The following is a 56069-nucleotide window of genomic DNA, read 5'->3' as shown; positions in this document are numbered from 1 at the left end:
TTGGCGCTGGACTAAACAAAGGCCCCCTTTTAGGGGGCTCACACAAAGCCACCTTCTTTAGAAGGTGGTAATTTACTAACGCGCGAGTGAGCGAGTTTTTAATTCAAAGATAAGTTTTTCAGCACTTACTTCAAATTTGAATCGAGCCGTCGCTTGGTTCGATTCTTCGGTTATTTCTGAAACATTGTATTCAACATCAGCACATACTGATTTAGCGAGCTCGATGTATTTTTGTAGTTCAGACTCTAGCTCTGTTTTTGTCTGTGCGAAAACCGTTACGTCGGCAACTTCGTCACCTTCTTTGATGATAAAGCCTATCTCGCCAGCACAGCCGCAGGCCTCACATACTTGGTTTTTTTCTAATTCGACACTCATAACGAATCCTCTTGTAAATACTAAGGGTATTCTATCAGGTATTTGATCTGTATCTACAAAAATGACGACTTTTGCGTAAAAAAGGAACAGAATAGGCACTTGTTAAGTAAGGGTTAAAGATTGGATTACTAAATCATCAAGAACGTTAATGTGATATATATCAACATTTAAAATCAATTAACGAACATAGTGACGAGATTTTGCTCAGTCCAGTTGAACTAATGGTTAATTTATAAGACTATTTCTTGATTGATTATTTTTAATAATTATCATTCTTGGTCTTTGAATAGTTTCGATGAATAATTGGCGCAAGGTTTTGATGAGACTAACTTTTCGCCTTATTTTGAGTAGCATGTATTGACAAAAACATAACTGAAAATTACACATTACGCAGTGTAAAGACGTTATGGTTTGGAACTCGACATGATATTAAATAGTCGCAATACATATACCCAAAGCGCTTTCAAGTGCAGCGCTTAGCAACCTGATTTCTAGGTTTTCGCTAATCGAACCGCATCGGCGAGCCGGGTATAATGCTAAGAATGATTTCATTCTGGCCTCATTTAATAGTGAGTTAGATGGATTTACAAAGAGAAGAGCTTAAAATATGCCAAAGCGTAGTAAAGAAGATACCGAAATCACTATCCAAAAGATCATGGATGCCGTTATTGATCAGCTACTCAGATTAGGTTACGACAAAATGTCGTACACGACGCTAAGCCAGCAGACAGGTATATCGCGTACCGGTATTAGCCATCACTTCCCTAAGAAAACGGACTTCACCGCCGCACTGGATGGCCGTATCTTTAAAATGTTTATTGAACACTTAGAGTTTGATAAAGGATTAAATGCATTTTCACAAAGTTGGATTAAAGCGCTGGAAGATGCTGAGTTTCTCGCGATTTTACGACTGCTATTCCATCACATTGTCACCGCTGAAAATGCGCAAGAATTTGCTGCTAATGGTATTGACCGCTTATACAAAATGGTTGAAAGCCAGTTTGGTGCGGGTGGTGACAAAGAGCTTGAGTGGTTGATTGGTCGATCATTGATCCAAATGAGCAAGTAATAGCCTTTAAAGCCCCAAATTCTGCCACTATCAAAGCAAAGGCCCGCAATTCTCATATTGCGGGCCTTTGTCGTATCAAAGTGTTTTAGAGACGGCTTAGAGGAGATACGCTTTATGCTGCGGCATGCACTTGAGGGAAGTCTAGCGTCGGATGTTTTGTCACAATAGAGCGATAGCCATAAACTTGCTCAATGCGCTCTGACGTTAGTGCATTCCATGGCGTGTCATCACAAACTAGTTTCCCGTTATGCAAGAGTACAAGGCGGTCTGCGTACTGAGAGGCTAGATTCAAGTCATGTAACACCACAACCACCGCAGCGTTCTGTGCTTTTGCCGTTTCACGAGCAATTTTTAACGTGTTGTGTTGATGGGCGAGATCCAACGCTGAGGTAGGTTCATCAAGCATTAAGATTCGTTTTTCGCCAGATTGATGTAGTTGTGTCATCACTCGTGCTAGATGCAGTCGTTGCTTTTCTCCACCAGATAAAGACGGGTACAGGCTTTCTGCTAAATGCAATACGTCGGTTTGTTCCATGTAATGTAAAGCCAGTTTAGTGGTTTCTTTATTGGACAGTGATAGCGGTATTGCCCCCAGCTCTACTACTTCTCTGGCTAGAAATGGGAAGGTTAAGGTGCTGTGCTGCGGGAGCATTGCAATATGTTTGGCGCTTTTTTCAGGCTCCCAATCATGCTTTTGTTTACCGAAGTAGGTGATGTGATGATTCGAAGAGATCTCACCGCATAGAAGCTTGAGTAAAGTACTTTTACCTGCGCCATTGGGGCCGAGTAGGGCGGTCACTTCACCAGCTCGGATATCAATGTTGATGTCATCGAGCACCACACGGTTGCCATATGTCATCGAAATGTTTTTCCCCGATAAAACGATCTGGTTCATTACAAAATCTTCCCTTTTTGCTGGAACAATAAGTAGATGAAAAAGGGCGCGCCAATCAATGCGGTCACGATTCCAACTGGTAATTCAGCTGGTGCCACGGCAACACGAGCAAACATATCTGCGGCAGTAAGAAGCAGAGCTCCCATTAAGGCAGATATTGGTAATAGCGTTCGATGGTCAGGCCCAGCGAGCATGCGCCCTAAGTGTGGAATCACGAGCCCAATAAAGCCAATTGCACCACTGATGCTCACCGTAATACCAACACCCAGTGCAGAAAGTAAAATAAGCTGACGTTTGAGTTTTTGAACCGGAACTCCTAAGTGTCTTGCTTCTGATTCCCCTAACAACAGAGCATTCAGCGCCATCGACTTCTTCTGAAACCAGAGTAATAGGATGACGAGTGTTACAGCAGATAGAGCAATCCCTGACCAATTTGCACCAGCTAATGAGCCCATCGACCAAAGCGTCAAATCTCGCAGCATCTGATCATCTGCGATAAAGTTCATGTAGCCAATCGCAGCACCCGAGAGCGCGCTGATGGCAACGCCGGCTAACAACATAATTGTAACTGAGGTACCAAACTTACTTGTGCCGAGTTTATAAACGAGAATAGTCGTTAGTGCACCGCCAAGGAAAGCAAAAAGAGGCAGAGCCGCTAAGTTCATTAGTTGCGGATAGTTTTGGCTAAATTCAGCAAATACAACAATAGCGAATGCACCACCAAGAGCAGCGCCAGCAGACACACCAATGATACCAGGCTCGGCTAATGGGTTACGGAACAAGCCCTGCATAACCACACCACAAATTGCCAAAATAGCGCCGATGAACATACACAAAATGGTGCGAGGCAATCGGATTTCGTTAATGACCAACTGAATGTGAGGAGCGAGATCAGAACTGCCTCCCGTTAGGCTACGCAAACTGTCAGCAAAGCTAATGTTCATTGGGCCAACGGTAATAGAGGCGATAGCAATAAATGCTAAAAATCCACTAAGCACTGATAACGTCGTTGAAAGGGGGATGCGTCTTAACAACATGTCATGTCTCTATGGGTAAAGCAGTGCATTCAAGCGTTTAGCTTCTGCAAGGCTTTTAAGGCCCAAACCACCTACCAGAGCATGGCCATCAATCGTTATGATGTCTTTGTTCTTTCCAGCGGGTGTTGCAGCAAGAAGCGGCATTGCTTTTAAAATTGCATCGGCACCACCCAACGTTTCATAGCTGCGACCGCTAACAAGAATCACGTCAGGCTGCATCTCTACCATCGCTTCTGTGGATAGAGGCTTGTAAGACGAGAGTTGTGTAGCGGCTGGGTTTTGTCCGCCGGCGAGTTGAATAATTGCATCGGGTGTCGTTTGTGAGCCCGCAACATTTGCAGGTCGCCCTTCATGGATCAGCAGAAAGAGCACTTTCTTTTTCTTCGCTTGATCAGGTTGGTTTGCATTGAGTGCTTGTACTTGCGCCTGGACATCTTGCTTTAAGCTTTCAGCTTGAGCCTTGCGATCCATAAGGTTCGCAATTTGATCAATACGTTGATAAAGGCCCTCGACATTTGCATCAGTATTAACAATTTCTACATCTACGCCAGCCGATTTCAATTGGCTCAATGTTGTTTTCGGCCCCATCTCATCAGAACCAATGACTTTTGTCGGACGTAAGGCGAGCAACCCCTCCGCTGAAAGACGACGATGGTAGCCCACTTTAGGCAGTTCCATCCCTTTTGGTAATTGACTGGTGACGTCGATAGCAACCAAGCTATCTTTAGCGTCGAGTTCAAGCAAGAGTTCAGTGACGGCGCTGCCTGCGCTAACAACGCGCTCTGAGGATGGCGTTTCATTGGCAAAAAGTTGACTACTCGCAAGTAGGGAAATAGCTGCCGTGACAACAGCATGAATAGTGATGCGTGTGTTCTTCATTTTGAAAGGATCTCTATCTTACTTATTTTTATGATGGCTCTTCAGTGAGTAACTGAGTTGCTTGAATTCCGTTTTCTTGTAAAAAGCCGAGAAGTTGTACTAGCGACTGAATATTCGCGGTTTTTTCTGCTCCAATTACAATCGGTTTATCGCTTGACTTACTCTCTTCTAACAGCGCGAGGGTAAAGTTGTCCCAATCGATATATGTCTTGCCGTTAATAGCCCAGTAAGGCTCGTCTTTAAGAATATTTACCGTGATGGATTGCTTATCGACATCTGCAACAGCCTGAGATTCTGTGCTCGGTAAATTGACGTCTAATGAATCGAGTTTGACCGCTGCGGTTAACATCAGGAAAACCATGACGATAAAAATAATGTCTAACAGCGGTGTTAAATCGGGGGTTAAACCGTTACGACTATTTTCTTGTGGTGTTTTAATCATTGAGTTGCAGCCTCAATCTTCTCAGAAGAGCGCAGTGTTACTTTTGAGTGGTCTGGCGAGACATGCTGTAACGAGATACCTTCAAGCCATAAGTTGACGTAGTTTAAAGTGTGCTCAAGCTTGGCGATTACACGATCCGCCCACAAACCAATGATCTGCGCTCCTGAAATGGCAGGAAGTGCGATAATGAGACCCGCGGCAGTGGTGCGCATAGCAAGACCTAGGCCGTCAGCTAAATCATTCGGAGTGATATTCCCCGTTGAAACCGCGATGCCTTTAAACATGTCAATTAAGCCAAGTACCGTACCAAGCAAGCCAATTAAAGGGCTGATGACGCCAATCAGCGTCAGCAAACGAAGGCCGGAATGCAACTGATGGCGTTTTTCTTGCAGCCAAATACCTGCGGCATCTTCTCTTAAAGATTTCGAAAACGAATGATGAGCAAGCAACATCGCAACACCACGGTACAGAAGCGGCCGCTTATTCGACAACTCTTCAGCAAGTGCTTCAAGTTCGCTCCCATTTGTTGGGTCTAATCCTGTGAGCTTTTGGCGAATGGCTCGCTTTCCTACACCAAGGCTAATTAACACATGGAATAATCGCTCGGCGATGATCATCACGGTTAGAGCTGAGCAAATGGTCAAAGGCCATGTCATCAGCCCAAATTGAGTTTGTAATTCTTGTAGTTGTTCCATTATCCATCCAACTTAAAACGAACAGGTACTTGTACTCGGTGAGCGACTTTTAGCCCACCTGAAATATGTGGTGTAAATTGCCACTGTTTGATCGCACGAAGTGCTGAGGCATCTAGCGACTCTGTGCCGGAAGACTCAATCAAAACCTGTTTAATCTGGTTACCATTCTCATCTAGCCATATCTCATACAAGGCTACACCTTCAATACCGCGTCTTTGTGCAGACCTTGGGTAACGGGGTTGTGTTGGTTGACTCACAAACGTTGGTTTGTCGACCAAGACAGGCTGAGATGTTGCCCCTTTGGATTGGCTCGCAGGTGCGGATTGTTGAGCTACCGTCTCTTTCTTCACCGGTTCCGTTTTTTTCTTTGGTTTCGCTTCGGGCTGAACCTTTTGCTTTGTTACGGTTTTGGTGGGCTCGACCGCTTTAGGTTTAGATTGTTTAACCGGTTCAGGTTTTTTCTCTACTACCTTCTTCTTAACAGCGTCTTTCTTGACGACCTGTTTTTTTACAATCTTCTTTTCTGGTTCAGGTTGGTCTTGAGGCTGCTCTTTTGGTGGCGCTACATTTTCTGGTGTAGATTTTTCGACAGTGGGAGGAGCAGACACAAGATTTAGACTTACCGAACTTGCTGGGTTTCCAGCCGGCATCGCGAACACCTTTGTCTCTTGAGAAACAAAAAGAAGTGCGGCATGGATGGCAAGGGAAGCACCTCCTGCAATGACATATCTTTGTACGTTCACGGAATATCTCGGGAAACTATGAAAACTTGGGCAGATTATTACTTACAATGGAAATAAGATCAATTATCAATTGCATTATCATTACGCTCAAATTATGATTCTTGCAGAATTTTTAAGATCAGCTTCCATCCCTTACATGATGGGAGTTAAGCGAGTATATATGAGCGTCGATATCGATAAGCTTGATGAATCAGTGTTGGGCAGTGATAGTCCTGATCCATTGCGATTTGCTTTTGTTAAGAAGCATTCTGCACATGCCGGGGGAGCGAGCGTACCTGTGCCCTCGTCTCAACAACAGGCGATTTTTTCGAGTATTACGGCTAACTCAATTAAAGCGACCAATAAACGCTGTCTTTATATTCATGTTCCGTTTTGTCGCGTTCGTTGCACTTTTTGTAATTTCTTTCAAAATGCTGCAAGTCGCACACTGGTTGATGAGTACTTTGAAGCATTAATGCAGGAGCTTAGAGAGAAAGCGGCATTACCTTGGACACAAAATGGTATTTTTCACGCCGTATATATCGGGGGCGGAACGCCAACGGATCTATCTCCAGTACAGGTTCGTGTGTTAGGCCAGGCTATCCGAGACCACTTTCCTTTGGCTGCAGACTGCGAAATCACCTTAGAAGGTCGCATCAATCGTTTTTCTGATGAGTTGTATCAAGGCGCTTTAGAGGGTGGGTTTAATCGTTTCTCTTTTGGTGTGCAAAGTTTTAATACACAAGTGCGCCGCAGCGCAAAACGTTTAGATGATAGGGAAGATGTCCTCAAACGAGTGAGCGAGATCGCCAAAGAAGACAAAATTCCGGTCATTATCGATTTACTCTATGGCTTACCTTATCAAACCAAAGAAGTGTTAGAGCAAGATTTAAATGATTTCCTCTCGACTGGCGCACACGGACTGGATTTGTATCAGTTAGTGGTTGGCGGGTCAGCTCCCATGCTCAACCTCGTAGAAAAGGGAAAAATCCCGCCACCTGCGACCACACCAGAAAAAGCGGGAATGTATGAGCTCGGTGTGAACTTTATGGCCAAACACCATATGAAGCAACTGAGTGTGAACCATTGGGCAATCGATAACCGCGAGCGTAGTTTATACAATAGTTTAGCCAAGACTTATGCAGAGGTATTGCCAATTGGCTGTGGTGCTGGAGGTAATATCGGTGGCTACGGGATGATGCAACACCGCACACTAGAGACCTATATTAAAGCGGTCAAAGAAGGTCAAAGCACCATCGCGATGATGATGAAGCAAAGCCCTCTAGAACCACTTTTTTCTGCACTCAAATCTGCGTTTGACCGTGGCATTGTTCAAGCAAATCAACTTCCATCATTTATGGGAGAGGACGCGTTCGGGTTTTTATTGCCTCTATTTAAAGTGTGGCAAGCGAAAGGCTTAGTACAACTACATGAACGTAGCGCAGTCCTTACTCTTGCAGGCAGCTTCTGGGCAGTGTCATTGGCTCAAAGTTGTATTCAGGTACTCACATCAGAGATGAACGAAACCGTACCGAAAGCATCCAATAATTAATGAAAACAAATTGAACAAAAACGGAAGACACAATGGAATCAATCAAGCAACAAGTTGAAGTATTACTAGAGCAAGAACCACAATTATTGCCAGCTGCGATGGCAGAGCGTCTTGGCATTTCCGAGTTTGAGGTTGTTGCGGCTCTACCTCAGGAAATGGTGGCTATTGCACCAGGAGAGCAAGCGCAAAGCATCCTAGAAAGTTTGGTTGGTTTTGGCCCGGTGACGACCATCGTCCACTCTTTTGGTTCTATCTTTGAAGTTAAAGCGCCGTTTCCAAAAGGAAAAGTGGCGCGTGGCTATTACAATTTAATGGGTAGAGAAGGTGAACTGCACGGCCACCTTAAATTAGATAACGTTAAAAATGTCGCATTAGTCAGTAAACCGTTTATGGGTAGAGAGAGTCACTATTTTGGTTTTTTCTCAGAGTGCGGAAGCAATATTTTCAAGGTTTATTTAGGCCGTAACGAAAAGCGCGAGTTGATTGAAGAGCAAGTAACCGCATTTCGCGCCCTACAAGCCGAATTAAAAAAGTAATCACAAACATAATCGAGGCTTAACTCGAATACTAATTAGTAAAGTCAGGTATCAATATGGATCAACAAGTTAAACAAGAGCGTTTGCAAGGTCGTTTAGGGCCAGAGATCAAAGAGTTCCGTCAGGAGCGTCGTACACTTCAGCTTGCAACTGTCGATGCAGAAGGTCGCCCGAATGTAAGCTACGCGCCTTATGTCCAAAACCAGGAAGGTTATTTCGTTCTCATTTCTAAAATCGCTCGTCATGCCCGTAACCTTTTAGAAAATCCAAATGTTTCATTGATGATGATCGAAGATGAAGAGTCTTCAAAGCAGCTGTTTGCTCGTAAGCGCTTAACTTTTGATGCGGTAGCAAATGTAGTTGAGCGAGACACAGAGATGTGGCAACAAGTTGTTGGACAAATGAAAGAGCGTTTTGGTGAGATTATTGATGGTCTAAGCCAGCTAGAGGATTTCGTTTTGTTCAACTTAAAGCCAGAATCGGGGCTATTTGTTAAAGGTTTTGGTCAGGCGTATCAAGTGTCTGGTGATGATTTAGTCGATTTTGTTCACCTTCAAGAAGGTCACAAGAAAGTCGAAAGTGCCTGATTGTAAACCGATCATATGAATGTCGCTCATTTGGCATAATGAACGTTTAAAGGGAGTTAGGTTATACTGACTCCCTTTTTTATATTGGAACAAAAGCATGAAACCTGTAAGTAAGGAATTGAGCGAGATTTGCTATCCGTTTATTTACGAGGACAGTCCGGTTTGTGACTTTGAAATTACAGCAGATGAACTTTGTAGTCGTATTGGCCTTGTTCTCGCTATGGAGTTGGACGAGTTTAGCCGCGATATACTGACAAGAATGCAGCCTAATGTTTATCATCTAAATGGTTCGGTTCGCGGGAAATTAGCGATTACAGAGACGGAAGTTGAAGAGTTAAAGGCCGATTATGCTTTGCTCAAGCAACGTATTGATGGCGGCTTCAAAGGCTTTGTTCTACCCGGGGGGCACCCGGCAGCCAGTCAATTGCATTTGTGCCGTTGCCAAGCTAAAAAAACGGTACGAGCATTAGTTGCCGTTGAACATACAGGTAAGAAGCAGCCCGCACCTATTTTGTTTCGTTACGCGAACTTATTAGCGAATGTACTTTACAGCCTAGCTTCTTATATTAATCATGCTCACCAAGTCAAAGAGACGGAATTCGTTTCTCGTAGTTACGCGATGCCAAAGAAGTGAGCTGAGAAATTAGCGGATGTGAGCATCAGGGATAGGACAAGCACTGCATTATATTCTCAAATCAACTCGTCCAATAAGAGTTAAGAAGTCATAGCTTTGGCTTCTAGCTCTTTTGCTCCGCGAAGCATCGCTTCGATTAGTTCTCCTGCATTGAATTTCTCAAGTGCCTCATGCGCGCCAACTTGGTGAGCTCTGTCTACACAGATTTCGCTCGATAACGATGTATGTAAAATGCGGTATGAATGGTTCAGAGAGGAATTATTCTGAACTTCAAATGCTAATTCATAACCGTCTAATCCGGGCATTTCAATATCGCTGACCAGAATATCAATTGGGCGATGAGCCGCAGCGTCACTTTTCATCAGTTCCAATGCATCTAAACCATTTTTACAGATTTGATACCCAATATTGATGCTATCGAGTGCGTCACACAGCTGTTTACGAGCGATGGAAGAGTCATCCACCAATAGAATACTGAGTGCTTTTAGGCGTTCTCGCTCAATATCTGTCAGCATTGGTATCTTTGAATTCTCGTACTGCGGATAAATTTTGGAAAGTAGCAGCTCCACATCCAGCATTTGAACAGTTTTGTCCTCGTAGCGAGTAATTCCAGTCACGAAAATATTTTTTCCAGCGCTCGGAGGTGGCGTTTCAATAGCTTTCCAATCACACTCAATGATCTTCTCTATACTACGAACCACAAACGCAACCACGGTTCGCAAGCAATCTGTCACGATCAAGTAGCAGCTTTTATATTCTTCTTCATTAATAGGACGAAAGCCAACAGCCGCTGACATATCGATCACTGGTACTGTTAAGTTACGTATCGTAACGGTTCCAATGACGTGATGATGCGAGTAAGGGATCTTTGTCGTTGGCATGTACGGGACGATTTCACGGACTTTTAGCGTACCGATAGCGAAACTCTGTTGCAGGGTGAGCTTAAACATCAACATGCCCTGAGATTGATTCGCTTTGCTAACGACTTTTGCCATGAAAATAACCTTATAAATACCACCGAATTGTGTCTAATCTAATCTTATCAGACGAAGGCTTCAACCATCGGAGAGACAAATGTGAGCTTTTTAGACAATCTTTTAGAGAATAGTGATTAACTGAGCAAAACTTGTTTGTATTTTAAACTCATTATGTAGACGATTTTATATTCCTCGTGTATTTGGGCCTTTACCGCTGAGCTATTATTAAGAAATGTTTGGTCTGTTAAAAAGGATTGGGTACACTTGCGCGACCAGAATAGTGAGAGATAGATCAATGGCAAATACAGCAGCCGCATTACATATTCTTGTGAAGCACAAAGAGCAAGCGGAAGACATAATCAAGCAACTGAAAAAAGGCGCAAAGTTTCAGACATTAGCGAAGAAGTATTCAACTTGCCCGTCAGGCAAACGCGGTGGTGACCTTGGTGAATTCCGCCGTGGTCAAATGGTACCTCAATTCGACAAAGTGTGCTTTTCTGGCGAAGTGTTAACGCCGCATCTAGTTAAAACCAAGTTCGGTTGGCATGTTGTAAAGGTGCTTTACAGAACATAAGGCTTGGTATCGACCTAAACATTGTCAGATGAAACCCACAAGCATTAAATATCATCTGTACGGTCTCTTTTCACCAATCACTACCGTTATGACATGGCAGATACATTCTGATCTGCCATGCTCAACCAAACGCTAATCTTTCCAAACTAGAAACTCATTTATATGCAGTTAACTTGGCTTTTCTCATAAGTCGTTATCCTATTTCAAGCTTTGGTATGAGAATACGTTGGCTGGTTGTATCAATTATCAATGCTATTCCTTGCTGGTGAACTTTGGTTCATGTTCGGGCGCCATTCGCATATGATAGCGACCTTATAAAAATTAATCTTGTTCATAATTTAAGATGTCCCTGACTCATAAAGACTATTTTAAAATCGCATTTCCTTTCATCGTTTCTACGGTAACCCAACCATTATTGGGGGCGGTGGACACCGCGGTGATCGGTAAACTCGGTGTGGCTGAGATGATTGGTGGTGTAGCGATCGGCACCGTCATCATGAATACCTTGTATTGGCTGTTTGGCTTCTTCCGCGTCAGTACTACCGGGCAAAGTGCAATCGCATTAGGTAAAAATAGCCCAGAAGATCAAGCGAGCAGCTTATTCCGTCCTTTCGTGCTTTCGCTCTGCCTTGGCTTGATTTTCATTGCGTTGCAGTCCGTGATTTGGATGGGGGCAGAGCTGATTATCTCCCCTGATGCAGTCGTGGCAGAAAACGCTAAGACTTACTTCGATATCATGATCTTTGGTGCGCCGTTTGTACTGCTGAACTACACCGTGATTGGTTGGTTGATGGGACAGGCGAAAGCCAAAGAAACCTTGTTCACGCAAGTGTTTGGTAACGTGCTGAACATCGTGCTGGATATCGTCTTTGTGTTGTACTTCGATATGGGCATTGCTGGCGTTGCGGTAGCGACACTTATCGCGCAAATTTCGACGTTTGTTATTGGTGCGGTGCTGGTGTTGAAAACCTGTCGCTTCCCGCTGTTTGATTACATTCAGACCGCGAAAATGACGCGTAAAGATCTCAAAGTTATCGCGTCTTCCAATATGGATCTGCTGCTTCGCACTGTGTGTCTATTGGTGTTCTTCAACATGATGGCGCGTGTAGGCTCTCAGCTTGGTTCTGATGTGCTTGCTGCGAACGCAATCTTGATGCAAGTGACCTTTATCGTCAGCTACATGTTCGATGGTGTGGCGAATGCGTCGAGCGTCTTCGCAGGTAAAGCCGTAGGCCAGAAGAATCCGACATTGCTTGATAACGTGATTAAGCTAAACACGCAATGGACCGCGGCGTTCGTTGTTGTCTTGACCTTGCTGTTAGTGCTGTTCAAACATCAAGTGGTGTCGTTATTTACCACTTTGCCAAACCTTGTTGAGCTGTATCTAGACATGAGCCCTTGGTTATTGGCATTTCCGTTGGTTGCTGGTTTTGGTCTTACGTTTTACGGCATCTTTACCGGTACAGGGACGACGCGACCAGTGCGTAACTCTACCTTTCTAACCATGGTGTTGTTCTTAGTGACCCAATTTATTGCGGTGCAATATTGGGGCAATCACGGTTTGTGGCTGGCATTCACTTTGTTCTACGTTGGGCGTTTTGTCTTCTTGTTCCCATACCTCGGTCAAGTTAAACAAAAGTGTCTTTAATTCACACTGTCACAAACGACCTAATTTAGATGTTCTTATGACAAGGGTGGAGCCATCTGCCCTTGCTGATAAATCTGAAAAAGGTGATGAAATAACCTTTCCGACTGGTTTCCTTGCTTTAACCCGCATGATATTATTTGTGATGTTATATTATTACATTTAGTTTGATGCCGTGATTTCTCAACCAATACTCTCCGTTAATAATCTCAGCCTTACAGACTCAGAACGCACACTCTTCAAAGACATTTCTTTTGAGCTGTTTCAAGGTGAAGCTCTTGCCATTATGGGACCTTCCGGCATTGGTAAATCCATGTTGTCGAAAGCCGTCGCAGGTTTTTTGCCGTCAGATATTTGGGTAGACGGAAGTATCCAGCTTAACAGCAGTGAAGTCGCACAAACTGCCATGCTGCAACGGAGTCAATCCCAGCGTCCCGCGGTCATTTTCCAAGATGCACTTAAAGCGCTGAATCCATTGGCGTCTGTCGAGCAACAACTGTGTTTGGCATTGACGGGCAACAAAACACGCTTGTCTTCAGCAAACCGAGAAACGGTGACGACCTTGTTGTCTCAACTCGGATTTGCAGATCCAAAAGCAGCATTGGCGCAGCATCCAAGCCAGTTATCTGGTGGTCAGCGCCAGCGTATTTGTATTGCGATTGCGTTGCTTGGTAGTGCCAACTTGATCATCGCTGATGAGCCCACCAGTGCGCTCGATCCAATCACCGAAGCGGAGATCCTTGAGTTGTTTCGCAGTAGTGTTCAGCAACGCAACATCAGTGGTTTGTTGATCACGCACGATCTATCTGCGGCTTTGGCGTGTGACAAAGTCTTGGTGATTGCGGACAACACCATGGTGGCTTATGGCGCACCTTGGCAAGCCATTCAGCAAAGTTCGCATCCTTTCTGCCAACAACTTGCGCAACTGCTGCCTTAACCTCATCTCTGGAGCCTATTTTGACTAAGCACAACTTGAGCGGGCACACGCAGCCTAAATCGGCGGAAGTTCGCTTTGAGCAAGCCAGTGTTCACTATTACTCCAAACCAAGTTGGTTGGGGGGCAAACCGTTTAAAGCGCTCGAACAATTGGATCTTTCCATCGACACAAAGAACATTGCGATTGTTGGTCCTTCTGGTGCGGGTAAATCGACTTTGATTGAGCTTCTGTTTGGTCTTCGTAAACCCACATCTGGTGAAGTGTATGTGTGTGGCTATCCGCTATCGCGTAGCTCGGCTAAGCAGCGCCAAGAGTTGTGCCAGCACATTCAATTGATTCCGCAAGAGCCGCAATCGAGCTTGAATCCTTATTACGCCGTTCGCCAGATCTTACTGGAGCCGCTAAGCAACATTGGTTTGACACAAGAGCTCAATGAGAAGGTGGAAAAGGTGTTGGCGGATGTCGGTTTGGATCTCACATTGTTGGATCGTAACCCGCAGCAATTATCAGTTGGGCAAGCCCAACGTGTGGCTATCGCCAGAGCTTTGATTGTTGAGCCTTGTGTATTGGTTGCCGATGAGCCAACCAGCAGCTTAGACCCCGTCAGTCGTAAACAGATTCTCGACTTGTTGGCAGGCATTCAAAAGAGTCGTCAGATGCGCCTGATTTTGGTGACACATGACCTCGATGCGGCACAAACCCTATGCGATGAAATCCTAGTGTTAGACAAAGGACGCGTTGTCGAACACGGCACGGCACAAAACGTGACAAATAACCCATCGCACTTGATCACGAGAGCCTTGATGAGCGCTCAACACAAAAGTAATGAATTCACAAAAACCATTGGAGAGGTTTCTTATGCACCTTAGTACTCCCAAGTTAGCTTTGTCGCTGGCTTTAAGCGCACTACTGACGGGTTGTTTTGACTCTGGCGAAAGTAAGCCAGATGCGGAAAAAGCAGCGGCACCGCAAGCAACGAAAATTCGCGTTGCCATGATGCAGCCACCACGCACAGGTTTGTCGCCACTTTCAGATGACGCGTTCAAACTGTCACGTTGGAGCACGGCAGAAACGCTAGTGAACCTAAACGATCAGTCGGTAGCAGAGCCTATGCTGGCAACGGAGTGGGAACAAGTTGACCCGATGACGTGGCAATTTACGGTACGTAAGGGCGTGAAATTCCACGATGGTTCTGACCTTGATGCCAACGCGGTTGTGAACTCTCTACAAAAAGCATTAGATGCCGCACCAAAACCACGCATTTTGGATGGTATCGAATGGCAAGTTAGCGCATTGGACGACTTCACTGTTGAAATCAAAACGACCTTTAACGATCCATTGTTGCCAAGTCGTCTATCTAGTCCACAGTTAGCGATCCTTTCTGGTGCTGCATACCAAGAAAACGGTCGTGTTGTGCCAATCAATGCGGGTACGGGCCCATTCGTTCTGACAGAAATCAACGGGACAACCAGCGCTAAATTGAAGCGTTTTGATGGTTACTGGGGTGAAAAAGCGAAAGTAGATAGCATTTTTGCGGAATACGTACCAAACGGTTTTGCTCGTGCTGCAGCGCTGCGTACCGGTGAGGCGGATGTCGTTGAAGCGGTTCCTGTATCGCAAATCGCGATGATGGAATCTTCACAGCTGCACGAAGTCGCAATGCCGCGTACCAACACGCTTTACCTAAACAATAAATCAGACGTGTTTGGCCAGTTCGGTTTGCGTAAAGCTGCAGCTCAAGCGGTTAACCGTGAGCAAATCATCAAAACGGTTTACGAGAACCACGCCGATTCAGCGAAAGGTCTGTTAGGTCCAGCATTGGCATGGGCTCAACCAATTCGTGATGCGAACCCTCGTATGGAAACCATGGAAATGCGCCACGCGAACGGTGAGAAGATCACCATCGGTACATTTACCGACCGTGCTGAGTTGCCAGAAGTAGCGGTGCTGCTAAAGCAACAACTTGAAGCGGCTGGCTTTGTGGTTGAGCTAGACGTTCGTGAATACGCACAAATCGAAAACGATGCACTAGCAGGTAAGTTCGATGCGTTCTTGTTGTCACGTGCAACGGTGCTGGATTCTGGTGACCCAGTGGCGTACATGCAAAGTGACTTTAGCTGTAAAGGTTCTTACAACCTAGGTCAGTTCTGCTCTGAAGAAGTGGACGCAGCATTGAAACACGCTGATCGTCAGCCTTTGGGTGAGAAACGCCAACAAGCGATCATCGAAGCAGAAAGCAAAATCCTTGAGCAATACGCTGTGATTCCACTGCTTCACGAGCGTGTAATCCAAGGTGAGAGTGACCGCGTGAAGAATGCACAACGTGACCCACGTGAGCGTCGCCTGATCGACCAGTTTACTGAGGTGAACTAACTCGATGTCGTCTGTTGCCAACATGCGCTCTCGTTGGAGCGCTTGTATGCCTGAATGGTTTACGCGTTTTTTGTCGCGCTTCCTGTCACTCGGGGTAGTGGTTGTGCTGGTGGGTTTGATGCCGGATATTGCAGGTATCGACCCAAGCCAATCAATCCTCCGTGCTCGTGCGGGTGCTCAACAATTGCTGACGGCAGAAGCTCTGCAAGCCATTCGAGAGGATCTTCAACTTGACCGCAGCGCTGCTGAGCGATTGTGGGATTGGTTGACGCTTGCCATGCAAGGAGACTTAGGTGTCTCTTGGGTGAGCGGCGCATCCGTGATGGAGAGCGTTCAACAAACCGCAAAAACGTCGTTACTACTGATGCTTACAGCGCTGGGCATGGCATTTGTAATGTGCATGGCGAGCGTGCTTTACACTGTGCGTCGTTGGCAACAGAATCGTTTAGACAAACATCATGACACGCTCAGTTCGGTGTTGGTTTCACTGCCGGAATACGTGATTGCTTCGCTGCTGATCATGGTGTTTTCCATTTGGTTGGGTTGGTTCCCACCTTATGGTTGGCAAGGCGTGCAAAACCTCTGGTTACCCAGTTTGGCAATGGCATTGCCTGCTGCTGGTTTGTTCGGTCGTTTGCTCAATGACAGCCTCAAGCGTGTATTAGATGAACCTTGGGTGATCACTTGGCTATCGGCGAACGTCAGTAAGTTTCAAATCTTACGCTTTGCCTTGTGGCGTGCCGTTAGTAACTTGATTCCTCAAATCGCAATGACGGTGATTGGTTTAACCGGCGGTGCGGTTGCTGTGGAACAGGTGTTTTCCATTCCGGGTATTGGACGATTGATCTTAGGTGCAGCGAAGTCACAAGATCTGCCGATGCTGCAAGGTGGCTTGTTGGTGTTGCTGGTGTTCTCGATGTTGATCAGTAGTGCGAGCATCTTATTGCAACGCTGGTTACTCGGGCACAGTGTCACAAGTGGCAAGCTGATCAGCAGTCACAGCACGTTCCGTTTTACCCAAAGCACCACCAAACGCATCGTCAGTGCCATAATCTTTGCCTTGCTGATTGGTTGTGCGGGATGGGCGTTAATGCGCGATCCTTACACCATCCAATTTACCCGCCTTGAATCGCCAAGCTTGGCTGCCCCGTTTGGTGCCGATGCGGTCGGGCGAGATCTGCTTGCTCGCGTTGGTGGCGGTATGATGTCGACAATCAAAATGGGCATCATCGCGACGTTCCTAAGTTTGGTGATTGGTTTGCTGCTCGGCTTCGTGACTCGTTATAGCCAAGGCTTAATTGAGATCACCAAAGGTGTGCCATACATCGTGGCGGGTCTACTGATTGCTGGTCTAACGGGGATGAACCCAAACAGTGCCTTGATTGCGATTGTTATGGTGTCATGGGCACCATTAGCGGCGCACTGTGCGAGCTTGTTGATGGAAGCCAAAGCGCAGCCATATACGCATCTTGCGCCCATTTGGGGAACCAGTCAGTGGCGAGTACTCCGTTACTACTTGTTGCCTTATGTGCTGCCGCCATTGATTCGTCATGCGTTTCTGCGTTTGCCTTACATTACGCTTAGCCTGACGTCTCTGAGTTTTATCGGACTTGGCGTTAAGCCGCCCGAACCTGAGTGGGGCTTATTGATTGCTGAAAACTTGCCTTACATAGAGCGCTCACCATTGGGTGTCTTGCTGCCAATCTTAGGCTTAGTTTTGATGGCAATTGCGGTGAATTTGATTTTTGATGACAAGTGACGAGCAGCGATAAAGCGAAGTGAGCTTCCATATCCCAGATGTAATCAGTAATTTGGTAATTTAGAAAACAAAAGGATGTGTTTTCTGCCAGAAAGTACACAGCACGGTCTATGTATATTGGAAGCACCTATAAATTAACGAGTATAAAAGTTACGCGAACTCAGATATTTAGGTAGTGTTACTCTTTATACACACGTAATCCTTTATCCGTTAATTCTTGAGTGACCACTTCGGATAGGTTTCGATCGGTAATAATTCCGTCCAATTGCTCGATGTCTAATGCATGAAAGCTCGCTATCTGACCGTATTTAGTTGAGTCTGAGATCAGATAATTGGTTTGTGCCGCCTTGATGATTGCTTTTTTAACGAGAACTTTATTTTCATTAGGTGTTGATAAGCCTTTCAAGCTCCAAGATGAAGTCGAAATAAAGGCGATATCAATATTTAGCCCATTCAAGAACTCTGCGACTTTTCCTCCAATGGTGGATTGGTTCTCGCGGTCAATTTTTCCCCCAGTGTGGTAAAGCTCACATTCACTGTGCGTCATAAGGAAAGCAGCAATAGAGAAGTCATTGGTGATCACTAAAAGATCATTACGATTTGCTATTTGATGGGCGATTTCTAGAGAGGTTGTTCCCGCATCCAAGTAAATCGTAGCGTCTTGACCAATTAACGTAGCCGCCAGCTTACCAATTTGAATTTTTTCATCCGCTTGTTGCTCGACCTTCGCATCATGGGAAAGTTCGGAATGTAGAGCTTGAGCGAGTTGCACTCCACCAGAAACAGAAACGACTTTACCTGAGGATTCAAGCTTCACGATATCACGACGAATGGTCATATGTGATACGCCAAGGTGGTCGGTTAAATCTGAAATGCTTAACACTTCTTGATGTGATAACAGGGATAATATGGTTCTTTGACGTTCTGCTGGGATCATAGTTTCACTTCTATATTCTTGTTTTTCAGTATCCTACCAATCTTTTCATTTGTTGTGAATATCTGTGAATTATGTTCTCAACGTTGTAAGAACAGCCTTCGCTTGTGTTAACTGCTCGGAATATCTCTGCCCATAAAGAGGTATATATCATGACATTGTTAATTTGTGTGAAAAAATGTGATTCAAAGCGAGGTCTTAGTATTAATCTTCACATATAATCACATCAACCAAACAAGAATTAACAAAGTTTAATAGACCAGAAGGCATTGTTTTTATGAGTGAAGTTCAATCTGTAGGTGTTATCGGTTTAGGCTCTATGGGAATGGGCGCCGCAAAGTCATGTGTGCGTGCAGGCCTAGATGTCTATGGTTTCGATTTAAATTCTCAAGCGCTTGAAGAGTTAGGTTCATTCGGTGCAAAAGCTGTTTCTACAAATGCAGTTGAGTTTGCAGATAAGCTTGATTCGGTTCTAGTTCTTGTTGTGAACGCAGCTCAAGTTAACACGGTCTTGTTCAAAACCGGTCTTGCTACAGCGCTTAAGCCGAATACGCCAGTAATGGTTTCAGCAACCATCTCAGCAGAAGACGCAAAACAAATTGAAGCGAAATTGGCAGAACACAATCTTGTGATGCTTGATGCACCGGTATCTGGTGGTGCTGCAAAAGCAGAATTAGGTGAGATGACTATTATGGCGTCGGGAGCGCAAAGCACATTTGATGCACTTGAACCAGTACTCAACGCAACGGCAGCTAAAGTCTACAACATCGGTGAAGCGATTGGCCTAGGCGCAACTGTGAAGATTATCCACCAATTGCTAGCAGGTGTTCATATCGCAGCTGGTGCTGAAGCAATGGCATTAGCGGCACGTGCAAACATTCCTCTTGACCTGATGTACGACGTGGTGACGAATGCAGCGGGTAACTCTTGGATGTTTGAGAACCGCATGAAGCATGTAGTTGATGGTGATTACTCCCCTAAATCTATGGTCGACATCTTTGTGAAAGATTTAAACCTCGTATCGGACACAGCAAAAGATCTCAAATTTCCACTTCCTCTATCAAGCACAGCACTAAACATGTTTTTGAGTGCAAGCAATGCTGGTTTTGGCCAGGAGGACGACAGTGCCGTTATCAAGATTTTTGATGGTATTGAGCTTCCAGGTGTAGAAAACAAACAGAAATAAGCGCACGTAAAACGGAGAAAAAATGATGTTATTAGGCGTTATCGCAGACGACTTTACTGGCGCAACAGACATCGCAGGTTTTCTTGTAGAAAACGGCATGCGCACAGTTCAGCTTAACGGTATTCCAAAAGAAGAGATTGATGTAAACGCAGATGCGGTCGTGATCAGTCTTAAATCTCGCTCTTGTCCTGTAGATGAGGCAATCGAGGATTCAGTAGCGGCGCTTAAGTGGCTGCAAGCAAATGGCTGTCAGCAGTTTTACTTCAAGTACTGCTCAACGTTTGACAGCACAGCAGAAGGTAACATTGGTCCTGTAACGGATGCACTGCTTGCAGAGCTAGGTGAAGCGTTCACCATTGTATGCCCATCATTACCAGTGAATGGTCGCACAGTTTACAACGGCCATCTATTTGTATTCCAAGACTTGCTAAGCGACTCAGGTATGCGTAATCACCCTGTGACACCAATGACTGATTCAAGCCTAGTTCGTATGATGGATGCTCAATCTCAAGGCAAATCTGGCCTGGTGAACTTCCAAATAATTGAACAAGGTCCAAAAGCGGTAATTGGGCGCTTTGAAGAGCTAAAAGTACAAGGCAACCGCTATGCAGTGGTTGATGCATTCAATGCAGAGCATCTTGTCACACTTGGTCAAGCGGCGAAGTCTCTAAAACTGGTAACTGGTGGTTCTGGTTTGGCTGCGGGTATTGCTAAGAACTGGATAGAGAACCTTGAAGATCAAAGTGATGCGAAGCAAGAGGGGAACCCTAAAAAGGCACCAACCGTTGTGTTATCTGGATCTTGTTCTGTCATGACCAACCAACAGGTCGCTGTTTACAAAGAAAAAGCGCCACACTTTGCTATTGATGTGAAGGCGTGTCTGACGGAAGAAGATTACTTAAATCAAGTGTTTGATTGGGTCATGACCAACATCGAAAGCGAGTTCGCACCACTGGTTTACGCAACCGCAGATGCAGCGGCGTTAAAAGCGATTCAACAAGAGTTTGGCGCGCATGCTTCAAGTCACGCGGTTGAACAATTCTTTAGCCAACTTGCAGTTAAACTTCAGCAGAACGGTGTGAAAAATTTCATCGTTGCGGGTGGGGAAACCTCAGGGGTTGTAACCCAAAGCCTAGCCGTAAAAGGTTTTCATATCGGTCCTCAAATCGCACCAGGTGTACCTTGGGTGAAGTCACTTGAAGGCGAGCTTTCTTTGGCTCTGAAATCGGGCAACTTCGGCGATGAACACTTCTTTGCCAAAGCACAGTCGTTTTTTGAATAGGTGAGGTTGTGATGAATAAAGAATTGATGACAGAACAACAACTGCGAGAGCAAATGGTCACTATGGCGCGCTCTATGTTTGAACGTGGCTATGCGACTGGCGGCGCTGGCAACCTTTCTCTAAAACTGCCTAATGGACACTTTCTGGCAACGCCAACTGGTTCTTCGTTCGGCCGCTTGATTGCTGAAGAGCTTTCGGTTGTGGATATTGATGGCAACCATATCTCTGGTGAAAAGCCATCAAAAGAAGTCGCTTTTCATCTGGCGATTTATCGAAATAACTCAAAGTGTAATGCGATTGTGCATCTGCATTCTACTTACTTGACGGCGCTTTCTTGTCTTGAAGGTCTAGATCGCGAGAATGCCATCAAAGCTTTTACACCTTACTTTGTAATGCGCATTGGCGAACTGCCAGTGATTCCGTACCTGCGCCCGGGCGACCCTCAGATTGCTGAAGAACTTGCGCAACGGGCTAGTGACTACCGAGCTTTCCTCCTGGCGAACCATGGTCCAGTGATCACGGGTACGGACTTTGAAGATGCAGTGGATAACGCAGAAGAGCTAGAAGAGACAGCGAAGCTAGCGTTCATTCTTAAAGACAGCAACATCCGCTACTTAACGGATACTGAGATTCAAGACCTAAAAGGGAGAGGTAAGTAATGGCTAAATTCGCGGCAAATCTGACAATGTTATTCACAGAAGTTCCTTTTCTAGATCGTTTCGAAAAAGCACACCAAGCGGGCTTCAAAGCGGTGGAATACCTTTTCCCATACGCATTCGAAGCGCAAGAACTAGCAAGCAAGATACAGCAGTTTGGTTTTGAGCAAGCGTTATTCAACATGCCTCCAGGTGATTGGGATGCAGGTGAACGAGGTTTTGCAGCTATTCCGGGGCGTGAGGATGAATTTAAAACGAGCGTCGAGACTGCGCTGATGTACGCCAAGGCACTGAACTGTAAAAAGGTTCACGCTATGTCTGGCATTGTTGATTCACGCTTCACTCGTGATCAGCATATTGAAACCTTTATCTCAAACATTCGTTATGCAGCGGATAAGTTTGCCGAACATGGTGTTGAGCTGATGATTGAGCCACTCAACAATCGCGATGTACCGAACTACTTCGTTGCACATCAACGTGAAGCGGTGGAACTCATCAAACAAGTGGCTCGTCCAAACGTGAAATTGCAGCTCGATCTCTATCACGCACAAATTATGGACGGTGATCTGAGTACGTTGATTCGCGATGTGGCGCCATACACAGGCCATATTCAAATTGCTTCTGTGCCTGAAAGGCACGAACCATCGGAAGGCGAACTGAATTACCCACACCTATTCAATGTTTTGGATGACTCTGGTTACCAAGGCTGGATCGGTTGTGAATACAACCCAAGGCATAGCACGCAGCTGGGCCTTAGTTGGGTTAAACCATACCTATAACAATTTTAATTTCTATCCATAAATAACTTGAAACCAATTACAAAAACAAAGGGTCGTGACTATGAATATTATCATAACTGGAGGGGCGGGTTTTCTCGGAACCCTACTTGCCAAATCACTACTAAAAGAAAACAAAGCTGAAAGTATTACTATTGTCGACATTCAAAAGTCGCGCTTAGAGGGCATTGATGACCGAGTCGTTTCTTTAGTCATGGATATGACAAAGCGAGAAAATATAGACCAAGTTATTACTGCCGAAACGACACACATTTTTCATTTAGCGGCAATTGTATCGAGCCATGCTGAGCAAGATTTTGATTTAGGCGTAGCTGTAAACCTGACGACCACACAGTTATTGCTTGAGCGTTGCCGTAAAGTAAACCCTAATATTCGTTTTACGTTTGCTTCATCTTTAGCTGTATTTGGTGGTGATCTTCCGGAAACGATTACACCAATAACAGCACTTCATCCTCAGTCATCCTACGGGACGCAAAAAGCTATAGGTGAGTTATTGGTGAACGACTATGCCCGTAAAGGCTTTGTTAAAGCTGTATCCGTACGTTTACCGACTATTTGTATTCGCCCTGGGAAACCAAACCTTGCCGCTAGCTCTTTCGTAAGCGGAATTATTCGTGAGCCTTTGAATGCTCAAGAATCAAATTGTCCTGTAGACCCTACGCTAAAACTTTGGATATCGAGCCCGTCTAGAGTGGTGGACAATATTCAATATGCAGGGCTAATGCCTTATGAGCAGTTAAATAATCTGTCCTATAGAACGCTTAATTTACCTGGTATTCAAACTACACCAGCTGAGATGATTCAAACAATGGACACTCTAATGGGTAAACAACTTTCTAATTATATTACCTATGAGCATGATGCGGGTATTGATCGTATTGTGAGTAGTTGGCCACAAAAAATTGATTGTACTAAAGAACTGGAGCTTGGATTTAAATCAGACAGTAATTTCAAGGATGTATTACAACAATTTATTTCTGTTAACAATATGGAGATTGTCTAATGTTACCAACCTCAGTAATTGGACTAATAGTAGCCGTATCAGTCCTTGTTTTTCTTGTATTACGTACAAAAGTACATGTGTTAATTGCGATGTTAATTGCGGCATGTATCGCAGGTATTATTGGTGGGTTAAGTGTTGACGACACGATTGCGACCGTTAGCAAAGGATTTGGTGGAACATTAGGCGGTATAGGGATTGTCATCGGTCTCGGCGTTATGATGGGGGCTATTTTAGAGGCTTCTGGAGCAGGAGAAAGTATTGCCTATAATTTTATAAAGTGGTTAGGAAAAAAGAAAGAAGAGGCCGCTCTTGCTGTAACTGGCTATATTGTTAGCATCCCAATCTTTGTGGATAGCGCGCTTATCATTCTTTATCCAATTGCGAAGTCTTTGTCAAAAACGTCCAATCGCTCGATTTTAACGCTTACGGTTGCTCTGGCGGGCGGCTTGGTCGTAGCGCATCACGCTATTCCGCCGACTCCAGGACCTTTGGGCGTTGCTGGTATCTTTGGTGTCGATCTTGCCAGCATGTTAGGTTTTGGTTTGATGATCGCAGCGCCTTGTGTCATGGGTATTGTTTGGTATGCAAGATGGTTAGAAAAGCAGTTTCCTGAATTCATTCCAACCGAACATTTCTCGAAGTCTAGTGAGCAACTGATTAATGATCACAAAGAGTACATTGCAAGTAAAGAAGCGAAAGACCTACCATCTTTAAGTAAATCTATCGCTCCAATTATTATCCCTATTTTACTTATACTTGCGAAATCAGTGATGGGTTTATTAGAGGGGACTTTCGGTTTCGAAGGGCTGACTGCAACAACATTTGGTCAATTTATCGCTTTTATCGGCAGCCCTACTATTGCACTATCAATAGCGACGTTACTAGCGGTTTACACATTGGGTAATAACCTTACCAAAGAAGAAGCGAATGAAAAGATGGAACAAGGAATCTCCACTTGTGGCATCATTTTGTTAGTAACAGGAGCTGGTGGCGCGTTAGGTGCCGTATTGCGTGAAACGGGTGCGGGCGCAGAGATTGCCAACCAAGTTGCAGGGCTTCCTATTTCTGCGGTTATGATTCCATTTATTATTGCGACGTTAGTTCGTATTATTCAGGGCTCTGGTACAGTCTCCATGATAACCGCTGCTTCTATATCTGCCCCAGTTTTAGTGAATATTCCTGACGTTAACCTTTTATTCGCAGCGACGGCAGCTACGATGGGATCTCTATTTGCTGGCTACTTTAATGACTCGCTATTCCATATTGTTAATCGATTAATGGGGGTGACTGAGGTTAAGAAACAACTCATTATTTGGACTATTCCAACAACAATTGCTTGGGCTATTGGTGGTTCATTAGTCATGATTCTTAACTTATTCTTCGGATCTCATGGTTCAATCTTTGATCCTGTGTTACCACTTGCTGTACTTTTGGGGTGTGTTGCATTTACAAAATCTTACAGCGCTAAGCACGTCGAATTACAAGAGGTATAAAGGTTTACTTGTACTCTTCCATAAAGTAAAAACCTATCACAATATGTATTTTTATCAGATAGTTTAGAGTTTTTTAATAATATGAACGGCCCTATGTTTGGGCCGTTTTAGTTCTTATAAATAAACTATTTAACTTGAACCGATATAGGTTCCATTTTCAACTTAATCAATATGAAATGGAATTTTTATTTCCCGCTTAGTAAGCGACTACCTATAAAGGATATATTCGAGTTTAACCCTAGTGACTTTACTCTAGCGAAGTAGGGTTACTTTATATAAGAGTCCAGTACTTTTAATACGACTTCCATATCTTTTTCACGTTGAGTTTTGTCTTCCTCAAGTACAACGTGCTCAAGTAAGTGACCTTTAATTACTTCTCGCATCAAACCATTTACTGCTCCCCGAATAGCGGCAATCTGCTGCAACACATCTTGGCATTCATGCTCTTCTTCCAGCATTTTTTTAAGTCCGTTCACCTGACCCTGTATTTTACTGACTCGAGTGTTGAGCTTCTTTTGATCTCTGGTTGTATGCGACATGTCTTATCTTCTTTACGTTACGGGCCGAGTTATTCTAACTGATAATGTAGCACTCAATTTATACTGGGGGGTAGTATTTAATACTAGGGGGGAGTATAGTTTGCGATAAATTAGAATCAACAACAGAGAACAACAATGGATTTTGTCGCGTTACTACAACAAGGTAATGGGTGGTTCTTTATTCCCAGTGCCATTTTGCTTGGCGCCTTGCATGGTTTAGAACCTGGGCACTCTAAAACGATGATGGCGGCGTTCATTGTCGCGGTGAAAGGAACGGTCAAACAAGCCGTGATGCTGGGTTTAGCTGCCACACTTTCTCACACTGCAATTGTATGGTTAATCGCTGTTGGCGGGATGTATATTAGCCAGAAATTCACCGTTGAAGCGGCTGAACCATGGATGCAACTTATCTCTGGGGTCATTATCGTGACAACCGGCGTATGGATGTTTTGGCGGACATGGAGCGATGAGCGAGCTTGGAACAAAGTTCAGGATCATGCTCGCGATTGGACGACGCAAGTTGTGGATACAGGACATGGGCATGTTTCGCTTTCGATTACAGAGGAAGGGGAGCATCACCGTTTCCAGTTGCGAACACTCAGCGGTAAACCTTTAACTGCTGAAGGTATCAAGGTTTCGGTATCGAGTGATGGTTATCAACCTGCTGATATTTATCACTTTATAGAGCGTGATGGATACTTGGAATCGGCGTCTTGCATTAAAGTCTCTAATGGACTTTCTGTCACTTTGATCATCGGGCACCATGATCATACCCATGACTTTGATGTACATTTCCGTCCTGGTTCTCATTTAGAAAGCGAAGATAAGGAATATCAAGATGCTCACGAACGCGCTCACGCTTTAGACATTCAAAAACGCTTTGAGAATCGAGACGTGACGAATGGGCAAATTCTGCTGTTTGGATTAACGGGCGGTTTGATTCCATGCCCTGCTGCGGTAACGGTTTTGCTTATCTGTTTGCAGCTTAAGGCAATGACTCTTGGTGCGACATTAGTTGTGTCATTCAGTATTGGCTTAGCCTTGACTCTGGTTGCTGTTGGCGTTGTGGCAGCAGTGGGCGTGCAAAAAGCGACATCTAAATGGAGCGGTTTGAATGATGTTGCACGTCGAGCTCCTTACTTATCGGGCGTCTTGATCAGTGCAGTTGGTTTGTACATGGGTATGCATGGATACATATCGCTGACAAGTTAAACTCTGTGGTAAAGATTCTTTTCCTTTCTTTTTGCATGGGTAATAGCTTCATGCCTTGGTTTGCCTATTTTGCTGCCGATTCTTGATTGAGAATCACTCGATCTGACATCGCTGCCATATCTACAAACCAAGTCATTCTCGCTTCACCAAGCATCTCGGATTACAACCGCTGCAATTGTGGCTCTAATATCTGAACCTGAGATACTAAATGATAAAACGGGAGCACTGACCACAGCGCTCCCGACGGCAAAACGCTAATTAGAACTCTTTTCTTTAATGTTCGATACCAATTTGGTCGCATAGTTAAATTTAACTATGCAAACGTTTCCTTTTGCGTACTCGTCCCTTCGCCAAACCTCGTAGAAATGTGACGTTTTGAAGACTTTTTTTCCTTCTGTCTAAAGTAATCGGGAACCAAGCAGATACATAGTTATAAAGTTATGTCTTGCTCTGCCAAACAGACCCAAAATGCAGTTTGGTTGGTTTTGGAGAAGAAAGGCTTAGCGCTCGATTAATGAGCATCAATTGAATTGTATTGAGACAATTATAATGAAAAGAATCATCTTATTAGCAGTCTGCGCCATGTTTGGTATTGCTGTCGTGGCGAGTATGGCATCAACGTACCTAATTTCGAGTCAGAAAATCGATGACATCATCTTAAACAAATCCCAAGTTCAAGCTGAGTTTCTAGCGGGAAATGCGAGTTATATTTTGGAGAACTCAGCCAATCCAATGCAAGATTTACAATCGCTTGTTGAGGGGCTGAAACAACGTTCAGACGTGAGTTATGCCGTTGTAATTGACCGTAACGTAACGGCAGTAGCCCACAGTGATAAGCACAAGCTGAACAAAACCTATAACGATGAATATACTGTTGAAGGCGCGACGAGAGGTGTTCAACAGTACTCAAAGTGGTATGCCGATGTCCAGAAAGTATGGGTGTTTGACATCATGGCACCAATTTATGTGGATGGTCAGTTATACGGTACTTTTGATATTGGTATTCCTATTACCGAAGTGAGCCAAGCGACGAATGGAATTATTACTTACCAGTTGATCTCTATGGTGGCGATCTTCGTTATGTGTGTTTTGATTCTGTCACTTCTGCTAAATAAACTGATGAGACCGCTTTCTGCGCTTAAAGACGCTCTACAAGACATCTCAAAAGGAGACGGAGACTTAACCGTTCGTTTGCCAGCGAAAGGTAATGACGAAGTCGCGCAAATTTCTTCTGCTTTCAACGTTTTTGTTGGGAAAGTACATGAGATTATTACACAAGTTGTAAATACTGGTGTGGAGCTTAATAGTTCAGCTGTCGCTTTGCGTGGGCAATCTCAGCAAGCGCTCACAAGAGGGCAAGAGCAGAACGAGCAAACCATGCTGGTTGTCACATCCATGAACGAAATGATTGCGACGGTCAATGAAATTGCCTCCAATGCTGCCGGAGCGGCAAATGCTGCGAGTGCAGCAAGTAATGAAGCGCAAGATGGCTACACGACGCTAGAAAGAACCAAAACGGCGATGACTAATCTTGAAAACGAGATGAACAGCACTTCCAACATTATCGTGAGTCTTGCTGAAAATACTCAGTCAATTGGTAGTATTCTAGAGGTGATTAGAGGTATTTCGGAGCAAACCAATCTATTGGCTCTCAATGCGGCTATCGAAGCGGCACGCGCTGGTGATGCCGGCCGAGGTTTTGCAGTAGTCGCTGATGAAGTTCGCAACCTAGCGACTAAAACGGCTCATTCTACCGATGAAATTGACAATATGATTCACCAGCTACAAACTGAAGCTCAAAGTGCGGTGAATTCAATGAGTAATAGTAAGACTCTTATTGAAGAAGGAACGGCAGAAACTGAGTTAGCTCGACAGGCTTTAGAAGCAATAGCTGCACAAGTGACGACTATTTCAGATATCAATACTCAAGTAGCAACCGCAACAGAACAGCAATCAACGGTAGCAAACGAAATTAATATGAACATGGATACCGTCAGCCACTCAGTGAAAAGTGCGCTAACAGCGAGTGAGCAACTAGAAGAATCAAGTCAACAACTCGCGGAGCTATCGCGAACACTCGATCGTCACGTAGGAGCGTTTAGAATCTAAACGCCAACTGACCCTCTTTAATAAAAGCCAGTAAATGTTAATTGCTGGCTTTTTTATTTGAAAAAATCGAGTCTCAAATCGCTTAGCGGTGTTTGTCCTTTCTAGACGATAAAACAGAATACGATAAATTAGTTGAGTAAAGCTTAGCTAGGCGTTAAGTTTTGCGTTTTGCTTTAAATGTTCAACAAACATAGATATTTTCTTAGCTACATGTTTTCTTGACGAGTAAAAGGCGTAAAGCACTAAATCCTCAGGTTCGTACTCTAGAGTGACGATTTCTAGCTCACCATTTTTGATCTCATTTTGGCATGACTCAATTGGCAATATTGCGTATCCAAGCCCTGATAACGCGCCATATCTGGCGAGATGACCGCTGTTTACTTTGAATGAAGATTGCACAGTTTGAGTAATATGGCCCCCAGCAGGGTTTCTGAATACCCATGGTGCACCATTTACTGCGGTAAGCGTCGTGATGCAGGGAACATGACTTAGATCCGTAATTTTGTAAGGGGGGGCGTATTTCTCAATTAGTTGAGGCGCGGCTAAAATGGCACTGGGCCAGCGTTTTATCTCTCTCGCCACCCAGTTACTGTCTGACAAAGTCCCTCTATGAAAACTCAAAATGACATCAAAGCTGTCAATAACATCATCTTTAGGGTTTAGCGTTGTATCGCAAGACAAAGAGATTGACGGGTATTGCGTGCAAAAGGTGACAACCGCTTTGGCCAGTACAGGTGTGTCTGGCATAAGAGTTCGCAGTTCCCCTGTTACCGTGTGCGAGTGGCGCGTTACAGTTTCTAGTGCGGCGTTGAGTTGCTCCAATAACGGACGAGTGCTGCTATAGAGCTCTTCTCCAGCCTCGGTGGGCGTCATTCGCCTTGTTGTTCTATTGAACAACCTAATGTTTAACTTTTCTTCAAGCAGGGCAATGTGTCGGCTGATATTTGATGTTGGTATATTCAAACACTCAGCGGCTCGCTTAAAGCTGTTGTTCTCATAAACACAGTGAAAACTTTTTAACCAGATTTGGTCAACGTTATCAAACATTTCATTATCCCACTTTATTGGATTATCAAGCCAGCATATCGCACTTTATCCCTGTACTAAGTTACATACAATTTTATTTACAAGTTTAAGCGAACAAACAACGAGATATCGCGCTAGAACGTAATCAATAGTGGTGAATTTATGAGCTGGTTAGAACGGTTATTTGAGAATAAAAATATAATAGGTTCGCGCAAAGCGTCTATCCCTGAGGGCGTTTGGACAAAGTGTCCTGAGTGTGAACAAATACTTTATCGTGCCGCGTTAAAAGAAAATTTGGAAGTATGCCCTAAATGCTCATATCACATGAGAATGGCTGCGCGTCAAAGGTTGATCTCTTTTCTGGACCATGGAACACAACAAGAGTTGGCAAGTGAGTTGGAGCCACAAGATATTTTGGGTTTTAAAGACTTAAAGCGATATAAAGAGCGAATTGCTTTAGCACAGAAAACGACTGGAGAAAAAGATGCGTTGGTGGTGATGGAGGGCAAGTTATTGGGGCTGCCTGTTGTTGCGTGTGCATTCGAATTCTCTTTCATGGCAGGCTCGATGGGCGCAGTGGTTGGCGAGAAGTTTGTCCGAGCAGTTGAAAGCGCAATTAATACAAAATCTGGGTTAGTATGTTTTTCCGCTTGCGGAGGGGCGCGCATGCAAGAGTCTTTGGTGGCACTCATGCAAATGTCAAAAACCAGCGCCGCGTTAAACCACTTATCTGAGCACAGATTACCCTATATCTCAGTATTGACGGACCAAACTTATGGTGGCGTCTCGGCGAGTTTAGCCATGTTAGGAGACATCAATATTGGTGAACCTAAAGCAAGTATTGGCTTTGCGGGAAGACGGGTCATTGAGCAAACGGTACGTGAAAAGCTACCAGACGAGTTTCAGCGAAGTGAATTTTTACTAGCGCATGGTGCGCTAGATATGATTGTCGATAGACGTGAAATGCGCGATCGCGTTGGCCGCTTACTGGCTAAGTTAACCAACGCGAGGGTGGTCTCAGAATAGGTTGTATTAAAATTAGACTTAGTACTTGCGTTTATTGAGCCGTAATCATTACAAACCGTTCATTTTGCCCCCATCTTGGTTCCGCATTCATTAGGCTGAGATCCAACGCCGTTTGGTATGGGTCAACAGCAAAATGGTTGCTTACTAACCCCCAGAGCATCCAGTTGATTGCGGTTTCATTCTCGGTAAGCTCTTCGAGTGGCGCTTGGAGGAAAAAGTACTCATCTTCGCCATCGTAACCGAGCCGATCATAGATAATGTTGCGTAGCTCTCGATCCAAATCATGTTGGAGGTTGATTGAGTCGTACAGTTGCTCTTCTGTTGGGCCATTCTCATGGTGATAAACATTGCGTTTTGACTCTTTGTGTAAAGTACCTGCGCCAGTTTCAATGCTTACTTTCTTTTGCGAGTGTTGCTCAAGAACTTGAATGATTTCATCCTCTAGTTGATCGAGTTTACTCAGCAAAACTTGATTGTTTATGTCACCAGCGGGGGAGGCCATCGTTTGGAAGGCTTTCACTCTCTCGTAGACTGCTTTCCCGTGAGGAAGGGCTGCAAAACACTGTTCTTGGAGCGCTTCATTGGCTTGCCAAATGCCCGAGTAGAGCTCGTAATCATGTGTATATGGTGGAAGCTCTTCAGTATCTTCCACTAATAATTCTCGCCAGTGCTTTTGCCACTGTTCTTCTTTTGCGTGTTTTACACGCGCGTATTGCTTAACCCAGCGGTTACGAAGTTTTACCCCAAAAATGGCAAGTCCCCATGGAGCGAGCAAATAAAAATAATAGTGAGAAGAGTTATCCCAAAAGTAACCGTAAACGTAAACACCAAAAGCAAGCACCCAAGTTCCAATAGTACAAGCAATAACCCCGGACATTATTGATGATTGGCGCTTTGTTTCTCTTAATGTATTACCTTCAGCACATAACCAAAAAATGCCGCCAAAAACAAAGGCAAACGTTGTCATGAAGTAGGCAATCCCCGCTCCCCAAAATCCCCAAAGTGACATGTATTATCCCTAGCCAAATATCTGCTTTATTCACTCATCAATGACTGGAGGAGTAAATGTGTTTGATTTGGCGGAGAATTTACCATTAATGCCAACCTTTTGATATGCACTCGATGACTTATTGGGAATGAGTCACAAATAAAAATAGATGGTATCAAGCATCAAAATTTAATTTAGAACCTTTGATTTTCGTGAACTCTATCTGGAAGAGTTAAGAGGGGCGTTTAAGGGCAATTTTCCTCATGAAGTCGTTATTTAGAAAAAGGTAAATTAATGTTTTTATTGATAATTGTGAGTTTTTTGGGAGTGGGATTGCTCCCATTTAATTAGAGTAAAAGACCTATTTTTGGGAGCGGTTTCATAAATTTTATGACACTGATTTCACTGTTTGAGCTGTAAAGAATATAAATCCCCACTCAATGTATGTTAATAATCAATGAGTGTTGTTATGTCTCATATCCGTTTTTTCCCGCGCCATCGTTTGGCGCTTGCTTGTATGCTAGCGAGTGTGTCTGGCTTCTCTTTTGCACAAAATCAGTGTGCTGTTGCTGATTTACAACAATCGCGAGATCTGGCTACTGCCGTTTCTGGTGCTGAGTATGATTGCTACCACGCTTGGTTTTCAGCACCTTCAGAAACGCTGAATGATATCTATAGTGAAGCGAGCCTAAGCCGTATCCAAGTCGCTCTGGATCAAGAAATCGCTCGCTATCGTGGTGAAGCAGATCAAGCCCGTGTTCTAGAGAACTTAGGCGAATTTGTTCGAGCGGCCTACTACGTTCGCTACAACGCTGGTACTGGTACACCTGAGTTTTCGCAAGCGTTGAGTCAGCGTTTTGCTCAGTCGACGAACCTATTCCTAAACAACCCTCATGCTTTGGATCAGGGTCGTGAACAAGTTGGTGCAATGAAGAGCCTGACTTTGATGGTTGATAACGTTAAGCAGTTGCCGCTGACCATGGATAGCATGATGGCCGCGTTGATGCACTTTAATCGTGAAACCGCGCAGGACACGCAATGGGTCGATGGTTTAAACAACTTGTTCCGCTCTATGGCAGGCCATGCGGCGAACGATGCGTTCTACCGATACATGGCAAACAATACACACCATATTGATACGTTGGTGAAATTCGCATCTGATAATGCTTGGGCATTAGATACGGATGCAAGCTTTATCGTTTTCAATGCATTACGTGAAACTGGTCGTTTGCTCGCGAGCCCAGATCAGGAGACCAAACGCAAAGCATTGGCAGTAATGCAACAGGTGATGCAGCGTTATCCACTGGGTAGTGAGCATGACAAACTATGGCTTGCTGCCGTTGAAATGATGAGCTACTACGCACCAGAAGGCCTAAATGGTCTGAATATTGAGCAAGCCAAGCAAGATTTAGCTGCACGTGTAATGCCAAATCGTTTTGAATGTCAGGGACCTGCCATTATTCGCTCTGAGGATCTGACCGATGCTCAAGCAGCGAAAGCGTGTGAAGTGCTAGCGGCAAAAGAAGCCGACTTCCATCGAGTTGCGAATACGGGTAATCAACCTGTCGCTGATGATTTGAATGATCGTGTTGAAGTGGCGGTATTCGCGAGTAACACTAGTTACGTTGATTACTCTTCATTCCTATTTGGTAATACAACGGACAACGGTGGTCAGTACCTAGAAGGTGACCCTTCAAAAGCGGACAATACTGCGCGTTTCGTCGCTTATCGCTACGCGAATGGTGAAGATCTCTCTATCTTGAACCTAGAACATGAATACACGCACTATTTAGATGCACGATTTAACCAATACGGTTCGTTCAGCGATAACTTGGCTCATGGTCATATTGTTTGGTGGCTAGAAGGTTTTGCTGAATACATGCATTACAAGCAAGGTTACCAAGCTGCGATTGAGCTGATTGCAGATGGTAAACTGAGCCTTTCCACTGTGTTTGATACCACGTACTCTCACGATACCAATCGTATCTATCGTTGGGGTTATCTAGCTGTTCGATTCATGTTAGAAAATCATCCACAAGACGTCGAAAGCTTGTTGGCATTGTCGCGCTCTGGCCAGTTCGAACAATGGGCACAGCAGGTGACGTCTTTAGGTCAACAATACGATGCTGAGTTTGAACGTTGGTTGGACACATTAAAAGTGGAACCTGAGCAACCTGATACAGACCCAGAAGAGCCAACAGAACCAACAAGCCCTGAAGCACAAGTGACTGAATTGACGGCGAACCAAAGCCTTCAGCTCAGTGGCGAAGCATACAGCGAAAAACTGTTCTACGTTGATGTTCCAGCCAACACCGTTAACTTCAATGTATCTATTGAGGGTGCGGGTGATGCGGATCTTTACATGAGCTACAACAAAGTCGCGCATTACTATGATTTCGAAATGAGTCATTATGCTGATGGCAGCAATGAAGAGATTGTGTTTGAACCAGAGCAAGATGGTTACGTTAAAGCGGGTCGTTACTACATCAGCTTAACTGGACGTGATAGCTATGACTCAGTGAATCTTGTGGCTGCGTTAGAAGTGGAAGCGCAAACACCGCCAACCCAAGTGCAAGATGATTTAGCACCTGTGGTATTAGAGTCTGGTGAAGCCAAAATGCTTACCGTTCACAAGCAGCGTTATGCAGCAGTTTATGTGCCTGAAGGTGTTGAAGAGGTTCGTGTATGGCTAACGGCTCACTCTCAAACTGGTAATGTCGATCTATACGCGAGTAGGGAGCATTGGCCTACAGTAGAGCAGCACGAGTATGCGTCCAACTATGCAGGCAGCAATGAATACCTTGCGATTCCTGTTACTGAAGCAGGGTACGTGCACTTCGCTCTTCAGGCTCCAGAGCAAGGCGATGACGTTGAAATGCTAGTGCACTTCAACTAAACAGGTTCGATTAACTAAAGTCGAGATAAAACGTCGCTGATACAGCGACGTTTTTGTTTATATCGGACACGATTATAAACAAACAGCGGCGAATGCTAGTTAATCGGCTGGTTTATCGAGTTATCAGTTGCCCTTTTTCTAAACGGCTTTAGGTTTGTATTGCAATTTACCGCGCACATAAACTTTTTTAGCGACGCGTTCTGTGACCTAGCTTCTGATTTGTGCTTCCCAAATGGATACAATATATATGCACCCCGTGCAATAAAGTGAAAAGGGAAAGACATGAAAACGCTTATTTATGAAACGTTGATTAGCCTTGCTAACCAAGAACCAGAACAACATGCAAGAATCCGACAAAATCTCTATGAACAGTTGGATCTGCCGTTCGATAAGCAGCTGGCTTTGTATTCTTGTGCCCTTGGTCCTGCAAGTTCAGGCAAGTTGGAGAGCAGTCAAGGCATTAACAACGCGGTAGATTGCGCGGTTAAACTGCTTGAAACTCCTGAGCGCTAATTCACTCGTTGTTTTAATCACGGCCCGAACCCCAAGGGCCGTTTTTAATTGCGGTTAAATTGATTTCAACGTCGTTATTACTCTGCTCTTTCCGCTAGCACTTCTTTGAATGCAAACATGCCGTTTAATGCCGCGGGAAAACCTGCGTAGACGGACATCTGCAAAATGATCTCTTTAATCTCATCCTCGCTACAGCCTACATTCAGCGCTGCATTTAAGTGCACTTTTAGTTGCGGCGCGCAATTCCCCATTGCCGTTAGCGCGGCGACGGTTGCGATTTCTCTCGATTTTAGGTCTAAGCCCGGGCGAGCATAAATATCGCCAAACGGATACTCAATGGTGTACTGAGCTAAATCTGGACAAATATCTTGTAAGGTTTCGATGACATTATGACCAGCGTCGCCATCAATTTGCGAGAGTAGTTCTAATCCTTTGTTAAAGCGTGATTGTTCCATCGGTATGTTCCTAGTGAATAAACGTAAACACACCTTAATCGTTAGAGTTAACTCTAAGTCAACGAACTTTTCCGCTTTTATACAAGGCAATTTTTTCTTCTAGAGCCGATAAGTGCTTTTTCTGCTGATCAATGTGGCGTTTGAGGTTTTCTTGGTGTTGTTCTAACAGAGCTTGACGTTGTGGTACAGATTGAGAGCCGACTTCCCTTAATTTGGCATACTCTAGAATCTCTTCAAGTGGCATTGCAGTTTCTTTTAAACGCTTAACAAAGCTTATCCAGTTTAGATCTTTCGAACTATACATTCGATGTCCACTCGCGTTTCTATGGACATGTTTAAGTAAACCGATTTTTTCATAGTATCGAAGTGTATGAGCAGATAGCCCGACGAGGTCAGAAAATTCTTTGATATTCATTATTATCCTCCAAGGTAGAGCATACCCCATAGAGATAAGCTAAGTTTCGCATTTTGAAGTCATTTCGGGACAGATACAAACGGAAATCTTTAGTCTTTTAACGCTAGGTATGGTGATTTACTGGATTTTTGAAACGCGCCAAACGTGATCCATCTGCCAGTTTCGTTTTATTAACAATTGATTACTCAACGGGTTGGCTTGGCTATTTTTATCCTTTGGGCCTATTTTAGGGCGTACATAGGTCTTATGTTCTATCTTTTTAAATTTAAGTTTTTGTTAATCAAAACAATGCCTTAGTTTTGTGTTGGTCTGTTCGGGTTGTATGTCGTGTGCCCGTTATTCACTCAGAACGATTTATCGCTGTGCAATGGATGAGTCGCTACGCCTTCGATTTCAGCCTTGAGTTAGTGCTAAAAGGGTGAGTGCCTCTGATGAATAGCTTTTATAATTTCGATTATTGAATTCACTCACAAAAAAATGCAAACAAGTAATCGTGAGTGGAAACGAGCAGGAGAACAACATGAGTGGCTCACAGGAAACACAATCATTCGGTGCAAACGTTATCTTACATGCGTTTGATTGGAAGTATGCTGACATTGCCCAACGAGCAAAAGAAATCCGCGAGCTTGGTTATGGCTCTGTGTTGGTTTCGCCACCAATGAAAAGCGCACACGATGAGCGCTGGTGGCAGCGTTATCAACCACAAGATTATCGTGTTATCGATAATGCCTTGGGTGATACCAAAGATTTTATTCATATGGTTCGTGAACTGGAGCAAGTTGGTGTGTGGGTTTATGCCGACGTAGTGTTTAACCATATGGCAAATGAGGCCCACCTTCGCAGAGACCTTCAGTACCCAAGACAAGAGGTCTTGGAGGAATACCAGAACGACAAACAGAAATATCAGTCGCTAGCGTTGTTTGGCGATCTATCTCAACCACTTTTTGATGAAGAGGACTTTGTTGAAGCATTCGGCATCAAAGACTGGAAAGATAAGTGGCAGGTTCAAAACGGACGTATCACAGGTGGGCCAACCGATCCTGGCTTGCCAACTCTTCGTGTTTGTGACCATGTCGTTGAGCAGCAGCGAGCGTACCTAAAGGCGCTGAAAGCTATTGGTGTGAAAGGTTTTCGTATTGACGCTGCGAAACACATGACGTTAGAGCATCTTAAGCGTGTTTGGACAGACGACATCACGCGGGATGTGCATATATTTGGTGAAATTATTACCGATGGCGGTGCGACGGAAGAAGAGTATCAGCTGTTTCTTGAGCCGTATCTACAGGAAACTCGCCTAGGTGCGTACGATTTCCCTTTGTTCTCAACCATGTTTAAGGCGTTTGCTAAAAAGGGCAGCTTCAAGTCTCTGATTGATCCCTATTGTTTTGGTCAGGCTCTGTCCCCCGGTCGTGCGATTACATTTGCTATCACACATGATATTCCTAACAACGATGTCTTTCTTGATCTCATCATGGACGAGGAGAACGAATGGTTAGCTTATGCCTATATTCTAGGCCGAGATGGTGGTGTGCCGTTGATTTATACCGACTTAAACACCAGCGGTATTAAAGGTAAAAATGGTCAGCCAAGATGGCAAGGTGCATGGAGCGATCCGAGAATGGCAAAAATGATCCAGTTCCATAATATGACGCATGGCGAGCCGATGAGTGTTCTTGAAGGTAACGATGACATGCTCGTACTGAAGCGAGGTGACAAAGGTATTGTGGTGCTTAATAAATCACAGCGTCAACAGTCTTTGACATTAAAAATCGATGGTAATTGGGTTGATTTGATGACAGAACAAATCATTCCAACTGACGGTAAGTTAATCGTACCATCTAAGTCGTCGATGTTACTCGTCGCGAAGTAGAAGATGTATACACCGAGGTTAGCAACTTCGGTGTGTATGTTTTTCATCGTCATTCACGTTCTGCTGAAGTTCAATAGAAACTCAAACTCTCTCGTTTTTGCTAGAAATTTATGAGCACTCGTTAACGCAACATTCTGCTTTTAAAAAACCAATTACGTCATCTAAGCACTGATACTCTGCAACACAAAAAAGGGTTCTACCCTCGCGGCGCTGGGTGAGAAGACCAGCTGAAGCAAGGCTCGAGATATGATGAGAGAGAGTGGATGCTGGAATGCCAAGCTTTTCTTGTACGCCGCCTACCGCGATACCTTTGTATCCCGCTTTGACGACTTCTTTGTAAATACTTAAACGAGTCGGATGCCCTAACTCTTTTAGTGCTTTAGCAACGGCTTCAAGCTCCATACTGACCTCTAAAGAATGACCACAGTAATTTTGTTTCGATAATAGGGAAAGTCTCGGTAAATGCCAACTATTACGATCTCAGAACAGTTTAAATCAGATGAGATTCATACTGGCTCATGCCTTCATGACAACAATTGTCTGTTCTAATGAGACAGATCAATCTTCATTATTATTTCACGCCACGTTCAAAATCCCTCGTCTACACTCAATGTTGAGTTGTCAGTTGGCAGACCAAGGAGGCGGCCATGATTGCGGTTCATAGAGATTATTGTTTGTCTAACAGTTCGGAGTTACATGCCCACGTTAAAGTCAATCCTGTCGGTAAATTAGAAGTTGAGATTGTTGAACTTCAAGAGCGCCACACCACAGAGTTTGATGATTTGTCTTTTGAGAGTCGTGGGTGTGAAACTCGAATCTGTGGTAAAGAAGACACAACTCCGTGGCAGTTCAATCTTGCAGTTACTGATGCGTTAGAGCTTTCTCATTTAGTGGAAGAAGCAAACGAAGAGTATGAGATTTTAATGAATGATCTTATGTAATATCGAGAAGATCATTTTATCCTGCACGGCGTGTGGCTCTGTACTGAAAAAATAAAAACCTCCCAAGCGGGAGGTTTTTAATATGGAGTGCGTTATCGTTGGATAGGCTCTTCTCTTGGTGGTGTTAGCTCTTGGACGTTATCTTCATTAAAGTCATCTGCGTAACCTTTAGGTGGCGGTGTCCAACCACGTTCTGACCGCGATAGTTTGTCATGACGATCTTTTTGCATCTCTTCCGCCATTTTCTCCTCTAACTGAATAAACAGTTGTCGGAAATTGTTGTCATAGCGTTCACCTTCAGAATCATCCTCCCAAGCTTTGTAAAGTATTTCTGACTTACGTGCTTCAACACGCTTATATGTCGCCTTCTGTTGTTCAACAAAGAAGGGGTGAATGCCAAGGGCTTTCATTGTGTGACCGCCCATCTCCAATGCAGAATGGTAGGTCTCTGATTCAATAATATCAGCCCCCGCTTGACGCAAAAGATAGCCATGTCCACGGTCAAAGGCACGTGCAATCACTGTTACTTTTGGGTACGTGTGCTTAACGTACTTCACCAGTTCTACACTCGATTCTTGGTTATCAATCGCCACAACCAACGCAGCGGCGTGCTCAATGCCGGCTGTATGTAGCATATCTGGTCGAGTCGCGTCGCCAAAATAGGCGCGAGTGCCAATCTGGCGCATGTTATCGACTTGGTCAGATTGATGGTCAAGTACCACGGTAGTCACGCCGTTTGATACCAATAGGCGATTCACTATTTGTCCAAAGCGGCCGATGCCGGCGATGATCACCGTGCCTGTTTCCTCAATCGTATCGCTTTCGCGTTCATTTGACTGGCTTTCAAAGCGCGGCAGAATCACTCTATCAAACAGAATAAACAAACCTGGTGTCAGGAACATCGAAATCGCAACCACTAACGCAAGAGTTTGTGAAAGTTCAAATGGGATGACGTGGTTTTGCACTGAAAAGCTTAGAAGCACAAAGCCGAATTCACCTGCTTGAGCCAAGCTTAAGGTAAACAGCCAGCGGTTGCTGCCTTTCACCCTAAATATCAGTGCAAGAATAAACAGCACCAAGGCTTTCAAAACCATCACGCCAATGGTCAATGCCATGACCAACCAGAAATCACCAAAAAGGACCGAGAAGTTGATCCCTGCGCCAACGGTAATAAAGAACAGACCTAACAATAGGCCTTTAAATGGTTCGATATTGGATTCTAACTCGTGGCGGAATTCACTGTTCGCCAATACAACGCCAGCCAAGAAGGTTCCTAAGGCAGGAGATAAGCCCACTAAACTCATCAGTGCAGCGATACCAATGACAAGCATGAGTGCAGTTGCGGTAAAGATTTCTCGCAAACCAGAGCTAGCCACATAATTGAGCAGCGGTCGACTTAAAAAGTGTCCACCAACGACGACGATTGCTATCGATGCTGTGATTACGATGCCGTATGCCCAGCCTGGCAACCCCGCAACGAGGCTTAATTCTTCATGGTGCGCTGCGGCTGTTTGTGCTGCGGACTGTGCCTGTTCAATTAATTCAGGTAAGGCCAATAGGGGAATGAACGCCAACATTGGTATCACTGCAATATCTTGAAAAAGCAACACGGAGAAAGCGTTTTGTCCACCTTCCGTCTTCGTTAATCCTTTTTCGCTAAAAGTTTGCAAAACAATCGCAGTAGAAGAGAGGGCGAAGATCAAACCTATGGCTAAGGCTATGGTCCAAGGCTGGTCAAAGTATAAGGCAATACCCATAATCGCCGCGACGGTACCGCCGACTTGCAGACCTCCTAAGCCCATTAAGCGATTGCGCATCGCCCACAACATTTTGGGTTCGAGCTCTAAGCCAACGAGAAACAGCATCATCACCACGCCAAACTCGGCAAAGTGCTGGATTGTTGTTGTTTCTTCACCGACTAAACCGATAATTGGGCCAATAACCACACCTGCGATGAGATAGCCTAAAACGGACCCAAGTCCCAAACGCTTAGCAAGTGGGACTGCAATTACAGCAGCAATCAAATATACGAAGGCTTGTAAGAATATCCCTGTCATGAAGCCTCCTTAATGAGCTCTGGCAATGCGCTGTTAAGCTTGATTAATGACGCCGCAGCTTCAACATCCAACCTATCTTCGACTAAAGCTGTTAGCAGGCTCTTGTACCGCTCAACATGACGAGGGATTCGCCCTTCTTCATCTGCTGTACGTGCGCCAAACATCGCGAGAGGGGCAATGTAGTTCATGCCGGTCAGTGCGGACATTTGTTCAATAGGCGCAAGCAGTTGACGAATCGTAAAGTGGTTGTAGCCCTCTGCCTTATAAGCTTCTTCTTTGCCCCCTGCAGACAGCACACAAAGCATGGTCTTGCCTTGCAGTGCTGTGCCATCTGTACCGTAAGCAAAGCCATATTCCAAAACCAGATCTTGCCACTCTTTTAAAATCGCAGGCGTTGAATACCAATATAGTGGGAATTGGAAAATCACCACGTCATGCTCACGTAAGCGTTGCTGCTCACGGTCGATATTAATATCGAAACGAGGGTATTCGCCATAGAGATCAACACATGTCACGCCTTCAATTTTTTGAGCTTCTTTGAAAAGTGGAGTATTCACTTCTGAACGATGCTGGGAAGGATGAGCAAAGAGAATGAGTACTTTTTTATTTGCCATAGGGATCCTTGCTATCTAAATAACCATGCCCAGTAGGAGCGCGGGTTGGTTAGAAAATGTAACTCATAAATGATCACCAAGCTAGTTTGGAAAACTGTTTAAGCTGTTTCAATATCAATAAAAAACCACCAAATAGATTGGTGGTTTTGGGAAGCGTTACGTTTTACTAATCATGAATAGGGACGACTAGAATATCCACCGGTGACTTGTTAATTAAGTGTCTGGAGTAAGAAATAATCTTGCTCCAGAAATCTTGGTGGTGACCACATATCAGAAGATCCACTTCTTGCTCTTTAATGGTGACCTCTAATTTATCAGCCAAGTCGCCAGTACCTACGAAGAAATGTTTAAGTGGGTAATCCATGTAATCACTAAATGTTTTTAAACATTCCATTGAATGCTCATTCAACGGCCTTTGATCCGGGTTTTCTTTAATGTCTACAAGCTCACGATAGATTTCTCCGTGCGTACCATCAATATGAATAAAGGAGATATCGGAGTCGAGATAGTTTGCCATTGATACCGCTCTGTCGATAAGCACGGTGCTTTCATCTGACAGTTCGAGTGCAACAAGGATATGTTTGTATTTCATAACCACGCCCTTATGTGGATTATCTTTACCCTAAGCATAGTATGGCTTGGATAAAAATTGTGTTGCTAAGATCTCGAAATTGTTCAAAGACTTGTTAAAAAGTTAATGTGATATAACAACTTACTGTGAAACTTTCTTTTTGTTCGCATTTGGTTAGAAAGCTTGCTTTTTGAACAAAAAAGCGGCTACACTTTGGGCATCATTTCTCTAGGAGATTACGCCAACATGAAGAACTAAACCTGTCATCCATATTTTTACTTATTTTTTGGATCTGCAGGGGTAGTAGGCGTAGCTCACTTTCCGATATTTCTTTGCAACAAGACGACTTTTTGATTTGACGTATATCGTCGAGCTTTACATAGAGCTTAATGCGTTTGTGCACGCGTTTTGTTGCAATTTCAAATCATAGCTACGGCTGTTGTCCCTGTCATACAGGAGGCAAATTATGCCAGTTTTACAAGCTTTTAATGTTAGCCATCAGTTTGATAATGGCGATACGCTATTCCAGTCTATTTCTTGTTCCATGACTAAACGACGTGTTGGTTTGGTTGGGCGCAATGGCATCGGCAAGTCGCTTTTGGCTTCCATTTTAGCGGGAGAAACTCAGCCTGCCAGCGGTGTTGTGACTGCTCCCTCTTCTTTCATGATGTATCGCCAGCAGCCGTCTGATCTGCTTTCAGGTCAGCAATCGATCGCCCAGTTTCTGGGCAAAGATGCGGTCTTGCATGCTTTAAAGCAGATTGAACAAGGTGATGTTTCTGAACATTGGTTCGAACTGGTTGGCGAGCAGTGGGATATTGAATTAAAACTCAAACAGCAGCTCGCTGCGATGGGATTACCGCAAGACCCTGATTTCTCTTGTGCTCGGCTCAGTGGTGGTCAGTCGGCACGTTTGCAGCTATGGCAGTTGTTTGAAAACGAAACGGAGCTTTTGATTCTCGATGAACCATCCAATCACCTCGATACCGAGGCGAAACAATGGCTGATAGAGTCTATGACGCATTTCAGCGGCGCGATTTTACTCATCAGTCACGATCGTGAGCTGCTGCGAGAGATGGAGGAAATTTGGGAGCTATCGGGCCTAGGTTTCCAGGCTTTTGGTGGAAATTACGATGTGTACGCCGAGAAAAAACGCACTGAACTGCAAGCGGTCGAGAGGCAGTTAGCGCAAGTCGATAAACAGAAAAAACGGTTAGCCGAGCAAGCCCAGAAAAATCGCGAAAAAGCAGACCAACGCGCCGCGCAAGGGAACAAACTGCGCAAAGACGGCAGTCAGCCCAAAATTTTGCTTGATGGAAAAAAGGATAGCGCGACCGCCAGTGCCTCAAATCGCAATAAGAATGAGCAACTCAGACAAGCGCATTTACAAGCCAAAGAACAGGCGTTGCAATCGCGACATGAGCAGCTCAAGGCGCAAAAGTTTTATCTTACAGATAATCCGAACCGTTCGCGAAAAGTATTGTCGATACAAGAAGGTATATTACCTTTTGGGAATTCTACACCTATCACGTTGCAGATTTTTGCGAACGACAAAGTCCATCTCAAAGGGAAAAATGGCTGCGGAAAATCAACCTTGTTAAAGGCATTGCTTGGCGAGTTATCGTTGCAGAGTGGTGAGTTGCAAGTGAATACGCCTTTGTATTATCTCGACCAACATTTTGGCGCAGTGAATCCAAATCTTTCGTTACTTGAAAACGTAATGGAGAGCTGCCAAGAGATGACGGAAAGTGAAGCGAGGACCTTATTGGCCGGGATCGGTTTTCGTCGAGATGCTGTGTTTCGGTTGGGGCGCCTACTGAGCGGTGGCGAGAAGATGAAGCTCGCGATGCTGATAGTCAGCCACCAAAATTCTCAGCCTTTGCTGCTGCTTGATGAACCAGATAACCATCTCGACCTCGAGTCAAAAATAATGCTTAGTCAGGCGTTAAACACATACAAAGGTGGATTTGTTCTGATTAGTCACGACCAAGATTTCGCTTCTGAGTCTGGGGTTTTGCGTCAAATTGAACTGACTTAGACGAAAGAGAGTAAACGCCATCGTAGCTCTTAAGTATTGCTCCTAAGCTCTACACCGCCACTTACCGATATGTAGAATTCGCAGGAAATGAGGGAGTTAGGATGGCTTTCACAACTCGTTTAATGAAATTAGATTCATTTTGTCGATATATAGTAGAGTTCTGATGTATTGCACAAAAAGACAACAGAAAAATAAAAAGGAATTTCATGAAAAAGAACACCCTAGCACTCACAACGGCTCTCGTACTCGGAAGTGTGTTGTCTGTGGCGTATGCCAATGAAGCGGCGCAATCGTCGGTTGAACAGGTAACCCCGAAAACCATCACGTATCCAACCACACAAAAAGTGGATGTTGTCGATGACTACTTTGGTACAAAAGTGAGTGATCCTTATCGCTGGTTGGAAGACGATCTCAGCCCAGAAACCGCAGAATGGGTGAAGGCACAAAATGCAGTGACGTTTGATTATCTGTCGAAAATCCCTTACCGCGAGCAGATTGAAGAGCGCATCACTAAGCTCATGGACTACGAAAAGCAAAGCCAACCGTTCAAAGAGGGTAAGTTCACTTATTTCTACAAAAATGACGGGTTACAAAACCAAGATGTGCTTTATCGGCAGTTAGGTGATGGCGAAGCAGAAATTTTCCTCGATCCAAATACTTTTAGTGAAGATGGCACCACATCGTTAGCGGGAGTGAGCTTTTCACGTGATGGTTCTTTGGTTGCATACAGCATTTCGGAAGGCGGTAGCGATTGGCGCAAAGTCATTGTGTTAGACACAGAAACCAAAAAGCCCGTCGGCGAAACGCTGGTGGATATTAAGTTCAGTGGCATCAGTTGGTTCGGCAATCAAGGCTTCTATTACTCAAGTTATGACAAGCCAAAAGGGAGTGAACTTTCTGCGAAGACAGACCAACACAAGCTCTACTTTCATAAACTAGGGACGAAACAAAGTGAAGACCAATTAATTTTCGGTGGTGTAAAGGACGAAAAGTATCGCTACGTTGGGGGTTACACGTCGGAAGATGAACGCTACTTGTTTATCTCAGCTAGCGTATCGACGTCGGGCAACAAACTGTTCTTCAAAGACCTGAGTAAGCCAAATAGCTCGCTCAAAACCATTTTAGATAACACCAGTTCTGATACTTGGGTGATAGACAACCAAGGCACGAAACTGTACTTGGTTACGAACCTTAATGCGCCGAACAAACGCGTCGTGATGGTGGATGCAAGTCAGCCGCAGCCCAAAAACTGGAAAGATGTGATTCCTGAAACAAAGAACGTGTTACGTGTTTCTACCGCGGGTGGCAATTTGTTTGCGAGCTATATTGTTGATGCGATCTCGATGGTGAAGCAATACGACATGAACGGCAAACTCATCCGAGAAATCAAATTGCCTGATATTGGCAGCGCATACGGTTTCTCGGGGAAAAAAGAAGAAACCGAAGTCTACTATTCTTTCACCAACTACAAGATGCCAAGCACTACCTATCGTCTGAACATCAAAGACGGTGATAGCGAGGTGTACTACAAATCTAAAGCGCCATTTGACCCTGTTTTGTATGAATCTCGCCAGGTGTTTTACACCTCAAAAGACGGAACAAAAGTGCCGATGATCATCACCTATAAAAAAGGGACACCGATGGACGGCAGTGCACCAACCATCCTATATGGTTATGGCGGTTTCAACGTTAGCCTCACGCCATCTTTTAGCCCGACACGTGCGGCTTGGTTAGAGCTTGGTGGTGTTTACGCGGTAGCGAACATTCGTGGTGGTGGGGAATATGGCAAAGAATGGCACAACGCTGGCATTCAAATGCAAAAGCAAAATGTGTTTGATGACTTTATTGCTGCGGCTGAATTCCTAATTGATGAAAAGGTAACGTCATCAAACAAGTTAGCCATTAACGGTGGATCGAATGGTGGCTTGTTAGTGGGGGCCGTTATGACGCAACGTCCAGAGCTGTTTAAAGTGGCGCTGCCAGCAGTCGGCGTACTGGATATGCTGCGTTACCATACTTTTACCGCAGGTGCTGGTTGGGTGTATGACTACGGCACGGCAGAGCAAAGTAAAGAGATGTTCCAATATCTGAAAGATTATTCGCCAGTGCACAATGTAAAGGCGGGGGTGGAATACCCAGCAACATTGATTACAACCGGTGATCATGATGACCGTGTTGTTCCTGCTCACTCATACAAATTTGCTGCTGAGTTGCAATCGAAGCAAGCGGGTTCAAATCCGACTTTAATTCGCATCGAAACCAATGCAGGACATGGTGCAGGCACACCAACGCGTAAAATAATTGAGACAAATGCAGATATTTATAGTTTTGCACTGTTCAATATGGGAATAGAGAAACTGCAATAGTGCGAATTGTTTGCGTTTTAGTTATCGAAACGCATCGGCGCTTTATCGCTCGATAATAAAAGGGAATCACAGAGAGTGATTCCTTTTTATTTATTATAGGCCTACTATTCTAATCTGATGCTAGGCTAATCAAACTAAGGTTTTTTACATTATTATAATGTTCTAATTAATCTGAAGAGTGTGGTACGATCGAAATGAAACATTGATCGCGATCACCTAAATCCATTGCACTCTCTATTTATATGGTAAAATTAATTAATCATTTGTTCTAATGATAATTGAATTTTCATAATTTTTAATATTTCCTTCTTCATTAGTATTACCAAATTTCAAGTTATATAAGATATAAGTAGCGGTGATTGAACTTTTACGATGCTTTATTTTATTTTAATTAAAACGTCGAATGTTTCGTCATTATTGAATTTGCTTTGATAATTTATGTTATCCAAAGCGAGTTGTGTTGCTTGCTATTTATGATGACCTCATGACGTGAATAATTTTATAATCATTAAAATGGATACAGTTTTATGAATTTAGTGAAACCGTCTGTTGCCATTGTGGTTGCAGCCCTACAACTCGCGTCTTCTGCCTATGCGCAAACAAACAATAGCGAAGAACTACAAGATATGTCTGACCCACTTGCGGTATACACCCAAGCTGGCTTTGGTATTACTGATAAAGGCGCGAACATCAAAATCGGTCAAACTTACCAATCTAGCCAGCCTGGTACCATGGCGATGAACATCATTGAAATGAAAGGCATTGGTGGTGAGCTATTTGGCATTCGCGACAATGACGATCCAATATATGCCAACGTTGATGACAGCATTGACTCTTTCCGACTACGTAATTTCCAAGTAGAAGTCGCAAAAGGTCTAGGCCGTCAATTAGATGTAAACTACGACGTTGATAACGATAAATTAGATGCATCTTATAGCTTTATTCAAGGTCTACCTAAGTTTGGTATGTTGCAGCTATTTCCTTTAGCTGGTGCGGGTGTCACTATTGCTAATGATTTTAGTGGTGATGACAAAGGTTATGAAATTCCAGGTACTTTCACTGTTGTGGGTATGTACTCAAAAATTGAATTAACCGATAAAATCTGGATTAACTACAACCCAATGTATATGCATACGTTGTCAGGGTCTAGTCAATATAAAGATACTTATTACGCGGGTGAAGATAATATCTTGACTCATGAGTTTGCGTTGTCTTATCAAATTAATCCTCGCGCAAATATTCGTTACTTTGCAAACTGGAATGAGCACGTTAATTTCGGTGATGGTGATCACCGTATCGAATTTAACTACCAATTCTAACTCCCTCGTTTATTTCCAGAATAGAAAGTGTGTTTATCCATATATTTAAATATTTAGGCTAGGGCACTTTCTAAATAAAGTAGGTTTATCATGAAAGCCAAATATAAATTTGCGTTGGTATCTATTGCTATATCTTCTGCATTACTATCAGGATGCAAAACTGGCGATATCGCAACGAAAACAGCCCAAGCACCCTCTGTTGAAACCGTTACCCTAACCGAAACAAAAATCACTCCTTATCATACTTTTATCGGTCGAACTGAAGCGGTAAATGACGTTGATATTATGCCGCGAGTCGGTGGCGAATTAACCGCGATTCATTTTAAAGATGGCGATATGGTCGAAAAAGGCCAATTGTTGTTTGAAATCGACGACCGTCCTTACAAAGCGGCACTGGCGTATGCAAAAGCGTCGTTGCAAAAAGCAAAAGCACAACTCGTTCAAACTACGCGTGATGCAGAACGTGTGAAGAAACTCATCAAAGATAAAAGCATCAGTGAGCAGCAATACGATGACGCCATTGCCGCGCAAGCCGCAGCGATTGCTTCGGTAGAAGAGGCGAAGGCGACGCTGGTTTCAGCAAGGCTCGATCTTGAATTTAGCTCTGTGCGTGCTCCTTTCTCTGGTCGCGTGGGTTTCAGCAACTTCCGAGTGGGTGACCGTATTTCGAAAATTCAACTCGTTCCTCTTGTTTCGATCACTCAAGTAGACCCAATTCGCTTTGGCTTTGATGTGGATGAGAAGCTCTACCGCCGCGTAAGAAGTGCGATTGATGTGGCTCATCGTAACGATGACAAACTGGATGTTGATTTAACACTGACGCTTTCAGACGGTTCATTGTATCCGCTGGATGGCAAGATCTACGCCGTTGGCAACAAGATCGATTTAGAAACAGGCTCAATTCGAGCAGAAGCACAATTCGATAATCCAACTTACGCGCTTATGCCGGGTGAATATGGCAACTTGACCATCAAGCTGCGCAATAAAACCATTGATGGTTTGCTTATCCCATCGGCGGCTGTTCAACAAGACCAAGCGGGTGACTACGTCATGGTGGTTGGTGATGATCACGTGGTGTCTCGTCGTAACGTTGAACTCGGTCAGACCTAAGGTGTGAAACGTGCTGTGCTGACTGGTTTGGCGGCTAACGAAAAAGTCATCGTCAATGGTCTACAAAAAGTGCGTCCGGGTGCAACGGTGAAAGACGTTGAGCTACAGAGTGAACAAGGCTGAGTGAGTACTGATGTTAAGTAAATTTTTCATTCACCGGCCGAAGTTTGCTTTGGTGATCTCACTGGCGATGACATTGATGGGTATGCTCGCCCTGAAAGTCTTGCCAATTTCTGAGTATCCTCAAATCTCTCCAACGGTAATTACGGTGAGCACCATGTATCCGGGTGCAAACGCGGACGTGGTTAAAAAGACCGTAGCACAACCGATAGAAGCCAAAGTCAACGGCGTTGAAGACATGATTTACATGTCTTCTGTGATTGGTAACGATGGCTCATACACATTGCGTATTTACTTCCGAGTGGGCGCAGATGGCGATATGGCGCAGGTTCGTGTGAACAACTTGGTGGCACAGGCGACGTCGTCTCTACCACAAGAAGTAAACCAAATCGGTGTGACGGTTAAGAAGAAATCTTCCGACATGCTGGGCGTTATCACACTGCGTTCTCCGAAACAGTCTCACGACAGTATCTACCTTTCTAACTACGCGGATCTCAATATTGTCGAGCGTCTAAAACGTATCGAAGGTATGAGTGACATTACGCTGCTGGGTAAGAAAGACTACTCAATGCGTATTTGGTTGAACCCAAATAAACTGGCTACCTTGAAGCTTTCTGCTAGCGATGTTATTGGCGCAATTAAAACGCAAAACATCCAAGTGGCGGCGGGTAAGATCGGTGGTATGCCAGCTCCAGGTGACCAGCAATATCAATATGTTTTGCAAACCAAAGGCCGCCTCACTTCTGCGGAAGAGTTCGAGAACATCATCATTCGTGCGAGCAAGAAAGGTTCTTTGATTCGCTTGAAAGATGTGGCTCGTGTGGAAGTTGGTGCACAAGGTTACGAAGCTGATGGTCGTATGAATAACGAACCAGCCGCCGTTCTGGCCTTGTACCAGTTGCCGACCGCGAACGCGCTAGACGTGATGGAACGCGTGAAAGAGGCCATGAAAGAGTACGAGAAATCGTTCCCAGATGATTTGGTCTACGACATCGCGTATGACTCTACCGAATACGTAGAGACATCGATTGATGAAGTGTACGAGACGCTGGTGATTGCAGTACTTCTTGTCACCTTCGTTGTGTACGTTTTCTTGCAGAACTGGCGAGCGACCATCATTCCAACCTTAGCGATTCCGGTTTCCATCATTGCGACGTTCGCAATCATAGGCGTGATGGGCATGACCATTAACACGATCTCGTTGTTTGGCTTGATCCTCGCCATCGGTATCGTGGTGGACGATGCGATCATCGTGGTAGAGAACGTGGAGCGGGTTATCCATGAAGAGCATTTAGACCCGATTCCGGCCACGATCCAAGCTATGAAAGAAGTGACAGGGCCAGTATTGGCAACAACGCTTATTTTGTTGGCGGTATTTGTACCGGTTGCGCTATTGCCGGGTATTTCTGGTCGAATGTTCAACCAGTTCGCGGTCACCATCTGTGTATCGGTGCTGCTCTCTGCGATCAACGCATTAACGTTAACGCCAGCGCTTTGTGCGTTGATGTTGAAATCTACTCACTCGCAACCTATTGCGCCTTTGCGTGCGTTTAACCGAGGTTTTGAAGCAATAACGCGCAAATACCAAGGTTTAGTTGGCTTCTTGAGCCGCCGCATTGTGCTGAGTATCGGTGTTTATGGCGCGCTTATTGCGGTGCTGGCATTTGCGTTCATGACCGTACCTTCTTCTTTCGTTCCGAACGAAGATAAAGGCGTGTTCATGGTCGAAATGCGTTTGCCAGACGCAGCAGCATTGCAGCGTACTGCACCATTAATGAAGAAGTACGTTGATGAGCTAAAACAGATGGAAGGTGTGGAGAACGTGGTTTCGGTTGCGGGCTTCTCGGTAATTAACATGGCGTCGATTCCAAACTCGGGCATGTTGATCATCAAACTGGATAACTGGAGCAAACGTAAAGACCCTGAACTACACCAACGTGCGTTGATGAACAAAGTTAACCAAATGCTGAACTCAACGCCAGATGCCGCTTCGTTCGTTTTCGCGACGCCGGCAATCAAAGGCATGGGTGCGGTGGATGGTTTCAACCTTGTGCTGCAGGACAACTTGGGCCGTTCTCCACAAGAGTTGGCAAAAACAACCGCTGATTTTGTTGCCCAAATCAATCAACTGCCTGAAGTGGCGCGTGCGTTCTCGATTTTCCGTGCGAACATTCCGCAACGCTACATCGATATTGATCGCGATAAAGCGATTTCGATGGGCGTACCGTTGAATGAAATCTTCAGCACACTGCAAGCACAGTTGGGCGGTGCCTACATTTCTGACTTCAACTTGTTTGGTCGTTCGTACCAAGTGAAAGTGCAAGCAGAAGAGCAATACCGTGACAACATCGACGACATCGACCATCTGTTTGTTCGCTCAAGCTCTGGAAAAATGGTGTCACTGGCAACGCTAGTGAAAGTGAAGCCGATCTTCGGCCCTGATACCTTATCGAACTACAACATGTTCAGTTCTGCAACCGTGAACGGTGCGCCAGCGCCAGGTTACAGCTCGGGTGATGTTGTAAAAGCCATTGAAAAACTGGCTGCGGAATCTTTGCCAAGTGGTTACTCGTACGAGTGGTCAGGCATGACTTACCAAGAGATGAAAGCAGGCAACATGGCACCAATCGCGTTCGCATTGTCTTTGCTGTTCACCTACTTGTTCTTGGTGGCTCAGTACGAAAGTTGGACCATTCCTGCTGCGGTAATGATGGCGGTTCCAGTCGCGATTCTCGGCGCAATGGGCACGCTACTGCTGGTGGGACAACCGTTCGATTTGTACGTGCAGATTGGTGTCGTCATCTTGATCGGTATGTCCGCCAAAGTGGCGATTCTTATCGTGGAATTTGCCAAAGTTCTGCGAGAAGAAAAGGGCTTATCCATCATTGATGCTGCCAAAGAAGCTGCTCGAATTCGTTTCCGTGCAGTACAGATGACCGCATTCGCCTTCATCTGGGGGGTATTCCCGTTGGTGATTGCATCGGGTGCTGGTGCGGCATCTCGTCACTCACTGGGCTTTGCGGTATTCGGCGGCATGATTCTCTCTACGTTTGTAGGCACGTTGCTGACGCCGGTGTTCTTCGTGATGATGCAATCTCTGCGCGAGAAGTTTAAGCGAAAGAAACCCACTGAACTTGAGGTGAGCGAGCAATAACGCTGATTTCAACTGACTCCACAACACCCCCACGCTGTGTGCGATTGGCCAATGCCTTTCATTGATATACAACCACCGTCGCAGCGTGGGTTCCCCAAAAAATAATAGGTTTTAGCATGAAAAATCTTTCAAAAATCGTCGTAGCGAGCTCTCTACTGACGTGTGCTGCTGCGCAAGCGGGTGGGTTATACCTTTACGAAACAACAGCATCGGATATTGGTTTGGCATCCGCTGGTATGGCGGCTCGTGCGCAAGATGCCTCAGTAATGGCAGCAAACCCGGCTGGTCTGGCGAATGTTTCTGGTAAATCTTTCTCTGGTAACCTGATTGGCCTTTACGGTGACGCGCAACTAGACACGATGACTGGCGATGCGGGCAACGTGATTGGTTTTGTTCCTATGGCGTCGGCATTTTACAGCCAACAAGTAAACGACAAATGGACGCTGGGTATTGGTCTGTATGGCAACTACGGTCTTGGCCTCGAGTACGAAGGTCTTTTGAATAATCATTTAGATATTCCTACAGCAACGACGCAAGCCTTAACCATTCAACCTTCCGCTTCTTACCGCATCAATGATCACTGGTCTGTGGGTGCGGCGCTTGGCATTCAGTACGGTATGTATGAAGTGGAAACGAAGGGAGCCCTGAACTTCAATGACGAAGACCAAGATACTCAGCTCAACGGCCGAGTAGGTGTGCTTTATGAGGCAACACCAGGCACGCGTCTTGGGTTGTCTTACTCTTCTGAAACCGAATTTGAATTCGACAATAGTAACTCCATTGCTCCACAACAACTGATCTTCAGTGCTTACCATGAAGTGAATGATGACCTAGCGGTGATGTGGAACGTGAACTGGCAAGACTGGAGCGAATACACAACCACGCTGGGCGTAGAGACACAAGACACTTACCAAATCGCATTGGGTACTCAGTACAAACTGAATGAAAAAATGATGTGGAATGCAGGTTTTGCATTCGATACCAGCATGTATGAAAGCCAATCAAACGGTGACATTACCGTTCCTACTGGCAAGGCGTACCGCATTGGTACAGGCATTGATTACAAATTGGATTCAGAAAACTCAATTGGTTTCGCGTTGGAAGCGATCTTGATGGAATCGTCGGAAACGCCACGCTTACAAGCTGGCTTTGATGAGCCTGCTCTCTACTTCATGAGCATGAGCTACAACTGGAAAAACTAATCATTCCTAATCGCTAAAACGCCTTCCTTACAGGCCATTCCACCCTAACTACCTGCACTGGATGCTGTCACGCCATCTAAGGTAGTTAGGGCGCTTCTGTCACATCCAGTGAGTGATGATTCAAAAAATATCTGCGCAGCTAAGTGCGCGTATTCAACATCTCAAAGGACTAAAAAATGAAAAACAAACTAGCGTTAGTGTGTACGACTTTGTTGGTCACTACGTTGGCTCATGGTGCCGAGCATCGAGTAAAAGACAATAAAAACAAGTTGGCGAATGACCCAACAAAAGTCATCACGAAATTTGGCGCGTCGTACGCAAACAACTACGATTTTGATGATCAAAACATCTCATTCTCGGGCTCACTTGCGCTTGACCAAGCGCGCAAAATTAACCTGCGTATCAATGATGATGCGAGCGAGTGGCGTATTGGTGGCTCGTGGTTGTTTCCGGTCGGTATCGTGAACTTCAACTTCGGTAAAAATGAATACGTAAACGGCGCGGATCAAACCAACTACAGCGTTGGTACCTTTATGCCGCTAAGTTATTTCGGGATTGAGCCAGCAGGCTTCCAAATTTTCCCAATGGCAGGCTATACGTACAACACTGGTGATGTTCCTGTTTGTGACGGTGCAGAAAGTAGCCACTGTAGCGAGCCTAACTTTACGGGCACGCCAAGTGCAGAGAATGGCTTCAATATGATGAGCTCTTCAGGCAGTAGCGGTTACGTTGGTGTATTTGCGCTGAAATCGTTTACCAAAGAGCTGACGTTAATCAGCTTCGCAGCGGGCACTTACGGCTCAGAAAACAGTGAAGGAGAGAATTACAAAGGCTTCTTTGGTGGGATCGGTCTTGGTTACCTTGTGAACAGACGCCACTCGTTTAACGTAATGACGTTTGTCATGGACAACAACACCTATTTGGATGAAGCAGACAAGCGCATCGTATTATCATATCAATATCAATTTGAATAAATAAAAACGCAGCCCAAATAGCTGCGTTTTTACTTTGATAGAATGAACTAGTGAATTGAGTTGTTTTCTTCGATCTTTTTCTGGTACTGGTGTTTTAATATATACATGCGCTTAACATCGCTGTAAGCGCCGTTAATAAAGTATTCTTCTACAAGGTGACCTTCTTCAATAAAGCCGCATTTTTTGTATAAGTGAATAGCGACTTCGTTATCCACTGCGACTAATAAGTAGATTTTACGTAGATTAAGAATTGAGAATGAGTAATCTAACGCACGATTAATCATCTCTGTCGCATAACCTCGGCCTTGATGCTCTGGGGCGATGATTATCTGAAATTCCGCGCTGCGGTGAATGTAGTTAATCTCGATCAGCTCAACTAAGCCAATTACGATGCCGTCTTCATCTTCGACGACAAAACGCCTTTCAGCGTCATCATGTATATGTTTTCGATAAAGTTCTTCGAGCTCGTCATAAGACTCGTAAGGTTCTTCGAACCAGTAGGCCATGATATTTCGGTTGTTATTCAGTTCATGAATAAAGCGCAAATCAGAACGCTCTAATGCACGCATTTTTAGGCCTTTCTTCATCATTTTTCTCCAATGAGGGCGGAGAATACCTCCGCACTTGATGCTAGAAAATATTACCGTATTTCACAAGAATAGCGCATCTTTTTTGGAAAATATCCTGTGATTTTCAATGTGGAAACTTAGAGTTCACGACAAATATAAATTAATCTTTACGATAAAAAACTCGATTAGGTGCTTTGCCTAATATCGTATTAAATACCGCGCAACGACTTAGTGTCTTAATCTAAACAAACAAGGTATTCAATATGTTTTCAATCGGTGACGTAGTAGTAGCGACTAAAGGTATCGATCTTGGCGAAATGGTTGTTACAGGTTTAAGCAGTGGCGGTTTTTACACACATGTAAAAGCAGGCGAAAAAACAATAACTTACCCAGCTAAAGATCTTAAGAAAGCATAATTAAATTTGCTCATTCTTATTTTTAACTGGCTTAAAGTTTGTATTAGTTATTTTAAGCGGGTTAGAATCGATAAAAGGTAGCGCAATGAGTCGCTACCTTTTTTTATTTTTTCTACCTTTCTTCACCAATATGAAACTCAACGCGATTTCTTCCGGTTTCTTTTGCCTTGTAAAGTGCTAAGTCGGCGCGTTTAACGAGTGGTTCAAATGAGTCGTCGAGACGACAGACTTGAGTTACCCCAATACTCGCGGTGAAGCTCATATCACAACCTGAATGTTGAACGGTCGTCGTTTCTAGTGCATTACGAATCGTTTCTAATGTGTCTAGAGCTTGCTGTGATGAGCGACTTCTTAATACGATGGCAAACTCTTCACCGCCAACTCTGGCAAGTAAGTCACAATCAAGTAGATGACTTTTAATAGTATTAACTGCATGGATCAGTGATTTATCGCGGCTTTGTTGCTTAATTCGATGAGAAGACATGGTAGCCCCATGTTGTTCAGTTCTTAAACAACATACTGAGTTTCAG

Annotated in this window: 50 protein-coding genes and 2 pseudogenes; 32 read left to right on the top strand and 20 right to left on the bottom strand. The window is 44.5% G+C overall.

Annotation, left to right across the window (positions count from 1 at the left end):
- Window positions 1–75: 75 nt before the first annotated feature.
- Window positions 76–375: a YfcZ/YiiS family protein gene (locus R7Z41_RS20115; RefSeq protein ID WP_005375307.1), complete on the bottom strand. Its 300-nt coding sequence runs from the start codon at window positions 373–375 to the stop codon at window positions 76–78.
- Between the two features lie 607 nt (window positions 376–982).
- Between R7Z41_RS20115 and R7Z41_RS20110 the strand changes: the two genes are divergently transcribed.
- Window positions 983–1444, top strand: a complete 462-nt coding sequence (locus tag R7Z41_RS20110) for a TetR/AcrR family transcriptional regulator (RefSeq protein WP_005385033.1) — start codon at window positions 983–985, stop codon at window positions 1442–1444.
- Between the two features lie 112 nt (window positions 1445–1556).
- On the opposite strand, the gene R7Z41_RS20105 is transcribed toward R7Z41_RS20110, so the two are convergent.
- From R7Z41_RS20105 to R7Z41_RS20080, 6 genes are read right to left on the bottom strand one after another with little or no spacing between them, the layout of a single operon-like run.
- Complete coding sequence (locus R7Z41_RS20105) at window positions 1557–2339, bottom strand: heme ABC transporter ATP-binding protein (RefSeq protein WP_005385036.1); 783 nt, start codon at window positions 2337–2339, stop codon at window positions 1557–1559.
- A complete protein-coding gene (locus R7Z41_RS20100) occupies window positions 2339–3376 on the bottom strand; it encodes a FecCD family ABC transporter permease (RefSeq protein ID WP_005375318.1) in 1038 nt (345 codons plus the stop codon). Before R7Z41_RS20100 ends, R7Z41_RS20105 begins: the two co-directional genes overlap by 1 nt.
- A 9-nt stretch (window positions 3377–3385) precedes the next feature.
- Window positions 3386–4255, bottom strand: a complete 870-nt coding sequence (locus tag R7Z41_RS20095; RefSeq protein ID WP_005375320.1) for a hemin ABC transporter substrate-binding protein — start codon at window positions 4253–4255, stop codon at window positions 3386–3388.
- A 28-nt stretch (window positions 4256–4283) separates the two neighbouring features.
- On the bottom strand, window positions 4284–4697 hold the full coding sequence (locus R7Z41_RS20090; protein WP_005375322.1) for an ExbD/TolR family protein: 414 nt from the start codon (window positions 4695–4697) through the stop codon (window positions 4284–4286).
- The gene (locus R7Z41_RS20085; RefSeq protein ID WP_054574458.1) at window positions 4694–5392 is read right to left on the bottom strand and encodes a MotA/TolQ/ExbB proton channel family protein; all 699 of its coding nucleotides are present in this window, start codon (window positions 5390–5392) and stop codon (window positions 4694–4696) included. The genes R7Z41_RS20090 and R7Z41_RS20085 overlap by 4 nt, the downstream gene beginning before the upstream one ends.
- The gene (locus tag R7Z41_RS20080) at window positions 5392–6135 is read right to left on the bottom strand and encodes an energy transducer TonB (RefSeq protein ID WP_081007917.1); all 744 of its coding nucleotides are present in this window, start codon (window positions 6133–6135) and stop codon (window positions 5392–5394) included. Before R7Z41_RS20080 ends, R7Z41_RS20085 begins: the two co-directional genes overlap by 1 nt.
- A gap of 160 nt (window positions 6136–6295) precedes the next feature.
- Here R7Z41_RS20080 and hutW point away from each other — a divergent pair, with 160 nt between their 5' ends.
- The 4 genes from hutW to R7Z41_RS20060 all read left to right on the top strand — a co-directional run bounded on the left by hutW (window position 6296) and on the right by R7Z41_RS20060 (window position 9423).
- Complete coding sequence (hutW, locus tag R7Z41_RS20075) at window positions 6296–7666, top strand: heme anaerobic degradation radical SAM methyltransferase ChuW/HutW (protein WP_064354555.1); 1371 nt, start codon at window positions 6296–6298, stop codon at window positions 7664–7666.
- Between the two features lie 32 nt (window positions 7667–7698).
- Window positions 7699–8202, top strand: coding sequence for a heme utilization cystosolic carrier protein HutX (gene hutX / locus R7Z41_RS20070; RefSeq protein ID WP_005385051.1), 504 nt, complete (start codon window positions 7699–7701; stop codon window positions 8200–8202).
- A 56-nt stretch (window positions 8203–8258) separates the two neighbouring features.
- On the top strand, window positions 8259–8789 hold the full coding sequence (hutZ, locus tag R7Z41_RS20065) for a heme utilization protein HutZ (RefSeq protein WP_005375331.1): 531 nt from the start codon (window positions 8259–8261) through the stop codon (window positions 8787–8789).
- Between the two features lie 97 nt (window positions 8790–8886).
- The gene (locus R7Z41_RS20060; protein ID WP_005375333.1) at window positions 8887–9423 is read left to right on the top strand and encodes an ATP:cob(I)alamin adenosyltransferase; all 537 of its coding nucleotides are present in this window, start codon (window positions 8887–8889) and stop codon (window positions 9421–9423) included.
- 80 nt (window positions 9424–9503) lie between these two features.
- Here R7Z41_RS20060 and R7Z41_RS20055 read toward each other — a convergent pair whose 3' ends face one another.
- A complete protein-coding gene (locus R7Z41_RS20055) occupies window positions 9504–10418 on the bottom strand; it encodes a chemotaxis protein (RefSeq protein WP_318136406.1) in 915 nt (304 codons plus the stop codon).
- Window positions 10419–10632: 214 nt separating this feature from the next.
- Here R7Z41_RS20055 and ppiC point away from each other — a divergent pair, with 214 nt between their 5' ends.
- From ppiC to R7Z41_RS20025, 6 genes are all read left to right on the top strand, one after another.
- A complete protein-coding gene (ppiC, locus tag R7Z41_RS20050; protein WP_080276970.1) occupies window positions 10633–10974 on the top strand; it encodes a peptidylprolyl isomerase PpiC in 342 nt (113 codons plus the stop codon).
- Window positions 10975–11317: 343 nt separating this feature from the next.
- Window positions 11318–12622 carry an MATE family efflux transporter gene (locus tag R7Z41_RS20045; protein WP_005375345.1) on the top strand — a complete coding sequence of 435 codons (1305 nt, stop codon included), beginning with the start codon at window positions 11318–11320 and terminating at the stop codon, window positions 12620–12622.
- Window positions 12623–12794: 172 nt separating this feature from the next.
- Window positions 12795–13556, top strand: a complete 762-nt coding sequence (locus tag R7Z41_RS20040; RefSeq protein WP_005375347.1) for an ATP-binding cassette domain-containing protein — start codon at window positions 12795–12797, stop codon at window positions 13554–13556.
- Between the two features lie 20 nt (window positions 13557–13576).
- A complete protein-coding gene (locus R7Z41_RS20035; RefSeq protein ID WP_005375349.1) occupies window positions 13577–14425 on the top strand; it encodes an ABC transporter ATP-binding protein in 849 nt (282 codons plus the stop codon).
- The gene (locus R7Z41_RS20030; protein WP_005375350.1) at window positions 14415–15929 is read left to right on the top strand and encodes an ABC transporter substrate-binding protein; all 1515 of its coding nucleotides are present in this window, start codon (window positions 14415–14417) and stop codon (window positions 15927–15929) included. The genes R7Z41_RS20035 and R7Z41_RS20030 overlap by 11 nt, the downstream gene beginning before the upstream one ends.
- Before the next feature lie 4 nt (window positions 15930–15933).
- Window positions 15934–17688 carry an ABC transporter permease subunit gene (locus tag R7Z41_RS20025; protein ID WP_005375352.1) on the top strand — a complete coding sequence of 585 codons (1755 nt, stop codon included), beginning with the start codon at window positions 15934–15936 and terminating at the stop codon, window positions 17686–17688.
- A 178-nt stretch (window positions 17689–17866) separates the two neighbouring features.
- Here R7Z41_RS20025 and R7Z41_RS20020 read toward each other — a convergent pair whose 3' ends face one another.
- Window positions 17867–18625, bottom strand: coding sequence for a DeoR/GlpR family DNA-binding transcription regulator (locus R7Z41_RS20020; protein ID WP_005375354.1), 759 nt, complete (start codon window positions 18623–18625; stop codon window positions 17867–17869).
- A 274-nt stretch (window positions 18626–18899) separates the two neighbouring features.
- Between R7Z41_RS20020 and ltnD the strand changes: the two genes are divergently transcribed.
- From ltnD to R7Z41_RS19990, 6 genes are all read left to right on the top strand, one after another.
- Entirely contained in the window at window positions 18900–19808 is a 909-nt protein-coding gene (gene ltnD / locus R7Z41_RS20015; RefSeq protein WP_005375356.1) for an L-threonate dehydrogenase, read from the top strand.
- 25 nt (window positions 19809–19833) lie between these two features.
- On the top strand, window positions 19834–21090 hold the full coding sequence (gene otnK, locus R7Z41_RS20010; RefSeq protein WP_005375358.1) for a 3-oxo-tetronate kinase: 1257 nt from the start codon (window positions 19834–19836) through the stop codon (window positions 21088–21090).
- An 11-nt stretch (window positions 21091–21101) separates the two neighbouring features.
- Window positions 21102–21749, top strand: a complete 648-nt coding sequence (locus R7Z41_RS20005) for an aldolase (RefSeq protein WP_005385078.1) — start codon at window positions 21102–21104, stop codon at window positions 21747–21749.
- Entirely contained in the window at window positions 21749–22525 is a 777-nt protein-coding gene (gene otnI, locus R7Z41_RS20000) for a 2-oxo-tetronate isomerase (protein WP_005375365.1), read from the top strand. The genes R7Z41_RS20005 and otnI overlap by 1 nt, the downstream gene beginning before the upstream one ends.
- A gap of 61 nt (window positions 22526–22586) precedes the next feature.
- Window positions 22587–23546 carry a D-erythronate dehydrogenase gene (gene denD / locus R7Z41_RS19995; RefSeq protein ID WP_005375367.1) on the top strand — a complete coding sequence of 320 codons (960 nt, stop codon included), beginning with the start codon at window positions 22587–22589 and terminating at the stop codon, window positions 23544–23546.
- Entirely contained in the window at window positions 23546–25039 is a 1494-nt protein-coding gene (locus R7Z41_RS19990; RefSeq protein WP_005375369.1) for a GntP family permease, read from the top strand. The genes denD and R7Z41_RS19990 overlap by 1 nt, the downstream gene beginning before the upstream one ends.
- 266 nt (window positions 25040–25305) lie before the next feature.
- Here the strand turns inward: R7Z41_RS19990 and rcnR are convergent, their stop codons facing one another.
- Window positions 25306–25578: a Ni(II)/Co(II)-binding transcriptional repressor RcnR gene (gene rcnR / locus R7Z41_RS19985; protein ID WP_005375370.1), complete on the bottom strand. Its 273-nt coding sequence runs from the start codon at window positions 25576–25578 to the stop codon at window positions 25306–25308.
- 135 nt (window positions 25579–25713) lie between these two features.
- Here rcnR and R7Z41_RS19980 point away from each other — a divergent pair, with 135 nt between their 5' ends.
- Both R7Z41_RS19980 and R7Z41_RS19975 read left to right on the top strand, forming a co-directional pair.
- Window positions 25714–26790, top strand: a complete 1077-nt coding sequence (locus R7Z41_RS19980) for a nickel/cobalt efflux protein RcnA (protein WP_225477779.1) — start codon at window positions 25714–25716, stop codon at window positions 26788–26790.
- Between the two features lie 549 nt (window positions 26791–27339).
- Complete coding sequence (locus R7Z41_RS19975; RefSeq protein WP_017635256.1) at window positions 27340–28899, top strand: methyl-accepting chemotaxis protein; 1560 nt, start codon at window positions 27340–27342, stop codon at window positions 28897–28899.
- Window positions 28900–29046: 147 nt separating this feature from the next.
- Here the strand turns inward: R7Z41_RS19975 and R7Z41_RS19970 are convergent, their stop codons facing one another.
- Window positions 29047–29946, bottom strand: coding sequence for a LysR family transcriptional regulator (locus R7Z41_RS19970; protein WP_064376759.1), 900 nt, complete (start codon window positions 29944–29946; stop codon window positions 29047–29049).
- Between the two features lie 141 nt (window positions 29947–30087).
- Between R7Z41_RS19970 and accD the strand changes: the two genes are divergently transcribed.
- Window positions 30088–30951 (top strand): acetyl-CoA carboxylase, carboxyltransferase subunit beta, encoded by an 864-nt coding sequence (gene accD, locus R7Z41_RS19965; RefSeq protein ID WP_017821534.1) that lies wholly within the window; start codon window positions 30088–30090, stop codon window positions 30949–30951.
- Window positions 30952–30982: 31 nt separating this feature from the next.
- Here accD and R7Z41_RS19960 read toward each other — a convergent pair whose 3' ends face one another.
- Complete coding sequence (locus tag R7Z41_RS19960; protein ID WP_318136405.1) at window positions 30983–31960, bottom strand: hypothetical protein; 978 nt, start codon at window positions 31958–31960, stop codon at window positions 30983–30985.
- A 448-nt stretch (window positions 31961–32408) separates the two neighbouring features.
- Between R7Z41_RS19960 and R7Z41_RS19955 the strand changes: the two genes are divergently transcribed.
- On the top strand, window positions 32409–34835 hold the full coding sequence (locus tag R7Z41_RS19955) for a M9 family metallopeptidase (RefSeq protein ID WP_225477777.1): 2427 nt from the start codon (window positions 32409–32411) through the stop codon (window positions 34833–34835).
- Between the two features lie 282 nt (window positions 34836–35117).
- On the top strand, window positions 35118–35348 hold the full coding sequence (locus tag R7Z41_RS19950; protein ID WP_005375384.1) for a PAS factor family protein: 231 nt from the start codon (window positions 35118–35120) through the stop codon (window positions 35346–35348).
- A gap of 77 nt (window positions 35349–35425) precedes the next feature.
- On the opposite strand, the gene R7Z41_RS19945 is transcribed toward R7Z41_RS19950, so the two are convergent.
- Both R7Z41_RS19945 and R7Z41_RS19940 read right to left on the bottom strand, forming a co-directional pair.
- Entirely contained in the window at window positions 35426–35803 is a 378-nt protein-coding gene (locus R7Z41_RS19945; RefSeq protein WP_005375385.1) for a carboxymuconolactone decarboxylase family protein, read from the bottom strand.
- 58 nt (window positions 35804–35861) lie between these two features.
- Entirely contained in the window at window positions 35862–36218 is a 357-nt protein-coding gene (locus tag R7Z41_RS19940; RefSeq protein ID WP_017635251.1) for a MerR family transcriptional regulator, read from the bottom strand.
- A gap of 520 nt (window positions 36219–36738) precedes the next feature.
- Between R7Z41_RS19940 and R7Z41_RS19935 the strand changes: the two genes are divergently transcribed.
- Window positions 36739–38088: an alpha-amylase family protein gene (locus tag R7Z41_RS19935; RefSeq protein WP_033906794.1), complete on the top strand. Its 1350-nt coding sequence runs from the start codon at window positions 36739–36741 to the stop codon at window positions 38086–38088.
- A 108-nt stretch (window positions 38089–38196) separates the two neighbouring features.
- Here R7Z41_RS19935 and R7Z41_RS19930 read toward each other — a convergent pair whose 3' ends face one another.
- A complete protein-coding gene (locus R7Z41_RS19930) occupies window positions 38197–38490 on the bottom strand; it encodes an ArsR/SmtB family transcription factor (RefSeq protein ID WP_005375388.1) in 294 nt (97 codons plus the stop codon).
- A 245-nt stretch (window positions 38491–38735) separates the two neighbouring features.
- Here R7Z41_RS19930 and R7Z41_RS19925 point away from each other — a divergent pair, with 245 nt between their 5' ends.
- Window positions 38736–39029, top strand: coding sequence for a hypothetical protein (locus tag R7Z41_RS19925; RefSeq protein WP_005375389.1), 294 nt, complete (start codon window positions 38736–38738; stop codon window positions 39027–39029).
- 92 nt (window positions 39030–39121) lie between these two features.
- Here R7Z41_RS19925 and R7Z41_RS19920 read toward each other — a convergent pair whose 3' ends face one another.
- The 3 genes from R7Z41_RS19920 to R7Z41_RS19910 form a co-directional block, all read right to left on the bottom strand.
- Entirely contained in the window at window positions 39122–41086 is a 1965-nt protein-coding gene (locus tag R7Z41_RS19920) for a monovalent cation:proton antiporter-2 (CPA2) family protein (RefSeq protein WP_005375390.1), read from the bottom strand.
- Complete coding sequence (locus R7Z41_RS19915) at window positions 41083–41700, bottom strand: NAD(P)H-dependent oxidoreductase (protein WP_005375391.1); 618 nt, start codon at window positions 41698–41700, stop codon at window positions 41083–41085. Before R7Z41_RS19915 ends, R7Z41_RS19920 begins: the two co-directional genes overlap by 4 nt.
- Window positions 41701–41866: 166 nt before the next feature.
- A complete protein-coding gene (locus R7Z41_RS19910; RefSeq protein WP_005375398.1) occupies window positions 41867–42292 on the bottom strand; it encodes a universal stress protein in 426 nt (141 codons plus the stop codon).
- A 445-nt stretch (window positions 42293–42737) separates the two neighbouring features.
- Here R7Z41_RS19910 and R7Z41_RS19905 point away from each other — a divergent pair, with 445 nt between their 5' ends.
- From R7Z41_RS19905 to R7Z41_RS19875, 7 genes and pseudogenes are all read left to right on the top strand, one after another.
- Complete coding sequence (locus R7Z41_RS19905; protein WP_206970783.1) at window positions 42738–44309, top strand: ATP-binding cassette domain-containing protein; 1572 nt, start codon at window positions 42738–42740, stop codon at window positions 44307–44309.
- A gap of 206 nt (window positions 44310–44515) precedes the next feature.
- The gene (locus R7Z41_RS19900; protein WP_206970784.1) at window positions 44516–46675 is read left to right on the top strand and encodes a prolyl oligopeptidase family serine peptidase; all 2160 of its coding nucleotides are present in this window, start codon (window positions 44516–44518) and stop codon (window positions 46673–46675) included.
- Between the two features lie 527 nt (window positions 46676–47202).
- Entirely contained in the window at window positions 47203–47994 is a 792-nt protein-coding gene (locus tag R7Z41_RS19895) for a hypothetical protein (protein ID WP_017821525.1), read from the top strand.
- Window positions 47995–48084: 90 nt separating this feature from the next.
- Window positions 48085–49227, top strand: a pseudogene (vmeP, locus tag R7Z41_RS19890) (efflux RND transporter periplasmic adaptor subunit VmeP).
- A 10-nt stretch (window positions 49228–49237) separates the two neighbouring features.
- Complete coding sequence (gene vmeQ, locus R7Z41_RS19885; protein WP_225477775.1) at window positions 49238–52378, top strand: efflux RND transporter permease subunit VmeQ; 3141 nt, start codon at window positions 49238–49240, stop codon at window positions 52376–52378.
- A 116-nt stretch (window positions 52379–52494) separates the two neighbouring features.
- Window positions 52495–53580, top strand: a complete 1086-nt coding sequence (locus R7Z41_RS19880) for an OmpP1/FadL family transporter (RefSeq protein ID WP_206970786.1) — start codon at window positions 52495–52497, stop codon at window positions 53578–53580.
- A gap of 176 nt (window positions 53581–53756) precedes the next feature.
- Window positions 53757–54554 carry a hypothetical protein gene (locus R7Z41_RS19875; RefSeq protein WP_206970787.1) on the top strand — a complete coding sequence of 266 codons (798 nt, stop codon included), beginning with the start codon at window positions 53757–53759 and terminating at the stop codon, window positions 54552–54554.
- Window positions 54555–54601: 47 nt separating this feature from the next.
- On the opposite strand, the gene speG is transcribed toward R7Z41_RS19875, so the two are convergent.
- The gene (gene speG / locus R7Z41_RS19870) at window positions 54602–55141 is read right to left on the bottom strand and encodes a spermidine N1-acetyltransferase (RefSeq protein ID WP_005375417.1); all 540 of its coding nucleotides are present in this window, start codon (window positions 55139–55141) and stop codon (window positions 54602–54604) included.
- A gap of 245 nt (window positions 55142–55386) precedes the next feature.
- Between speG and R7Z41_RS19865 the strand changes: the two genes are divergently transcribed.
- The gene (locus R7Z41_RS19865; RefSeq protein ID WP_225477773.1) at window positions 55387–55539 is read left to right on the top strand and encodes a hypothetical protein; all 153 of its coding nucleotides are present in this window, start codon (window positions 55387–55389) and stop codon (window positions 55537–55539) included.
- Between the two features lie 112 nt (window positions 55540–55651).
- Here the strand turns inward: R7Z41_RS19865 and R7Z41_RS19860 are convergent.
- Window positions 55652–55993 (bottom strand): annotated as a pseudogene (locus R7Z41_RS19860) (GGDEF domain-containing protein); the annotation flags it as partial.
- Window positions 55994–56069: the final 76 nt, after the last annotated feature.

The organism is Vibrio sp. 1457 (genome assembly GCF_033340195.1).
Lineage (GTDB): Bacteria > Pseudomonadota > Gammaproteobacteria > Enterobacterales > Vibrionaceae > Vibrio > Vibrio alginolyticus.
This window is presented reverse-complemented; position numbering and strand designations above follow the sequence as displayed.

Bases quoted from the DNA above. Each gene is read 5' to 3' on its own strand.
- R7Z41_RS20115 (WP_005375307.1), bottom strand. From the start codon at position 375: ATGAGTGTCGAATTAGAAAAAAACCAAGTATGTGAGGCCTGCGGCTGT.
- R7Z41_RS20110 (WP_005385033.1), top strand. From the start codon at position 983: ATGCCAAAGCGTAGTAAAGAAGATACCGAAATCACTATCCAAAAGATC.
- R7Z41_RS20105 (WP_005385036.1), bottom strand. From the start codon at position 2,339: ATGAACCAGATCGTTTTATCGGGGAAAAACATTTCGATGACATATGGC.
- R7Z41_RS20100 (WP_005375318.1), bottom strand. From the start codon at position 3,376: ATGTTGTTAAGACGCATCCCCCTTTCAACGACGTTATCAGTGCTTAGT.
- R7Z41_RS20095 (WP_005375320.1), bottom strand. From the start codon at position 4,255: ATGAAGAACACACGCATCACTATTCATGCTGTTGTCACGGCAGCTATT.
- R7Z41_RS20090 (WP_005375322.1), bottom strand. From the start codon at position 4,697: ATGATTAAAACACCACAAGAAAATAGTCGTAACGGTTTAACCCCCGAT.
- R7Z41_RS20085 (WP_054574458.1), bottom strand. From the start codon at position 5,392: ATGGAACAACTACAAGAATTACAAACTCAATTTGGGCTGATGACATGG.
- hutW (WP_064354555.1), top strand. From the start codon at position 6,296: ATGAGCGTCGATATCGATAAGCTTGATGAATCAGTGTTGGGCAGTGAT.
- hutX (WP_005385051.1), top strand. From the start codon at position 7,699: ATGGAATCAATCAAGCAACAAGTTGAAGTATTACTAGAGCAAGAACCA.
- hutZ (WP_005375331.1), top strand. From the start codon at position 8,259: ATGGATCAACAAGTTAAACAAGAGCGTTTGCAAGGTCGTTTAGGGCCA.
- R7Z41_RS20060 (WP_005375333.1), top strand. From the start codon at position 8,887: ATGAAACCTGTAAGTAAGGAATTGAGCGAGATTTGCTATCCGTTTATT.
- R7Z41_RS20055 (WP_318136406.1), bottom strand. From the start codon at position 10,418: ATGGCAAAAGTCGTTAGCAAAGCGAATCAATCTCAGGGCATGTTGATG.
- ppiC (WP_080276970.1), top strand. From the start codon at position 10,633: ATGTTTGGTCTGTTAAAAAGGATTGGGTACACTTGCGCGACCAGAATA.
- R7Z41_RS20045 (WP_005375345.1), top strand. From the start codon at position 11,318: ATGTCCCTGACTCATAAAGACTATTTTAAAATCGCATTTCCTTTCATC.
- R7Z41_RS20030 (WP_005375350.1), top strand. From the start codon at position 14,415: ATGCACCTTAGTACTCCCAAGTTAGCTTTGTCGCTGGCTTTAAGCGCA.
- R7Z41_RS20025 (WP_005375352.1), top strand. From the start codon at position 15,934: ATGTCGTCTGTTGCCAACATGCGCTCTCGTTGGAGCGCTTGTATGCCT.
- R7Z41_RS20020 (WP_005375354.1), bottom strand. From the start codon at position 18,625: ATGATCCCAGCAGAACGTCAAAGAACCATATTATCCCTGTTATCACAT.
- ltnD (WP_005375356.1), top strand. From the start codon at position 18,900: ATGAGTGAAGTTCAATCTGTAGGTGTTATCGGTTTAGGCTCTATGGGA.
- otnK (WP_005375358.1), top strand. From the start codon at position 19,834: ATGTTATTAGGCGTTATCGCAGACGACTTTACTGGCGCAACAGACATC.
- R7Z41_RS20005 (WP_005385078.1), top strand. From the start codon at position 21,102: ATGAATAAAGAATTGATGACAGAACAACAACTGCGAGAGCAAATGGTC.
- otnI (WP_005375365.1), top strand. From the start codon at position 21,749: ATGGCTAAATTCGCGGCAAATCTGACAATGTTATTCACAGAAGTTCCT.
- denD (WP_005375367.1), top strand. From the start codon at position 22,587: ATGAATATTATCATAACTGGAGGGGCGGGTTTTCTCGGAACCCTACTT.
- R7Z41_RS19990 (WP_005375369.1), top strand. From the start codon at position 23,546: ATGTTACCAACCTCAGTAATTGGACTAATAGTAGCCGTATCAGTCCTT.
- rcnR (WP_005375370.1), bottom strand. From the start codon at position 25,578: ATGTCGCATACAACCAGAGATCAAAAGAAGCTCAACACTCGAGTCAGT.
- R7Z41_RS19980 (WP_225477779.1), top strand. From the start codon at position 25,714: ATGGATTTTGTCGCGTTACTACAACAAGGTAATGGGTGGTTCTTTATT.
- R7Z41_RS19975 (WP_017635256.1), top strand. From the start codon at position 27,340: ATGAAAAGAATCATCTTATTAGCAGTCTGCGCCATGTTTGGTATTGCT.
- R7Z41_RS19970 (WP_064376759.1), bottom strand. From the start codon at position 29,946: ATGTTTGATAACGTTGACCAAATCTGGTTAAAAAGTTTTCACTGTGTT.
- accD (WP_017821534.1), top strand. From the start codon at position 30,088: ATGAGCTGGTTAGAACGGTTATTTGAGAATAAAAATATAATAGGTTCG.
- R7Z41_RS19960 (WP_318136405.1), bottom strand. From the start codon at position 31,960: ATGTCACTTTGGGGATTTTGGGGAGCGGGGATTGCCTACTTCATGACA.
- R7Z41_RS19955 (WP_225477777.1), top strand. From the start codon at position 32,409: ATGTCTCATATCCGTTTTTTCCCGCGCCATCGTTTGGCGCTTGCTTGT.
- R7Z41_RS19950 (WP_005375384.1), top strand. From the start codon at position 35,118: ATGAAAACGCTTATTTATGAAACGTTGATTAGCCTTGCTAACCAAGAA.
- R7Z41_RS19945 (WP_005375385.1), bottom strand. From the start codon at position 35,803: ATGGAACAATCACGCTTTAACAAAGGATTAGAACTACTCTCGCAAATT.
- R7Z41_RS19940 (WP_017635251.1), bottom strand. From the start codon at position 36,218: ATGAATATCAAAGAATTTTCTGACCTCGTCGGGCTATCTGCTCATACA.
- R7Z41_RS19935 (WP_033906794.1), top strand. From the start codon at position 36,739: ATGAGTGGCTCACAGGAAACACAATCATTCGGTGCAAACGTTATCTTA.
- R7Z41_RS19930 (WP_005375388.1), bottom strand. From the start codon at position 38,490: ATGGAGCTTGAAGCCGTTGCTAAAGCACTAAAAGAGTTAGGGCATCCG.
- R7Z41_RS19925 (WP_005375389.1), top strand. From the start codon at position 38,736: ATGATTGCGGTTCATAGAGATTATTGTTTGTCTAACAGTTCGGAGTTA.
- R7Z41_RS19920 (WP_005375390.1), bottom strand. From the start codon at position 41,086: ATGACAGGGATATTCTTACAAGCCTTCGTATATTTGATTGCTGCTGTA.
- R7Z41_RS19915 (WP_005375391.1), bottom strand. From the start codon at position 41,700: ATGGCAAATAAAAAAGTACTCATTCTCTTTGCTCATCCTTCCCAGCAT.
- R7Z41_RS19910 (WP_005375398.1), bottom strand. From the start codon at position 42,292: ATGAAATACAAACATATCCTTGTTGCACTCGAACTGTCAGATGAAAGC.
- R7Z41_RS19905 (WP_206970783.1), top strand. From the start codon at position 42,738: ATGCCAGTTTTACAAGCTTTTAATGTTAGCCATCAGTTTGATAATGGC.
- R7Z41_RS19900 (WP_206970784.1), top strand. From the start codon at position 44,516: ATGAAAAAGAACACCCTAGCACTCACAACGGCTCTCGTACTCGGAAGT.
- R7Z41_RS19895 (WP_017821525.1), top strand. From the start codon at position 47,203: ATGAATTTAGTGAAACCGTCTGTTGCCATTGTGGTTGCAGCCCTACAA.
- vmeQ (WP_225477775.1), top strand. From the start codon at position 49,238: ATGTTAAGTAAATTTTTCATTCACCGGCCGAAGTTTGCTTTGGTGATC.
- R7Z41_RS19880 (WP_206970786.1), top strand. From the start codon at position 52,495: ATGAAAAATCTTTCAAAAATCGTCGTAGCGAGCTCTCTACTGACGTGT.
- R7Z41_RS19875 (WP_206970787.1), top strand. From the start codon at position 53,757: ATGAAAAACAAACTAGCGTTAGTGTGTACGACTTTGTTGGTCACTACG.
- speG (WP_005375417.1), bottom strand. From the start codon at position 55,141: ATGAAGAAAGGCCTAAAAATGCGTGCATTAGAGCGTTCTGATTTGCGC.
- R7Z41_RS19865 (WP_225477773.1), top strand. From the start codon at position 55,387: ATGTTTTCAATCGGTGACGTAGTAGTAGCGACTAAAGGTATCGATCTT.